The organism is Pseudomonas sp. PWP3-1b2 (assembly GCF_049896045.1).
GTDB classification, from domain to species: domain Bacteria; phylum Pseudomonadota; class Gammaproteobacteria; order Pseudomonadales; family Pseudomonadaceae; genus Aquipseudomonas; species Aquipseudomonas antarctica_B.
Genome location: NZ_JAFCTN010000014.1, coordinates 54,786 through 111,612 on the forward strand (window position 1 = coordinate 54,786; position 56,827 = coordinate 111,612).

Sequence of the window (56,827 nt, forward strand, 5' to 3'; positions counted from 1 at the left end):
CTGTAACGCTTCGCTGAATTGCGAATCTGCCGCATTTTGCGGCAGTTTGTTTATTGCCAGTTGGAATAAGAAAGGACTTCATGAAACGTCTGCTGCTAACTGCGGTTCTCACCGTATTGATGATCGCCGAAGTTCACGCCGAGTCCTTCACTATCTCCGATATTCGCGTCAACGGCCTCCAGCGGGTTTCCGCCGGTAGCGTCTTTGGTGCCTTGCCGTTGAACGTCGGGGAACAGGCTGATGACCGTCGCCTGGTGGAGTCCACTCGTGCGCTGTTCAAAACCGGGTTCTTTCAAGATATCCAACTGGGTCGCGAAGGTAACGTCCTGGTCATCACTGTCGTCGAGCGACCTTCCGTCGCCAGTATCGAGATCGAAGGTAACAAGGCGATCTCCACTGAAGACTTGATGAAAGGTCTCAAGCAATCCGGCCTGGCCGAGGGCGAGATCTTCCAGCGCGCCACCCTTGAGGGTGTGCGTAACGAACTGCAACGCCAGTACGTTGCCCAGGGTCGCTACTCCGCGACGGTGGAAACCGAAGTGATCCCGCAGCCTCGTAACCGTGTCGGCCTCAAGGTCAACATTAACGAAGGCACTGTGGCGGCTATTCAGCACATCAACGTGGTGGGCAACACCAAGTTTGATGATGAAGACCTGATCGGCCTGTTCGAACTCAAGACCACCAACTGGCTGTCGTTCTTCAAGAACGATGACAAGTACGCCCGTGAAAAGCTGTCCGGTGACCTGGAGCGTCTGCGTTCCTACTACCTGGACCGTGGCTATATCAACATGGATATCGCTTCGACCCAGGTCTCCATTACCCCGGACAAAAAACACGTCTACATTACTGTTAACGTCAACGAAGGCGAGAAGTACACCGTTCGTGACGTTAAACTCAGCGGCGACTTGAAAGTCCCTGAAGACCAGGTCAAGTCCCTGCTGCTGGTGCAGAAAGACCAGGTGTTCTCGCGCAAGCTGATGACCACCACGTCCGAGCTGATCACCCGCCGCCTGGGTAACGAAGGCTATACCTTCGCCAACGTTAACGGCGTACCGACTCCGCACGATGAAGACCACACTGTGGACATCACGTTCGTCGTCGATCCAGGCAAGCGTGCCTACGTGAACCGCATCAACTTCCGTGGCAACACCAAGTCTGCGGACGAAGTGCTGCGTCGTGAAATGCGTCAGATGGAAGGTGGCTGGGCGTCGACTTACCTGATCGACCAGTCCAAGACCCGTCTTGAGCGTCTGGGCTTCTTTAAGGAAGTCAACGTCGAAACCCCGGCCGTACCGGGTGTGGATGACCAGGTTGACGTGAACTACGCCGTAGAAGAACAGGCATCGGGTTCCATCACCGCCAGCGTCGGCTTCGCACAAAGTGCCGGCTTGATCCTCGGTGGTTCGATTACCCAGAACAACTTCCTCGGTACCGGTAACAAGGTGTCCATCGGCCTGACCCGAAGCGAATACCAGAGCCGATATAACTTCGGTTATACCGACCCCTACTGGACTGCTGATGGTGTAAGCCTGGGCTACAACGCCTTCTATCGCACCACTGACTACAAAGACCTCGACGTTGATGTTGCAAGCTATGCGATCGACAGCCTGGGCGCTGGTGTCAACGTTGGTTACCCGATCAGTGAGACTTCGCGTCTGACCTTCGGCTTGACCGCGCAGCAGGACAAGATCAAGACCGGTGTGTACACCGTGGACGAAATCTTCGACTTCGTGCGTAAGGAAGGCGATCAGTTCCTTAACTTCAAGGCGTCGGCCGGATGGTCGGAATCGACCTTGAACAAAGGTGTACTGGCGACCCGTGGCCATTCTCAGAGCTTGACGGCTGAAGTCACCACGCCGGGCAGCGACCTGTCGTTCTTCAAACTCGACTACCGTGGCCAGTTGTTCCAGCCGCTGAGCGATAACTACACCGTGCGCCTGCACACTGAGTTGGGATATGGCGACGGTTATGGTTCGACCAATGGTCTGCCGTTCTACGAGAACTATTATGCAGGTGGTTTCAACTCGGTTCGTGGCTTCAAGGACAGTACCTTGGGCCCGCGCGGTACCCCGAGCCGTGGCGCTGCTGTAACCGGTAACCAGGGCACTCTGGCTGACAGCGACAACGACCCGCTGCCATTCGGTGGTAACGTGTTGATTCAAGGTGGTGCGGAGCTTCTGTTCCCGCTGCCGTTCGTCAAGGATCAGCGTTCCCTGCGTACTTCGGTCTTCTGGGATGTGGGTAACGTGTTCGACTCCAAGTGCGAACAGGTTAAAAACCCGGCGCCTGGCTCGGTGTCCAACACCCAATGCAACGACGTGAGCTTGAGTAACCTGGCGAGCTCTGTGGGTGTAGGCGTGACTTGGGTGACGGCGCTTGGCCCATTGAGCTTTGCTCTGGCCATGCCGATCAAGAAACCGGATAACGCTGAAACCCAGATTTTCCAATTCTCCCTCGGCCAGACGTTCTAAGCGTCTGACCCAAGATAACGACAACGGATTCTGTAGGAGTACATCGTGCGTAAGTTGACTCAATTGGTTCTGCTGGCCACCGTGCTGGTAACCACACCGGCCTTCGCCGAAATGAAAATTGCCGTCCTGAACTATCAGATGGCACTGCTGGAATCCGACGCGGCCAAACGTTACGCAGTGGATGCCGAGAAAAAATTCGGTCCGCAGCTGACCAAGCTGAAGACGCTGGAAAGCAGCGCCAAGGGCATCCAGGATCGTCTGGTAGCCGGTGGCGACAAAATGCAGCAAGGCGAGCGCGAGCGTCTGGAGCTTGAATTCAAGCAAAAGGCCCGTGACTACCAGTTCCAATCCAAGGAGCTGAACGAAGCCAAGGCTGTTGCTGACCGCGAAATGCTCAAGCAGCTCAAGCCAAAGCTCGACAGCGCAGTGGAAGAAGTCATCAAGAAAGGTGCCTTTGACCTGGTGTTCGAGCGCGGCGCCGTGATTGACGTCAAGCCTCAATACGACATCACCCGTCAGGTGATCGAGCGCATGAACCAGCTGAAGTAAGCCATGACCGCGACTATCAAGCTCGGCGAGTTGGCCGAGTTCCTGGGGGCCACCTTGAGTGGCTCCCCGGAGAAAGAAATTACTGGGCTAGCCACCTTGCAGGAGGCTGGCCCAGCTCAGTTGAGCTTCCTCGCAAATCCTCAGTACCGTAAATACCTGGTCGACAGCAAAGCCGCAGCCGTGTTGCTCAAAGCTGCTGACGCCGAAGGGTTCATTGGGGATGCGCTGGTTGTAGCTGACCCGTACCTGGCCTATGCCCAGGTTTCACACCTGTTTGATCCCAAGCCCAAAGCCGCCGCCGGTATTCATCCGTCTGCGGTGGTGGCCGACGATGCGCAGGTTGATCCTGCTGCCTCCATTGGTGCCTTTGCCGTGATCGAGAGCGGCGCGCGCATTGCCGCCGGTGTAACAGTTGGCGCGCATTGCTTCATTGGCGCGCGCTGTGAAATCGGTGCCGGTGGTTGGCTGGCGCCTCGTGTCACCCTGTACCACGATGTGCGTATCGGTGAGCGGGTCGTCATTCAATCGGGCGCTGTGATTGGTGGCGAAGGCTTCGGTTTTGCCAACTCAAAAGGCATCTGGAACAAGATTGCCCAGGTCGGCGGCGTAGTGATCGGCGATGACGTGGAAATCGGTGTGAACACGGCAGTGGATCGCGGGGCCTTGGCCGATACCGTGATCGGCAACGGCGTGAAGCTCGATAACCAGATCCAGATCGCCCACAACGTGCAGATCGGCGATCACACCGCCATGGCGGCGTGCGTGGGTATTTCCGGCAGCACCAAAATCGGCAAGCATTGCATGCTCGCCGGTGGCGTAGGGCTGGTGGGGCATATCGAGATTTGCGACAACGTGTTCATCACGGGCATGACCATGGTGACCCACTCGATTACCGAGCCGGGTGCCTATTCTTCCGGTACCGCCATGCAGCCTGCGGCTGAGTGGCGCAAAAGTGCAGCGCGGTTGAGGCAGCTCGACGACATGGCCCGGCGCCTCAAACAGCTGGAAAAGCGTGTTGGAGACGTGACCCCTGGCGGTAATGCTTCATCAGAAGGCTGAGACCATTTCCATATCAAGTGTGTACAGCCGCTAGACTGCCTCCTTGATTTGCTAGCGGGGCGTGCTTTTAGTCCGCCCGCCCCCAATCTTTATTACAGGCTTCCCCCCGAAATGATGGACATCAACGAGATTCGCGAATACCTGCCTCACCGCTACCCGTTCTTGCTGGTAGACCGTGTGACGGACCTCAATGTTGAGGAAAAGCGCATTCGTGCCTACAAGAATGTCAGCATCAACGAACCGTTCTTCAATGGTCACTTCCCTGCGCATCCAATCATGCCGGGCGTTCTGATCATCGAAGCGATGGCCCAGGCTGCCGGTATCCTTGGTTTCAAAATGCTCGACCTCAAGCCTGCCGATGGCACGCTGTATTATTTCGTGGGCTCCGACAAGCTGCGTTTCCGCAACCCGGTCACTCCGGGTGACCAGTTGATTCTGGAAGCCAAGTTCATCAGCTGCAAACGCCAGATCTGGAAGTTCGAATGCCAGGCCTCGGTGGATGGCAAGCCAGTGTGCTCCGCCGAGATCATCTGTGCGGAACGCAAACTATGAGTTTGATTGACCCTCGCGCAATCATCGATCCGTCGGCCGTTCTGGCCGCCGACGTTGAGGTCGGCCCTTGGTCGATCGTCGGCGCAGGTGTTGAAATCGGCGAGGGTACTGTCATCGGGCCACACGTGATCCTTAAAGGTCCGACCCGCATTGGCAAACACAATCGTATCTACCAGTTTTCCTCGGTAGGCGAAGACACCCCGGACATGAAGTACAAGGGTGAAGAAACACGTCTGGTAATCGGTGATCACAACATCATTCGTGAAGGCGTGACCATTCACCGTGGCACTGTGCAGGATCGTGCCGAGACCACGCTGGGTGATCACAACCTGGTTATGGCCTATGCGCACATCGGTCATGACAGTGTGATCGGCAACCATTGCATCCTGGTCAACAACACCGCTTTGGCGGGCCATGTGCACGTGGATGACTGGGCGATTCTGTCCGGCTTTACCCTGGTGCATCAGTATTGCCATATCGGCGCCCACAGCTTTTCCGGTATGGGCACTGCCATCGGCAAAGATGTACCGGCGTTTGTTACCGTCTTCGGCAACCCGGCCGAAGCGCGCAGCATGAACTTTGAAGGCATGCGTCGTCGCGGTTTCAGCGAAGACGCGATTCACGCCCTGCGCCGCGCCTACAAGGTGGTTTATCGCCAGGGGCTGACGGTTGAGCAGGCCCTGGCCGAACTGTCCGAACCTTCAACGCAGTTCCCGGAAGTCGCGGTGTTCCGTGACTCGATCCAGGCATCGACCCGCGGCATCACCCGCTAACCATGGGCAGTCTGCGTATTGCGCTGGTGGCCGGTGAAGCTTCCGGTGATATTTTGGGCGCAGGCCTGATGCGAGCCCTCAAGGCCCAGCATCCTGCGGTGGAATTTATCGGGGTGGGTGGCCCGCTGATGCAGGCCGAAGGTCTCACCTCCTACTTTCCCATGGAGCGCTTGTCGGTCATGGGGCTGGTGGAAGTGCTGGGCCGTCTGCGTGAGCTGCTGGCTCGTCGCAAGCTGCTGATCCAGACCCTTATCGAAGAAAAACCCGACGTCTTTATCGGCATCGATGCACCGGATTTCACCCTTAATATTGAGCTCAAGTTGCGTCAGGCCGGGATCAAGACCGTGCATTACGTCAGCCCGTCCGTGTGGGCGTGGCGGCAGAAGCGCGTGTTGAAGATCCGTGAAGGCTGCGACTTGATGCTGACCCTGCTGCCGTTCGAGGCCCGTTTCTACGAAGAGAAGGGCGTGCCGGTGCGGTTTGTCGGCCACACGCTGGCTGACGCCATTCCTCTGCAAGCAGACCGAGCGGCGGCCCGTGCCGAGCTGGGCGTGCCCGACGGCCCGCTCGTGGCGCTGATGCCGGGCAGTCGTGGCGGCGAAGTGGGGCGCCTCGGCGCGCTGTTTTTTGACGCCGCCGAGCGGCTGCAGGTGCTCAAGCCAGGTGTACGTTTCGTGCTGCCCTGCGCGAGCCCGCAACGTCGTGCGCAAATCGAGACGCTGCTGGTAGGGCGCAACTTGCCGCTGACCTTGCTCGACGGTCAGTCGCACCTGGCCCTGGCCGCCTGCGATGCGGTGCTGATCGCCTCCGGCACCGCGACCCTGGAAGCCTTGCTGTACAAACGCCCGATGGTCGTGGCCTATCGCCTGGCGCCGCTGACCTTCTGGATTCTCAAGCGCATGGTCAAAAGCCCCTACATCTCCTTGCCCAACCTGCTGGCCCAGCGCCTGCTGGTACCGGAATTGTTGCAGGACGATGCGACGCCTGAGGCCCTGGCACACACACTACTCCCCCTGATTGACGGCGGCGAAGAGCAGACCCGTGGTTTTGATGACATCCATCGCACCTTGCGCCGTGATGCGTCGAATCAGGCGGCGGATGCCGTGCTGACCCTGATTGGTCACACACAGGAAACCCCATGAAGACGCAAATCGGCCTGGATTTCAGCCTGGTTGCCGAAGCCCACGAACTGGTGGCCGGTGTTGATGAAGTCGGGCGCGGCCCCCTGTGTGGCGCCGTGGTGACGGCCGCGGTGATTCTTGACCCGAACCGTCCGATTCTAGGGCTCAACGACTCGAAGAAGCTCACCGAAGCGCGCCGTGAAAAGCTCTATGACGAGATTTGCGAAAAGGCTCTGAGCTGGCACATCGCGCGGGCCGAAGTTGAAGAAATCGATAAGCTGAATATCCTGCACGCCACCATGCTCGCCATGCAGCGCGCGGTCGAAGGCCTGCACATCACACCAAAAATGGCGATGATCGACGGTAACCGCTGCCCAAAACTGGCGATGCCGTCTCAAGCCGTGGTCAAGGGTGACAGCAAGGTGCCGGCCATTGCCGCCGCCTCGATCCTAGCCAAGGTCAGTCGCGACCGAGAAATGGCCGCGTTCGAATTGATCTACCCCGGCTATGGCATCGGTGGCCACAAAGGCTACCCGACGCCCGTTCATCTGGAAGCGCTGGCTCGTCTTGGCCCAACGCCGATCCATCGTCGCTCGTTTGCCCCGGTCCGTCAGGCTTACGAGCTGCGCGAGAGCCTCAGCGAGGTTTAGTCGCGAGGCTGATGTTTTGCTCAAGGCCCGGTACAATCCGGGCCTTGTTGTCTCCACGTATTAGAACAGGATCACTATGCCGGCTTCATTCGTTCACCTGCGCCTGCACACTGAATACTCCCTGGTCGACGGCCTGGTACGGATCAAACCGCTGGTCAAAACCCTGGTGGGCATGAACATGCCTGCGGTGGCGGTGACCGATCAGAACAACATGTGTTCGCTGGTCAAGTTCTACAAGAACGCCATGGGCGCCGGTATCAAGCCGATCTGCGGCGTCGATTTGTGGCTGTCCAATAAAGACCCGGATAACCCCCTGAGCCGCATCAGCCTCCTGGCAATGAATGGCGTGGGTTATCGCAACCTCACCGAATTGATTTCTCGCGGTTTTATCGACGGCCAACGCAATGGCTCGATCATCATCGAGCGCGAGTGGGTGGCCGAAGCCAGTGAGGGCGTGATCATGCTCTCGGCGGCCAAAGAGGGTGAAATCGGCATCGCGCTGCTGGGCGGCAACCCCCAGGAAGCCGAGGTGTTGGCCCGCGAATGGATGGGTGTGTTCCCCGACCGCTTCTATGTAGAAGTGCAGCGCACCAACCGTCCCAACGATGAAGAGCACCTGCACGCTGCCGTAGCCCTGGCCGACAAGCTCGGCGCGCCGTTGGTGGCGACCAACGATGTGCGTTTTATCAAGAAAGAAGATTTCGAAGCCCACGAAACCCGCGTGTGCATCGGCGAAGGCCGGGCGCTCGACGACCCGCGTCGCTCGAAAAACTACAGCGAAGAGCAGTACCTCAAAAGCGCCGACGAGATGGCTGAGCTGTTCAGCGACCTGCCTGAAGCGTTGGAAAACTCCGTCGAGATTGCCAAACGCTGCAATATTGAAGTGAAGCTGGGCAAGCACTTTCTGCCCAACTTCCCGATTCCCGATGGCATGACCATCGATGAGTATTTCCGCAAGGTGTCGTTTGATGGCCTTGAAGATCGCCTGAGCGTTCTGCTGCCCAAAGACACGACCGAGGACTACGACGCCAAGCGCCAGGTGTACGTCGACCGGCTGAATTTCGAGCTGGATATCATCATCCAGATGGGGTTCCCCGGTTACTTTCTGATCGTAATGGACTTTATCCAGTGGGCCAAAAGCAACGGCGTGCCGGTGGGGCCTGGCCGGGGGTCGGGTGCCGGGTCGCTGGTGGCCTATGTGCAGAAGATTACTGACCTTGACCCGCTGGAATATGACCTGCTGTTCGAACGGTTCCTGAACCCGGAACGGGTATCCATGCCCGACTTCGACGTCGACTTCTGCATGGACGGTCGCGACCGCGTGATCGAATACGTGGCCGAAAAATACGGCCGTAATGCGGTCAGCCAGATCATCACCTTCGGTTCCATGGCGGCCAAAGCAGTAATCCGCGACGTGGCGCGGGTGCAGGGCAAGTCCTACGGCTTGGCCGATCGCCTGTCGAAGATGATCCCGTTTGAAGTCGGCATGACCCTCGAAAAGGCCTACGAGCAGGAAGAAATCCTGCGCGACTTTATCAAGATCGATGAAGAAGCCGCCGAAATCTGGGACATGGCGCGCAAGCTTGAAGGGGTTGTGCGTAACGTCGGTAAACACGCCGGTGGTGTAGTGATTGCGCCGACCAAACTCACTGACTTCTCGCCGATCTATTGCGACGAAGAGGGTGGCGGCCTGGTAACCCAGTTCGACAAGGACGACGTGGAGGCCGCCGGCCTGGTGAAGTTCGACTTCCTCGGCCTGCGAACCCTGACGATCATCGACTGGGCGCTCAAGACCATCAACCGCGAGCGCGCCAAGGTCGATGAGGCGCCGCTGGATATCGCATTTATCCCGCTGGACGACAAGCCGACTTACCAGTTGCTGCAAAAAGCCGAGACCACAGCCGTGTTCCAGCTCGAGTCGCGCGGCATGAAAGAGCTGATCAAAAAGCTCAAGCCCGACTGCCTGGAAGACTTGATCGCACTGGTGGCCCTGTTCCGTCCGGGCCCGTTGCAATCGGGCATGGTTGATGACTTTATCAACCGTAAGCACGGCCGCGCCGAACTGGCTTACCCGCACTCCGATTACCAGTACGAAGGCCTCAAGCCGGTATTGGCGCCGACCTACGGCATCATCCTGTATCAAGAGCAGGTGATGCAGATCGCTCAGGTGATGGCCGGCTACACACTTGGCGGCGCAGACATGTTGCGTCGCGCCATGGGTAAGAAAAAGCCCGAGGAAATGGCCAAGCAGCGCGGCGGTTTCATTGAAGGGTGCGCCAGCAATAACATCGACGCCGACCTGGCCGGTAACATTTTCGACCTGGTGGAAAAATTCGCCGGTTACGGCTTCAACAAATCTCACTCCGCCGCCTACGGCCTGGTGTCGTACCAGACCGCCTGGCTGAAAACCCACTACCCGGCGCCGTTCATGGCCGCGGTACTCTCGGCGGACATGCACAACACCGACAAGGTCGTGACCTTGATCGAGGAAGTGCGCACCATGAAGCTGCGCCTCGACGCGCCGGACGTGAACGCCTCGGAGTTCAAGTTCACGGTGAACGACGACGGCCGCATCATCTATGGCCTGGGCGCGATCAAAGGCGTGGGCGAAGGCCCAGTGGAAGCCATCGTCGAAGCGCGCCAGCACGGTCCATTCAAGGACCTGTTCGACTTTTGCGCGCGGGTTGACCTCAAGCGCATCAACAAACGAACCCTCGATGGTTTGATCCGCAGCGGCGCACTCGACCGTCTCGGCCCCTATTTCCATGATGAGCCGAAGGCTTATCAGGCCAATATCGACCGCAACCGCGCGGTGCTGCTGACCGCCATGGAAGAAGCGATCAAGGCCGCCGAACAAACCGCGCGCACCCACGACAGTGGGCATGCCGACCTGTTTGGCGGGTTGTTCGTCGAAGCAGACGCCGACGTTTATGCCAACCACCGCAAGGCCAAGGACCTGACCCTCAAGGAACGCCTCAAGGGCGAGAAAGACACCCTGGGCCTGTACCTGACCGGTCACCCGATCGACGAATACGAAGGCGAAATCCGCCGGTTCGCCCGTCAGCGCATCATCGACCTGAAACCGGCGCGCGACACCCAGACCGTCGCCGGCATGATCATCGCCCTGCGCGTGATGAAAAATAAGAAGGGCGACAAGATGGGCTTTATCACCCTCGATGACCGCTCGGGCCGTATCGAGGCGTCGCTGTTTGCCGACGCTTTCCACTCCGCCCAATCGCTGCTGCAAACTGACGCGATGGTGGTGGTGGAAGGGGAGGTCAGTAACGACGACTTCTCCGGCGGCCTGCGCCTGCGGATCAAGCGGGTGATGAGCATGGAAGATGCGCGCACCAATCTGGCCGAAAGCCTGCGCCTGAAGGTCAAGACCGAAGCGCTCAAGGGCGATCAGCTACGCTGGTTGGGGGACTTGCTCAAACGCCACCGTGGCGCGTGCCCGGTGACCATGGAGTACACCGGCAATGACGCCAAGGCGATGCTGCAGTTTGGCGAGACGTGGCGAATTGACCCCGCCGATGGCTTGATTCAAGCATTGCGTGACCAGTTTGGCCGTGACAACGTCTTCCTCCAATACCGTTGACGGCCAGGTGATGACAAATCCCCTGATCTCGACCCATTATTTAATCTCGACCTAGACGCGCCTCTCCCTTAAGGTAGGGCGCGAATAGACAACCGGCTGGCCAGGCACTCCCTGGCCGTCGACCCAAGACGGACGCTTATGAACCCGAATTTTCTTGATTTCGAACAGCCGATCGCTGACCTGCAAGCCAAGATCGAAGAACTGCGCCTGGTCGGCAATGACAATTCGCTGAACATCGGCGATGAGATCGCTCGCCTGCAAGACAAGAGCAGCACGCTCACCGAAGACATCTTCGGCAAGCTGACCAGCTGGCAGATCGCGCGCCTGGCCCGCCACCCGCGCCGTCCGTACACACTGGATTACATTCAGCACATCTTCACCGAGTTCGACGAGTTGCATGGCGACCGCCACTTCTCCGACGACGCGGCCATTGTGGGCGGTATCGCTCGCCTGGACGACCAGCCAGTGATGGTGATCGGTCACCAGAAAGGCCGTGAAGTGCGCGAAAAAGTTCGCCGCAACTTCGGCATGCCGCGCCCGGAAGGCTACCGCAAGGCGTGCCGCCTGATGGAGATGGCCGAGCGCTTCAAGATGCCGATCCTGACCTTCATCGACACTCCGGGTGCTTACCCGGGTATCGACGCCGAAGAGCGTAACCAGAGCGAAGCGATCGCCTGGAACCTGCGTGTGATGTCCCGCCTGAAAACCCCGATCATCGCCACCGTGATTGGTGAAGGCGGTTCCGGCGGCGCACTGGCCATTGGCGTATGCGACCAACTGAACATGCTGCAATATTCGACCTACGCGGTGATCTCGCCGGAAGGTTGCGCCTCGATCTTGTGGAAAACCGCCGAAAAAGCGCCGGACGCAGCTGAAGCCATGGGCATCACTGCCGATCGCCTGAAAGGTCTGGGCATCGTCGACAAAGTCATCGCCGAGCCTCTGGGCGGCGCGCACCGTGACCCGGCTGCCGCTGCTGCGAACATCCGTGCGGAGCTTGGCTCGCAACTGGCGATGCTCAAGAAGCTGGATAACGAAGCGCTGTTGAAGCGTCGTTATGAGCGTTTGATGAGCTACGGTCTCTAAGACCAATGCAGCGCCCAATATGGGGGCTGGCTTGTGTGGGAGCTGGCTTGCCTGCGATAGCATCACCTCGGTGCAACTGATGTATCGAGGTGACTGCATCGCAGGCAAGCCAGCTCCCACATTTGTTTTGTGTATGCTTGGCGAACGTATTCCAGTTTTGCGGCGGTAACGTGAGATGAAACCCAACCTGACCGCCAAGCTCCTGCGAAATACCGCCCCGTGGCGCACCGCCCCGGCGTGGCATATCGCTTTCTCCGGCGGACTGGATTCCACCGTCCTGCTCCATCTCCTGGCTTCCCTGCCAGAAACCGAAACTCTCCCGACCCTGAGCGCAATCCATGTCCACCATGGCCTGCAAGCTGCTGCTGACGCCTGGCCAAGCCATTGCCAGTCGATATGCGACAGCCTGGGCGTACCCCTGCGTGTCATGCGCGTACAGGTACAAGCCGGCGCCAGTCTTGAGCGGGCCGCTCGTGACGCGCGTTACCAGGCATTTACAGAGGTGACCGGGGCAGGGGAAGTGCTGCTCACTGCCCAGCACCGCGACGATCAAGCTGAAACCCTGTTATTCCGCCTGCTGCGTGGGGCCGGGGTGCGAGGCTTGGCGGCAATGCCGCTGCATCGCCCGTTGGCGGCTGGTTATCTGGTACGGCCTTTATTGGATGTAGCGAGGGGTGAGTTGGAAGCCTACGCCCACAAGCACCAGCTCAAGTGGATTGAAGACCCGTCCAACGCCGATCAGCGGTTTTCGCGCAATTATCTGCGCCACACAGTGTTTCCAACCCTGACGGAGCGCTGGCCTCATGCAGCCTCAAGCTTGGCTCGCTGCGCCGAGCACCTGAGCGAGGCGCAAAGCCTGTTGGATGAATTGGCGCAGATGGATCTTATGGCGGCCGATGAGCCTTCGCCGTTTCCGTGGCTGCCCTTACCGAGCCTGGCGCTGGCTTCATTGCGCGAACTTTCCGATGCCCGCCAGCGCAACGCCCTGCGTCACTGGCTGACGCCTCTCACGCGCTTACCCGACAGCGACCACTGGGCCAGCTGGCATTCCCTGCGCGATGCGAAAAGTGACGCACAGCCCGTCTGGCGCCTTGCCGACGGTGATTTGCACCGTTGTGGCGAGCGCATCTGGTGGCTACCTACTGCGTGGTCGGAATTTTCCGACGTGTTGGTGAGCTGGCCGCACCCGCAAATCCCGCTAGAGTTACCTGGCAATGGCCAGCTGAAATTTATCGGCAGCGCGCCAGAAGGTCCGTTGGAGGTCCGCTATCGCCAGGGCGGCGAAATCATGGAAGTGCCAGGTCGCGGCCGACGTGACTTGAAGCGTCTGCTTAATGAAAGTGGTTTGCCGGGGTTCGTCCGTGGCAGATTGCCGCTGCTGTATCAGGGCGAGCAATTGCTGGCTGTGCCAACCCTTGCGGGGCTATGGCCCGGTTCGTCGGATGGCTGGCAATTACAGTGGATGCCACAGACCTGCGATCAAGGTTTGAGCTGATAGAGCCTTTCCGGTAGACTACGCTCCCTTCTTGATACAACTTCTGTGGATTCGCCTGAATCGCAGTTGTTGCCGATTACCAAGCAGTCTTTGCTGGGCGATTCCAAAAAATGTGTAGCGATCAACGTACCGGTGTTTCATTGCTGGTCTGTCACAACGCGGCGGTTTTTTTGAAAGGTGCACTGTGATTAATGCAGGTGATCGGGGGCTTCGGCCTTCCTTCGCTTTCCCCGGCGGCTCGGACCGCTTTAACGCAGACTTCTAGGGTTTTTCATGACGCGCTACATATTCGTCACGGGCGGTGTTGTTTCTTCATTGGGGAAAGGCATTGCCTCCGCTTCATTGGCGGCCATCCTGGAGGCGCGGGGACTTAAGGTCACCATGCTCAAGCTGGACCCGTACATCAACGTTGACCCGGGCACCATGAGCCCGTTCCAGCACGGTGAAGTGTTCGTCACACACGACGGCGCCGAGACCGACCTGGACCTGGGCCACTACGAGCGGTTCATCCGCACGACCATGACCCAGAACAACAACTTCACCACCGGCCGTGTCTACGAGCACGTGCTGCGCAAAGAGCGCCGTGGTGACTACCTGGGTGCAACCATCCAGGTGATCCCGCACATCACCGACGAAATCAAGCGCCGCATCATCAAGGGTGCAGGCGATGCCGACGTGGCGATGGTCGAGATCGGTGGCACCGTGGGTGACATCGAATCCCAACCGTTCCTCGAAGCCATCCGCCAGTTGCGTTTCGAAGTCGGCGCCAAGCGCGCGATGCTGATGCACCTCACGCTGGTGCCCTACATCGCCACCGCCGGCGAAACCAAAACCAAGCCTACCCAGCACTCGGTCAAGGAACTGCGTTCCATCGGCCTGCAGCCGGACGTGCTGGTGTGCCGCTCCGATCACCCGATCGACATTTCCTCGCGTCGCAAGATCGCTCAATTCACCAACGTTGAAGAACGTGCGGTGATCGCGCTGGAAGACGCCGATACCATCTACAAGATCCCGGGCATCCTGCATGCGCAAGGCCTGGATGATTTTGTGGTCGAGCGTTTCGGCCTGCAATGCACCGGCGCGGACCTGTCTGAGTGGGAAGCGGTGGTTGACGCCAAGCTCAACCCAGAGCACGAAGTCACCATCGCCATGGTCGGCAAGTACATGGAGCTGCTGGACGCGTACAAGTCGCTGATCGAAGCGATGAGCCACGCCGGTATCAGCAACCGCACCAAGGTCAACCTGCGCTACATCGATTCCGAAGACATCGAGAACCAGGGCACGGCCTTGCTCGAAGGTGTTGATGCGATCCTCGTCCCCGGCGGTTTCGGCCTGCGTGGCGTGGAAGGCAAGATCACTGCTGTGCAGTACGCCCGTGAAAACAAGGTGCCGTACCTGGGCATCTGCCTGGGCATGCAAGTGGCGGTTATCGAGTTCTCGCGTAACGTGCTGGGCTGGAAAGACGCCAACTCCACCGAGTTCGATCACACCAGCGGCCACCCGGTCGTGGGCTTGATCACCGAGTGGGAAGACGCCACCGGCGCCGTTGAAACCCGCACCGAAACCTCCGACCTGGGCGGCACCATGCGCCTTGGCGCGCAGGATTGCCTGCTGGAGCCGGGTTCGCTGGTTCACGATTGCTACGGCAAGGACGTGATCGTCGAGCGTCACCGTCACCGCTATGAAGTGAACAACAACCTGCTGCCGCAGATCAAAGAAGCCGGCCTGAAAATCTCCGGTCGCTCCGGTGACGGCAAGCTGGTTGAAGTGGTCGAGGCGCCGGATCATCCGTGGTTCGTGGCCTGCCAGTTCCACCCTGAGTTCACTTCGACACCGCGCGACGGTCACCCGTTGTTCACCGGTTTCGTTAAAGCAGCACTGACGCAACATCAGAAGAAGGCGTAAACCTGATGGCCCAGAAGATCATTCGCGTAGGCGACATCGAGATTGCCAACGACAAGCCCATGGTGCTGTTCGGCGGCATGAACGTGCTGGAAAGCCGCGACATGGCGATGCAGGTCTGTGAAGAGTACGTCAAGGTGACCGAGAAACTCGGTATCCCTTACGTATTCAAGGCCAGCTTCGACAAGGCCAACCGTTCGTCCGTGACCTCTTATCGCGGCCCTGGCCTTGAAGAAGGCATGCGGATCTTCCAGGACATCAAGCAAGCTTTCGGCGTGCCGATCATCACCGACGTCCACGAGCCTGAACAGGCTGCCGTGGTCGCCGAGGTGTGCGACATCATCCAGTTGCCGGCGTTCCTGTCGCGCCAGACCGACCTGGTCGTTGCGATGGCCAAGACCGGCGCGGTGATCAATATCAAGAAAGCCCAGTTCCTCGCGCCTCAGGAAATGAAACACATCCTGAGCAAGTGCGTGGAAGCGGGTAACGACCAGTTGATCCTCTGCGAGCGCGGTTCGAGCTTCGGCTACAACAACCTCGTGGTGGACATGCTCGGTTTCGGCATCATGAAACAGTTCGAATACCCGGTGTTCTTCGACGTGACCCACGCGCTGCAAATGCCCGGTGGCCGCGCCGATTCCGCCGGTGGGCGTCGTGCCCAGGTATTGGACCTGGCCAAGGCCGGCATCAGCCAGTCGCTGGCGGGCCTGTTCCTGGAAGCTCACCCGGACCCGGACAACGCCAAATGTGACGGCCCATGCGCCCTGCGCCTGGACAAGCTGGAGCCATTCCTGGCTCAGTTGAAGCAGTTGGATGAACTGGTCAAGAGTTTTCCGACAGTAGAGACCGCGTAAGCCGCGTTTCTCCGGTAGACTTTCCCTCGCTTTACGCTCAGGCCTGCGGGCCTGAGCCTTGTCGTCTGCAAGCCTGCCCCGTTGTTCCACCCTTGCGGTCGGTCAAAAGATTTCCTTCAGCTGCGTCGTTTTCGTCAACTTTGGAGTGTTTACAACAATGGCAAAAATCGTCGACATCAAAGGTCGTGAAGTTCTCGACTCCCGTGGCAACCCCACCGTCGAAGCCGACGTGCTTCTCGATAACGGCATCATCGGCAGCGCCTGCGCGCCGTCCGGGGCTTCCACAGGTTCCCGCGAAGCGCTGGAACTGCGTGATGGCGACAAGAGCCGTTACCTGGGCAAAGGTGTACTCAAAGCGGTGGCCAACATCAACGGCCCGATCCGCGACCTGTTGCTGGGCACTGACCCGCTGGACCAGAAAGCCCTGGACCACGCGATGATCAAACTCGACGGCACCGAAAACAAAGGCAGCCTGGGCGCCAACGCGATCCTCGCCGTGTCCCTGGCAGCCGCCAAGGCCGCAGCACAGGACCAGGACCTGCCGCTGTACGCGCACATTGCCAACCTGAACGGTACTCCGGGTGTGTACTCGATGCCGGTTCCGATGATGAACATCATCAACGGTGGCGAGCACGCCGATAACAACGTCGACATCCAGGAATTCATGGTGCAGCCGGTTGGTGCCAAGACCTTCTCCGAAGGCCTGCGCATGGGCACCGAGATTTTCCATCACCTCAAAGCTGTGCTGAAGGCCCGCGGCCTGAGCACTGCAGTCGGTGACGAAGGTGGTTTCGCGCCGAACCTGGCGTCCAACGAAGATGCACTGAAAGTGATCTCCGAAGCGGTGGCCAACGCAGGTTACAAGCTGGGCACCGACGTGACCCTGGCCCTGGACTGCGCGGCGAGCGAGTTCTACGAGGACGGTAAATACAACCTGTCCGGCGAAGGCCACGTGTTCACCTCCGAAGGGTTTGCTGATTACCTGAAAGGCTTGTGCGAACGCTACCCGATCATCTCCGTTGAAGATGGCCTGGATGAGTCCGACTGGGCTGGCTGGAAAGTCCTGACCGACAAGATCGGCGAGAAAATCCAGTTGGTGGGCGACGATTTGTTCGTGACCAACACCAAGATCCTGAAAGAAGGCATCGATAAAAAGATCGCCAACTCGATCCTGATCAAGTTCAACCAGATCGGCACGCTGACCGAAACCCTGGAAGCCATTCAGATGGCCAAGGCTGCGGGCTACACCGCCGTGATCTCCCACCGCTCCGGCGAAACCGAAGATTCGACCATTGCCGACCTGGCCGTGGGCACGTCGGCGGGTCAGATCAAGACCGGTTCGCTGTGCCGTTCCGACCGCGTTTCCAAGTACAACCAATTGCTGCGTATCGAAGAGCAACTGGCAGGTAAAGCCAAGTACAACGGTCGCAGCGAGTTTCGCGGCTGATCGCTACTTGATGGTAAAGCATGGTAAAAAGTCGGCGGATTGCGTCGGAAAATGCACGACAGTGTGTGTTTCGACGCTAATCTGATGGCTATCAAGCACAAGCCTGGTCTTTCCAGGCTTCGTGCTATCAGTTGCTTCAAAAGTTTTGCATGGCTGTCTTTTTTTACTGGATACCCGGATTTCGATGCGCAGTCCCAATTGGTTGTTCCTCGTCTTGCTCTTATTGCTGGCTGGCCTGCAGTACCGCCTATGGGTCGGTAATGGCAGCTTTGCGCAGGTAAAAGAGCTGACTCAGCAAATTGCCGACCAGCACGCCGAAAACGAGATCCTGCTGGAGCGTAATCGCGTCCTCGACGCCGAAGTGCTTGAGCTGAAAAAAGGTACGGAGACCGTTGAAGAGCGGGCTCGTCATGAGTTGGGCATGGTCAAGGACGGCGAAACCCTTTACCAGTTGGCCCAATGATCGATTCTCTGCCGGCCTTCTGGGCCGTGATTCCTGCTGCGGGCGTCGGTGCCCGAATGGCCGCAGACCGTCCCAAGCAGTATCTGCAACTGGGCGGGCGCACAATTCTCGAACACAGCCTCGGCTGTTTTCTCGACCACCCCTCGCTCAAAGGCTTGGTGGTCAGTCTTGCAATCGATGATCCCTATTGGCCGAACCTGGCGTGCGCCAACGACCCACGCATTGTGCGTGCAGACGGCGGTGACGAGCGCTCGGGCTCGGTACTCAATGCACTGCTGCAACTCAACGCCCTGGGCGCCAGCGATGACGACTGGGTGTTGGTTCACGACGCGGCGCGACCTAATCTGAGCCGCGATGACCTCGACAAGCTGCTGGCTGAGTTGGCGGATGATCCGGTTGGCGGCTTGCTCGCCGTGCCGGCTCGCGACACCCTCAAGCGCGTCGACAAGCACGGTCGCGTGGTGGAAACCGTCGATCGTAGTTTGATCTGGCAGGCTTACACGCCGCAAATGTTCCGCCTCGGCGCTTTGCACCGCGCGTTGGCCGATAGCCTGGTGGCGGATGCGGTGATTACCGATGAGGCTTCGGCGATGGAATGGTCCGGTCAGGCGCCGCGATTGATTGAAGGGCGATCGGACAATATCAAGGTGACTCGGCCTGAGGATTTGGAGTGGTTGCGGTTGCGGTGGGCTAACCGGCGGTAGTCAGTTGCACCGCGTTGACTTCATCTCAGGCAAGCCAGCTCCCACATTTGACTGAGTTGTTTGAGGAGAAGGGTATCAACTGTGGGAGCTGGCTTGCCTGCGATGAGGCCAGTGCAAACAGTGAGTAATCACCTGCTGTACTCCGGCCGCTCCGCCAACCCCACCTTTAAAAAATCCACCAGCTTGCGCACCTTCGGCGACAAATGCCGCTGCTGCGGGTACAACGCCCACACCGCCGTATTCGGCGGCTGATGCGCCTCCAGCAATGACACCAGCGCGCCACTGTGCAAGTGCTCCAGCACGTAATAATCCGGCAGTTGGCACAACCCCACCCCTTGTAATGCTGCATCCAGCACCGCCTGCCCACTGTTGCAGCGCCAGTTTCCCTGTACCCGCTGGGAAAATTCGCGCCCGTCCTGGGCCAGTTGCCAGATATCCGAGCTGCCGATCAGGCAATTATGCCGACTCAATTCCGACAAACTATGTGGCCGACCGTACCGTTCGAGGTAGGACGGTGACGCGCACACATACATACGCCGAGGCGCCAGGCGACTGGCGACCATGCGCGAGTCTTGCAGGCGACCCAGGCGAATCGCCAGGTCGAGGCCTTCGTGTACCAGGTCGAGCTGGCGATTGCTCAGCTCGATATCCACGCGCAATTGCGGATACACCCCCATGAATCGGGTGACCAACGGCACGATAAACCGTTCGCCGTATGCCACTGCGCAGGTCATGCGCAACATACCTTTGGGCTCGCTGGCGAGGTCGCCGACCGCACGTAGCGCTTCTTCGCGACCGTCCTGTAAACGTTGGCAGTGTTGCAGAAACGTCTGACCGGCTTCGGTCAGGGTCACTTTGCGTGTGCTGCGGTACAGCAACCGCGTTTGCAGTCGCTCCTCCAGGCGCGCCACTTGCCGACTGATATGGGAAGAAGAAACTCCCAGCCGTTCCGCCGCTGCCGTGAACTGGCTGCATTCAGCAACCGCCACAAACTCGTCAATGCCTTCCCAGCGGTTTTCCAGCATGGTGATTATCCCTGTACAGCAATAAAGTTTTGCTTTCGCCCGGATTATTAATCAGCTAGCCATGTTTTACACTCACCTCCTCAGTTTTTAATTCCATGGAGAAACCCGGATGATCAAGTCCCGCGCCGCCGTAGCCTTCGAAGCCAAAAAGCCCCTTGAGATCGTTGAAGTGGACGTGGCCATGCCCAAGGCTGGCGAAGTGCTGCTGCGGGTAGTCGCGTCCGGCGTCTGCCATACCGACGCCTACACGCTTTCGGGCGCAGACCCGGAAGGCATCTTCCCGTCGATCCTCGGCCATGAAGGCGGCGCAGTGGTTGAAGCGATCGGCGAGGGCGTCACCTCGGTGGCCGTCGGCGACCATGTGATCCCGCTGTACACCCCGGAATGCGGCAAGTGCAAATTCTGCCTGTCGGGCAAGACCAACCTGTGCCAGGCCATCCGTTCTACCCAGGGCAAAGGCCTGATGCCCGATGGCACCACGCGTTTCTCCTACAAGGGCCAGCCGATTTTCCATTACATGGGTACGTCGACCTTCTCCGAGTACACCGTGTTGCCGGAAATTTCGGTGGCCAAAATTCCTAAAGACGCACCGCTGGAAAAAGTCTGCCTGCTCGGTTGCGGCGTCACCACCGGCATCGGTGCGGTGATCAACACCGCCAAGGTCAAGCCAGGCGACACCGTGGCCGTCTTCGGTTTGGGCGGCATCGGCCTGTCGGCGGTCATCGGCGCGGTCAAGGCCAAGGCTGGTCGCATCATCGCCGTCGACATCAACCCCGCCAAGTTCGAGATCGCCAAGCAACTGGGCGCCACCGACTGCATCAACCCGAAAGACTACGATCGCCCCATCCAGGACGTGATCGTCGACCTCACCGACGGCGGTGTGGACTTCTCCTTCGAGTGCATCGGCAACGTGCAACTGATGCGCGCCGCCCTTGAGTGCTGCCACAAAGGCTGGGGCGAGTCGGTGATCATCGGTGTGGCCGGTGCTGGTCAGGAAATCTCCACGCGTCCCTTCCAGTTGGTGACCGGTCGCGTCTGGCGCGGTTCGGCATTTGGCGGCGTACGCGGTCGTACCGAACTGCCAAGCTACGTAGAAATGGCCCAGACCGGCGAGATTCCGCTGGACACGTTCATCACCCACACCATGGGCCTGGAAGACATCAACAAAGCGTTTGACCTGATGCATGAAGGCAAGAGCATTCGTACCGTCATCCACTTCTGAGGTGGGCCATGAGTCTGGAAAACCTGTCGTGCCAGAAGAGCTTCGGCGGCTGGCATAAACGCTACAAACATCATTCCGATGTGCTGGGTTGCGACATGACGTTCGCCGTCTACCTGCCGCCGCAAGCGGAGTTGGGCGGTAAGCTGCCGGTGCTGTATTGGTTGTCAGGTTTGACCTGCACCGATGAAAACTTCATGCAGAAGGCTGGTGCCCATCGCATCGCCGCCGAATTGGGCTTGATCATCGTCGCGCCAGACACCAGCCCGCGTGGGCCGGGTGTGCCGGATGATCCGGACAACGCTTATGACTTCGGCCTGGGCGCTGGCTTTTATCTGAATGCCACGCAGGAGCCGTGGGCCAAGCACTATCGGATGCATGACTACGTGGTGCAGGAATTGCCGGCGTTGGTTGAAGCGCATTTCCCTGCTTCGGATAAGCGCGGGGTCAGCGGCCACTCCATGGGCGGCCATGGCGCGCTGGTGTGTGCCTTGCGCAACCCGGGGCGTTACCAATCGGTGTCGGCGTTTTCGCCGATCAACAACCCGATGGATTGCCCGTGGGGCCAGAAAGCTTTCTCTCGTTACCTGGGCGAAGAGCGTGCAAAATGGCGCGAATGGGATGCCTGTGTGCTGATAAGCGAGGCCTCGGAAAAGCTGCCGTTGCTGGTGGACCAGGGCGATCGCGACGATTTCCTTGCCGTGCAGCTCAAGCCTGAAGCCCTGCAACAAGCGGCCAAGGCGGCGGGCCATCCGCTGGAACTGCGCCTGCAGCCGGGCTATGACCACAGCTACTTCTTTATCGCCAGCTTCATCGAAGACCATTTGCGACACCATGGTCGTGCTTTGCTCGGTTAATGTGAGGCAAAAGTAGGTAGAATCACGCCCTGAATTAAATCGGGGCGTTTTTTTATGCGTATTGGCCACGGCTACGATGTGCACCGTTTCGCCGAAGGCGACTTCATTACCCTGGGCGGCGTGCGCATTTCGCACCACCATGGGTTGCTGGCGCATTCCGACGGCGACGTTGTGTTGCACGCCTTGAGCGATGCCTTGCTCGGCGCCGCCGCGTTGGGCGATATCGGCAAGCATTTTCCGGACACCGACCCCACCTTCAAGGGCGCGGACAGCCGTGTCTTGCTGCGTCACGTGGTTGGCCTGATCCACGCCAAGGGTTGGAAGGTCGGCAATGTCGACAACACCATCGTGGCCCAGGCGCCGAAAATGGCCCCGCATATCGAATCGATGCGCGCACTGATTGCCGCCGACCTGCAAATTGAATTGGATCAAGTCAACGTGAAAGCCACCACCACCGAAAAGCTCGGGTTTACCGGTCGTGAAGAGGGCATCGCGGTGCACTCCGTCGCCTTGTTGCTGCGCGCATGAATGACCTGCAATTGCTTGGCCCACGGGCCTATGGCGAGGCCTTGGGCAGCGCAGTCCTGAAAGCCACGGCGGAAGATTTTCAGGTAGACGAAGTGCTCGACATCCCGCTGAGCGGCGACGGTGAGCACCTGTGGTTGTGGGTAGAAAAGCGTGGCCTTAACACTGAAGAGGCCGCGCGGCGCATTGCCAAGGCAGCCGGCGTGCCGTTGCGCACCGTCAGTTATGCCGGGCTCAAGGATCGTCAGGCGCTGACCCGTCAGTGGTTCAGCGTGCAACTGCCCGGCAAGGCTGATCCGGACATGAGCGGGGCAGAAAACGACACCCTCAAGATCCTCAAGATCGCCCGCCACAGGCGCAAGCTGCAACGGGGTGCGCATTCGGCCAATGGTTTCACTTTGCGCCTCACCCAGTTTGCCGGTGACGCCGCCGCCATCGACGAGCGCTTGCAGTTGATCGCCAGGCACGGCATTCCCAACTATTTTGGCGCCCAGCGCTTCGGGCATAACGGCGGCAACGTCGTGGACGCTCGCGAGTGGGCGGCGCGCAAGGCGTTGCCGGAACAGCGCAATGTGCGGTCACGGCTGCTGTCCACGGCGCGCAGCTTTTTGTTTAACAAGGTATTGGCGGCACGCGTGGCCGACGGTTCCTGGCAGCGCGCCCAAGTCGGTGACCTGCTGGCATTCACCGACAGCCGCAGTTTTTTTCCCGCAGGGGAAGCTGAATGCAGCGACCCGCGCCTGGCGATTCTGGACCTGCACCCAACCGGGCCGCAGTGGGGCGAGGGTGACTCGCCGGCTGGCGGCGCGACCCACGCGCTGGAGCAAGCTGTCGCCGCCAGCGAAACGGACCTGCGTGATTGGCTGGTGAATGCCGGCATGAGCCAGGAACGTCGCATTCTGCGACTGCCCATTGGCGGGTTGACGTGGCATTATCCCTCGCCTGACATTCTGCAATTGGAATTCGTCCTGCCGGCTGGATGCTTCGCCACTGTCTTGGTGCGCGAACTTGTTGATCTGGTGCCGGTGGGGCAGACGGACAACCCATGCGTATTCTGATATCAAATGATGATGGGGTGACCGCCCCCGGCCTTGCTGCGCTCTATGCTGCGCTGGAAGATTATGCCGAGTGCGTGGTGGTCGCCCCGGACCAGGACAAGAGCGGCGCCAGCAGTTCGCTGACGCTCGACCGTCCGTTGCACCCGCAGGTTCTGGCCAACGGCTTTATCAGCGTGAACGGCACGCCTACCGATTGCGTGCACCTGGCTATTAATAGCCTGTTGGAGCAGGAGCCAGACATTGTGGTGTCGGGTATCAACCTCGGCGCCAACCTGGGCGACGATGTGCTGTATTCCGGCACCGTGGCAGCCGCTTTGGAAGGGCGTTTTCTCGGTCGTACCTCGTTCGCCTTTTCCTTCGCCTCGCGGCAACTGGACAACCTGGCGACGGCGGCGTACTTCGCGCGCAAGCTGGTGGAGGCCCATGGCTCCCTCGATTTGCCGCCGCGCACGGTGCTCAACGTTAATGTTCCCAACTTGCCCCTCGACCATATTCGCGGCATTCAACTGACGCGCCTGGGCCATCGCGCCCGCGCCGCCGCGCCGTTGAAGGTGGTTGATCCGCGTGGCAGGGAAGGTTATTGGATCGCCGCAGCGGGCGACGCCGAAGACGGCGGCCCCGGCACAGACTTTCATGCGGTGATGCAAGGCTATGTGTCGATTACCCCGTTGCAACTGGATCGCACCTTCAGTGATGCCTTCAGTAGCCTCGATGGCTGGCTTGAGGGGCTGCGTTGATGGGGCGTGAACAAGACGAAATGCTGCGCCGTGGCATCGGCATGACCTCACAGCGTACCCGCGAGCGTTTGATCCAGCGTCTGTACGAAGAAGGCCTGTCCAACGCCCAGGTGCTGGAAGTCATTCGGCGTACACCTCGGCATTTGTTTGTCGATGAAGCCCTGGCGCATCGCGCCTATGAAGACACCGCGCTGCCCATCGGCCATAACCAGACGATCTCCCAGCCTTATATGGTCGCGCGCATGAGCGAGCTGCTGTTGGCGGCGGGGCCATTGGACAAGGTGCTGGAGATCGGCACCGGTTCCGGTTACCAGACTGCCGTGCTTTCGCAGCTGGTGGAGCGGGTGTTTTCGGTGGAGCGCATCAAGGTGCTGCAGGACCGCGCCAAAGAGCGTCTGGTTGAACTCAACCTGCGCAACGTGGTGTTCCGCTGGGGCGATGGTTGGGAAGGTTGGCCGGCGCTGGCACCCTATAACGGCATTATCGTTACGGCCGTGGCGACCGACGTGCCGCAAGCGCTTCTGGATCAACTGGCGCCTGGCGGGCGGCTGGTGATTCCGGTCGGCTCCGGCGAAGTGCAACAATTGATGCTCATTATTCGCGAGGAAGAGGGCTTTTCTCGGCACGTGCTCGGCGCTGTGCGCTTCGTGCCGTTGCTCAACGGCCCACTCGCCTGATCATTTATTCGCACGCAGTGAATTCTGTTGGCGAGGATGTGTCTTACGGCGGGGTGAGTTGAGTCAACATGATCGGCTGCCGGTTTAAAACATGATGAATTTTTCGTTTCAGTCGTGTGCCGGTAAAAAACCAATGCCCAGTTATACTTGCGACATATTTCAAGCCTGATACAGGCGTTCATGTTCAGCCACCACAAAGGGAGCGGCGGGTGAGTCTCACAGGTCTTGCGCAGCGTATGAGTAGAACAAGCTTTCAGCGACTGGTGCTTGGCCTTGTCTTGAGTTCCCTGCTGGTGGGTTGCTCCAGCTCGCCCTCCAAAGGTGCTCGGGTTGTCGACCGAAACAACCCCAGTTCCGTGCCGCAGAAACCAACAGTCACGACCGGGCAATATGTGGTGCGCAAGGGCGACACGATGTTCTCGATCGCCTTCCGTTATGGCTGGGACTACAAGGCGCTCGCAGCTCGTAACAATATTCCTGTGCCCTATACGATACATCCAGGGCAGACCATTCGCTTCGATGGGCGCACCGGTTCTGCACCGGTGACAGTTGTGACAAAGTCCGGATCCTCATCGTCGTCTTCGAGCAAAACCACGATCACCACTCGGCCTGCAGGCACCGCAGCGCCTACGGTTGCGAGCAGGTCGGCAGCCGCGCCGTTGCCACCTGCAGGGCCTGCGCCGACCGGTTGGGGATGGCCTTCAAACGGGGTGTTAATTGGAAAATTCTCTTCAAACGGTAGTTTGAATAAAGGCATTGATATCGCCGGAGATTTGGGACAGCCTGTTTTAGCTGCGTCTGATGGGACAGTGGTGTACGCCGGGAGTGGTTTGCGGGGCTACGGCGAGCTGGTCATCATCAAACACAGTGATACCTACGTCAGTGCTTACGGCCATAACCGTAGGCTGTTGGTTCGGGAGGGGCAGCAGGTCAAGGTCGGACAGACAATTGCCGAAATGGGGTCAACGGGTACAGACCGGGTGAAACTGCATTTTGAGATTCGCCGCCAAGGGAAACCTGTAGATCCGCTGCAATTCCTACCCCGTCGTTGATATGTTGCACAGCCTGTTCCCTCGCGTAGAAGGAACAGGCTCCAGCGTTGCCAAGGATAGAGGCGCCGCTTGAGCTTGAGGTCGAACTCACCAAAGGACTATAACAATGGCTCTCAGTAAAGAAGCGCCGGAGTTTGACATCGACGATGAGGTTCTCCTTATGGAGGAATCCATCGATATGGAATCGATGTCGAATAATGAGGGGGCTGCTGCACCTTCAGTTCGTACCAAATCCAAGAACTCCACCGCATTAAAACAACACAAGTACATTGACTACACACGGGCGCTCGACGCGACCCAGCTGTATCTCAATGAAATCGGCTTTTCCCCCCTGCTGACCCCCGAAGAAGAAGTCCATTTTGCGCGCTTGTCGCAAAAGGGGGATCCGGCTGGGCGCAAACGCATGATTGAAAGCAACCTGCGCCTGGTGGTGAAAATCGCCCGACGCTATGTCAATCGCGGGCTGTCGCTGTTGGACCTGATCGAGGAAGGCAACCTGGGCTTGATCCGGGCGGTGGAGAAGTTTGACCCTGAGCGGGGCTTTCGTTTTTCTACCTATGCCACTTGGTGGATTCGCCAGACCATCGAACGGGCGATCATGAATCAGACCCGTACGATTCGGTTGCCGATCCATGTGGTCAAAGAGCTTAACGTCTACCTGCGGGCGGCGCGTGAGCTCACTCAAAAACTCGATCATGAACCTTCGCCTGAAGAAATCGCCAACCTGCTGGAAAAGCCGGTAGGGGAGGTCAAGCGCATGCTCGGCTTGAACGAGCGCGTGTCTTCGGTCGACGTGTCGCTGGGCCCGGATTCGGATAAAACCCTGCTGGACACTCTTACGGATGATCGTCCAACGGATCCTTGCGAACTGTTGCAGGACGATGATCTTTCCCAAAGCATTGACCAGTGGCTGTCGGAACTCACAGACAAGCAGCGTGAGGTGGTGATTCGCCGCTTCGGCCTGCGCGGCCATGAGAGCAGCACCCTGGAGGACGTAGGCCTGGAAATCGGCCTGACCCGTGAGCGGGTGCGTGAGATCCTGGAGAAGAATGGCCTGTCGAGTGAGTCGTTGTTCCAGTAACGATGCACAATAAATGTGGAAGCTAGGCTTGTGTGGTAGCTGGCTTGTCTGCGATGGCATCACCTCGGTGTAACTTGAAACCCGGGTGAAGCTATCGCAGGCAAACCAGCTCCCATATTAAGTAAGGCTTCCACATTTCTTGTGCCCGGTATTCCGTTGGCGCGAAGCCAAATCCCAGGCATAAAAAAACCCCGCTTTTAAGGGCGGGGTTTTTTCGACTAAGTCAGTACAAGTTAGATAACTTGAACTTCTTCAGCTTGCATGCCTTTCTGACCGCGGGTAGCGATGAAAGAGACCTGTTGGCCTTCTTTCAGGCTTTTGAAGCCGTCAGATTGGATAGCTTTGAAGTGAACGAACAGGTCGTCACCGGATTGTGGAGTGATGAAGCCGAAGCCTTTTTCATCGTTGAACCACTTAACGGTACCAGTTTGGCGATTAGACATGGTGTAACTCCTTGAACAAAGTTAACTGCGACTCAGGAAAAGCCCTGGCCGAGACTGAGTGCAAAGAGCAGGAAAAATTCTTGGAGATGGTTGGATCGAAATTCAACATATCGTGTAGAGATTCTCAGTGACACAAGCAACACAGTGACGTCACCTTAACCGTTTTTGCCGGATGTGCCAATGGTATTTCCGAAGGTTTCTCTAAATTCGTGATTGGCGGTGGTATTTACAGTCGCCTCGGAATGCAACCAGAGCCCCGTTCCTGCTGGCTCTGCACTATAGAGAACGGCGCATTCATCAAGAAATCCCCCGCGCCCTTTGAACCCCAACGCCGGCCCCGGTAAGATGCCAGACAGTTTTTTCCACCTCGCTATCAGGACACCGCCATGAGCATCAAATCGGACAAGTGGATTCGCCGCATGGCGCAAGAACACGGCATGATCGAACCCTTCGTAGAGCGCCAAATCCGCGGTGAAGGCGCTGAACGAGTGATTTCGTACGGTGTGTCCAGCTATGGCTACGACGTGCGCTGCGCCGATGAATTCAAGGTGTTCACCAATATCAATTCGGCGATTGTCGATCCAAAGAACTTCGACGAAAAAAGCTTCGTCGATGTCAAAAGCGACGTGTGCATCATCCCGCCGAACTCCTTCGCCCTGGCGCGTACCGTTGAGTTCTTCCGTATTCCCCGCGACGTGCTGACCATCTGCCTGGGTAAAAGCACCTACGCGCGCTGCGGCATTATCGTCAATGTGACGCCGCTTGAGCCTGAGTGGGAAGGGCACGTAACGCTGGAGTTCTCCAACACCACCACGCTGCCTGCCAAAATTTACGCCAACGAAGGCGTGGCACAGATGCTGTTCCTGCAGTCCGACGAGGCCTGTGAAGTGTCTTATAAAGACCGTGCGGGCAAGTATCAGGGCCAGCGCGGCGTCACTCTCCCACGCGCTTGATCGAAAGGTCTTACACGCCAAGGGAATTTGTCTGCGGGAAGTGACTCTATTGGGTGTACTGCCTCGGCGCGTGCAAAACGCGTCGAGCCACGCTTGAGGAGTACCTTATGAAGATCGACCCGCGAATCAGCGCTGAACTCGCCCGGCTTGAACCCAACCAAATCGGTGTTCTGGCCTGGTCCTTGATGGCCAACCCTGCCTATGCAACGGGCGGCATTCCCGGCCAACCTGACCAAGACTATCCGCAGCCCACCGAGCCCGGTGAGCCGACACTTCCAGATGAGCCGCCACCCGCACCTGTCGCTTGATTCACAGGGGGCGGCGACACGGTCAGTCCGTCAGCGGACTGGCCATACGTCTTGATCGCCGATCATATAGATCTGCCGATCCTCGTGCTGTTCCACCTGATATCCCCCGGTAAACGCGCCAAATGCCGGTAGCAGGCTGACCCGTGCGCCGATCTGGAAGCACGCCAGGCGCAAGCTCTGTCGCCCCTTGCCGCGCAGGCGGTACACTGGGTGCACATGGCCTGCCAGCACGTGATGGCTGACGTGCGGATCGGGCTCGTGTTGCAGTGCGAACGGGCCCATCAGCAGGGGCTCCGTGACCACTTCAATCTGCAAGTCATCCGGCGGGTCGCCCGCACGCTTGTCGTGATTGCCGCGAATCAGGGTCATCGCCAGATCGGGATGGCGTTCCCTCCAGCCTCTGAGCGCGTTCAGGGTGCCGCTGGCGTGAGAGCCTGGCCCATGCAGGAAATCCCCGAGAAAGATGATCTGCTCGCATTCAAATGCGCCCAGTAGGCGATCCAGCTTCAGCAGGTTCTCGGTCGTAGTGCCTTGCGGGACTGGTTGCCCCAGGCTGCGATATGCCGACGCCTTGCCGAAATGCACATCGGCAATCAGCAAGCATTTGCGTGAGGGCCAATACACCGCTTTGTCCGCCAGCAACCATAACTCCTCACCCTCAAGTGTTATTGCACAGTGCATCAGCGCTTCCCGTTATCCGCGACTTTTTCCAAATCCTTGACCATCCGCGCAATGCGCTCCGACAGTTTTTCCGAACTCATGCTTTCGCGCATCCGCTCCACCAGCAAGGGGAACGCCAGCGGCGTCGGCCGTTCGATCACATGCAGGTCCAACGCCAATGCCGCCAGATGGCCCAGTGTCTCTTCGAGCCTGCGAATATCCAACTCGTCGCGCAGGACTTCTTCCCCGGCCTGGGTCAGTAACAGGTTCTGCGGGTCATATTGCTTGAACACTTCAAAGAATAAACCGCTGGAAGCCTGCACCTGGCGCGTACTTTTCGGTGCCCCGGGGTAGCCGGCAAACACCAGCCCGGCAATGCGTGCGATCTCACGAAAGCGGCGCAGGGCCAGCTCCCCTGCGTTCAGGCTGGCGGCAACGTCTTCCAGCAAATTATCCGGACTCAGCAGTGCCTCGTTCAGCAGCAGCGGCCAATCCACCGGCGTGGCGCTCAACAACTCCAGGCCGTAGTCATTCACCGCAATCGAAAAGGTCACCGGCTGCCGTTGGCTGACCCTCCACGCCAGCAAACTCGCCAACCCCAGGTGCACCTGGCGCCCGGCGAAAGGGTAAAGAAACAGGTGCCAGCCTTCCCGCGACTTCAGGGCTTCCGCCAGCAAATTTTCGCGCGTGGGCAAGCCCGACCAGCGTAACTGAGTCTGCAGCAGCGGCTGCACGGCCCTCATCTCCGGGCCTTCAAAGCGCCCGTGCGCGGCGGCATCGAAGCGCTCGACCACCGCCTGCGCCAGCTCGTTGGAGAGCGGCATGCGCCCGCCATTCCAGCGCGGCACGGCGGCCTTTTTCGCGGTGCTGCGGCGCACATAGGCGGTCATGTTTTCCACGCGCACCAGCTCCAGCAAACGCCCGGCAAACAGGAAACCGTCGCCCGGCTTGAGCCGAGCGATAAAGCCTTCCTCCACGCTGCCCAGATTTTTGCCGCCGCCGCCCTTGCTCCAGTATTTCAAATGGATGCTGGCATCGCTGACGATGGTGCCCACGCTCATGCGATGACGGCGCGCCAGGCGGGCATCCGGTACACGCCAGATGCCATGCTCGTCCGGCTCCACGCGGCGGTAGTCCGGATACGCCGTCAGCGACAGCCCGCCATGGCGCACAAACCCCAGCGCCCAGGCCCAATCTTCATCGGTGAGGTCTTTATAGGCCCAGGCGCCGCGCACTTCCGACAGCAACGCGTCAGGCGCAAACCCACCGCCCAGGGCCATGCTCACCAAATGCTGTACGAGCACATCCAACGGCTTGTGGGGCGATTCGCGGGCCTCGATGCGCCGTTGCGCAATGGCGTCCTGAGCGGCGGCGGCTTCCACCAACTCCAGGCTGTGGGTCGGCACCAGCGTCACCCGTGACGGGCGCCCCGGCGCGTGCCCGGAGCGCCCGGCGCGCTGCATCAGGCGCGCCACGCCTTTGGCCGAGCCGATCTGCAATACGCGCTCCACCGGCAGAAAATCCACCCCGAGGTCCAGGCTGGACGTGCACACCACCGCCTTAAGCTGGCCGTCTTTCAGCGCCCGCTCCACCCAGTCTCGGGTCTCGCGCGACAGTGAGCCGTGATGCAAGGCAATCAGCCCGGCCCAATCGGGACGTGCTTCCAGCAGCGCCTGATACCAGATTTCCGACTGCGCCCGCGTGTTGGTAAACACCAGGCAACTGCTACTGGAATCCACCTCGGCGACCACCTGGGGCAACATCTTCAAGCCAATATGCCCGGCCCAGGGAAACCGCTCGGTGACCGGAGGCAGCAAGGTGTCGATCAGCAACTGCTTGGCGGTTTGCCCCTGCACATTGATCCCGTCACCTTGTGGGACCAAAACCTCCAATGCGTGGGCCTGATTACCCAGCGTCGCGGAAATCCCCCACACCATTAACTCCGGGTGCCAGCGTCGCAGCCGCGCCAGCGCCAGTTGCAACTGCACCCCGCGTTTATTGCCAATCAGTTCATGCCACTCATCCACCACCACCATGCGCAGGTGGCCAAGGCTCACCTCACTGTCGGCACGCGCGAGCATCAGCGTCAGGCTTTCGGGGGTAGTGACTAGTGCAGTGGGCTGGCGACGGGTCTGGCGCGCACGTTCGCTGCTACTCGTATCGCCGGTGCGCAGGCCGACACCCCAGGGAATCTGGAGCGTCTCCAACGGCGCTTCAAGGGCGCGTGCGGTGTCGGCGGCCAAGGCGCGCATCGGTGTGATCCACAACACCGTCAGCGGTTCGGCAGGCGGTTTGCGTTTGCCGGTAGCGGGCGGGCGCGTGAGGGCGAAACGATTGAGGGCGGCGAACCACAGCGCATAGGTTTTACCCGCGCCGGTGCTGGCATGCAGCAAGCCGGATTGACCGTCCTTGACCGCTGCCCACACCTCTTTCTGGAAGGCGAACGGCTTCCAGCCTTTGGCGGCGAACCATTTTTTCGCGAAGTCGACGGGTTTTGCCATTCGATAGCTGACGCTCTGGAGGCTCTCCTTCAGAGACCCTCCAGGCGTCGCAAAGGTTTACTTCAAATTGCCACTGAGGAACTGCTGCAAGCGCTCGCTCTTCGGATTGCCCAACACATCCTCAGGCGCGCCTTGCTCCTCCACCAGACCTTTATGCAGAAACAGCACCTGGCTCGACACCTTGCGCGCAAAGCTCATCTCGTGGGTGACCATGATCATGGTGCGGCCTTCCTCGGCCAGCCCCTGAATCACCTTCAGCACTTCGCCGACCAGTTCCGGGTCGAGGGCCGAGGTCGGTTCATCGAACAGCATCACCTCCGGCTCCATGGCCAGGGCACGGGCGATAGCCACGCGTTGCTGCTGGCCACCGGAGAGAAACGCCGGGTATTGATCGGCCACGCGCGCCGGCAAGCCGACTTTGTCGAGGTAGCGACGGGCACGGTCTTCGGCGTCTTTCTTGCTGCAGCCCAGCACCCGGCGCGGGGCCATGGTGATGTTTTCCAGCACGCTCATATGGCTCCACAGGTTGAAATGCTGGAACACCATCGCCAGCCGTGTGCGCAGGCGTTGCAGCTCGGCGTCGTCGGCCACGCGCATGCCGTGGCGGTCGCTGACCATGCGAATCGGCTGGCCGTCGAGGGTCATGGCGCCGTCGTTGGGGGTTTCCAGAAAATTGATGCAGCGCAAAAAGGTACTTTTGCCCGAGCCGCTGGCGCCGATCAGGCTGATCACGTCACCGGTCCTGGCCTTGAGCGAGACACCTTTGAGCACTTCATTGTCGCCATAGCTTTTATGCAGGCCTTCAACGGTCAATTTGTACATGGGGCGTGCATCCTCAAGGCGAAAGTAGATAGCCGCTGCGGTAGGCCTCTAAGCCGGCGACATGGCTGATGACCATCCCGGCAGTGGCCATGCGGCGCAGCGAACGGGCGTACAGCAGGCCGGCATGTTGGCAATGCACGGGCGTTACGCGGTCAGTAATCGGGTCGATGATTTCGGCGATCAGTTGCCCGGCGCTAAGGTATTCACCCGGCAGGGCGCTGAACACCAGCAGGCCGCCGACCGGTGTGGTCACAGGCTCAACCCCCGCCAGCGGCGTGGCGGGGTAGGGCAGCGCGGGCATGGGCGCGATGTCACCGGCAATGGCGCCGTAGTGGATCAGGTAATCGATGATTGCCTGGCAGTCGAGCGCCGCGAGGCCGTGGTTGACGTCGCCCTGGCCACGCAGTTCGACGGTCACCGAAAAGCTGCCCATGGGAATCGGGAAGCGCTCGGCAAAGCGTTGCTGCAATTGCCACCACACCAGCGTGAAACACTCATCAAAGGACTGCCCACCGGAATCGGTAGCCAGCAAATTAGCCTCCGAGCCGATATACCGCGCCAGCGGTTCCACCTGGGGCCAGGCCTCGGGCGTGGTGTACAGGTGCGCCACGGCTTCGAAATCACAATGCAGGTCGAGCACCATGTCGGCATCACAGGCCAGGCGTTGCAGCACCAGGCGCTGGGATTGCAGCTGGGTGTCGGCGGTGTGCGCGGCCAGCGCGGTGACCAGTGCGGTACGGATCAATTCGACGTTGTGCTGCGGATCATCCCCGAGCAAGCCTTCCACCTGATGACCCACCTCATCACTGAGGTCGACAAACAGGCGGTTGAAGTTCTGCCCGCTTTCCAGCTCGTAGCGGCCCAGCGGAATGTCCATCAGCACCTGTTCCAGCCCGACCGGGTTGGCGATTGGCACCAGCACAATCTCACTGCGCAGCCGACCGGCCGCCGCCAGTTGGGCCAGGCGCGCCTTCAAATGCCAGGCCACCAGCATGCCCGGCAGTTCATCGGCATGCAGCGACGACTGGATGTAAATCTTGCCTTCGGCCAGTTCCGGGCCGAAGTGAAAACTGTGAATCTGCCGCGCCGTGCCGGGCACGGGCGCGATCAGTTCATGCACCTGATGACGCATACGAACTCCTTAATGGCTCGGCCCGAGAAAGGCCAGCCAGCGCCGCTCCGCCAGGCGGAACAGGCCGACCAGGGCAAAGGTCACGGTCAGGTAGATCAGCGCAGCGATACCGAATGATTGAAAGGTCATGTAGGTCGCCGAGTTGGCGTCCCGCGCGACTTTGAGAATGTCCGGCACCGTCGCGGTGAAGGCCACGGTGGTCGAGTGCAGCATCAGGATCACTTCGTTGCTGTAGTAGGGCAACGAGCGGCGCAGTGCCGAAGGCATGATCACGTAGGCATACAGCTTCCAGCCGGTCAGGCCGTAGGCCTTGGCGGCTTCGACTTCACCGTGGGCCATGCTGCGGATCGCACCGGCGAAAATCTCGGTGGTGTAGGCGCAGGTGTTGAGGGCGAAGGCCAGGATGGTGCAGTTCATCGCATCGCGAAAAAACGCATCCAGCATCGGCTGGGCGCGCACCGCGGCGATGCTGTAGATGCCGGTGTAACAGATCAGTAATTGAATATAGAGCGGCGTGCCACGGAACAGGTAGGTATAGAACTGCACCGGCCAGCGTATGGAGCGCTTGCGCGAGACGCGGGCAATGGACAGTGGAATCGACACCAGAAAACCAAACACCAGCGAGGCGCTGAGCAGCCACAGAGTCATGGCCAGCCCGGTGATGTGCTGGCCATCGCTATAAAGGAAGGGCCGCCAGTATTGCTGCAGAAGTTCGATCATCGCACGGCCTCCCTGGACCCAGCGGAGTAGCGGCGTTCAAGCCAGCGCAGAACGATGTTGGAGGCGCTGGTGATCAACAGATAGATCAATGCGGCGATGACCAAAAAGTAGAACAACTGATAAGTACTTTTGCCCGCATCCTGGGCGGCTTTCACCAGGTCGGCCAGGCCGATGATCGACACCAGCGCGGTGGCCTTGAGCATCACCATCCAGTTGTTGCCGATGCCCGGCAGCGCAAAACGCATCATCTGTGGAAAGGTCACGTAGCGAAAGCGCTGCCCGCGTTTGAGGCCATAGGCGGTCGCCGCTTCCAGTTGGCCGCGCGGCACAGCGAGAATCGCCCCGCGAAACGTCTCGGTGAAATACGCACCGTAAATGAAGCCCAAGGTGATTACCCCGGCGCTGAAAGGGTCAATCTCGATGTAGTCCCATTCCATAAAGTCGGTAAAGCCGGTCAGCCAGATTTGCAGGCTGTAGAAAATCAGCAGCATCAGCACCAGGTCGGGCACGCCGCGAATCAAGGTGGTGTAGAGTTGCGCGGGGATGCGGATCAGTTTGACGCCGGACAGTTTGGCGCTGGCGCCGAGCAGGCCGAGCAGAACGCTGACAGCAAGGGAGGCGACCGACAGTTTTATGGTCATCCACGTACCTTGCAGCAACAGCGGGCCGAACCCCTTCAAGCTGAAGGCACCCAGCCCCAGGGTTTGCAAAAGATCTTCAAACATGAATTCAGGACCTAATGGCGATAAAAAAGCGCCCACCGCAAACCGGTGGGCGCCAGGGTGTTATTTACCGCTGTACAGGTTCAGATCGCCGAAGTGTTTCTTCTGGATGGTGGCGTAGGTGCCATCATCGTGTAACGCTTTGATACCTTTATCGATCAAGGCCTTCAGCTCTTTGTTACCTTTTTTGATACCGACCGCAGTTTTGGACGGCAGCAGTGGGTCATCGATGGCCGCGCCAACTTCGTAGCCTGCACCGGCTGGCGACTTCAAAAAGCCCAGTTCGGCTTGCAGCATGTCCTGCACCGATGCGTCCAGACGGCCGGAAGTCAGGTCAGCGTAAACCTGGTCCTGGTTGGCATAGGCCTTGGTGGTCACACCGGCTTTGTCCAGCACCGCCTTGGCGTAGGCTTCCTGAATGGTGCCTTGCTCATAGCCAACCGATTTGCCCTTCAGAGACTCAGGCGTGGAGAAGTTCGCGCCCTTTTTGAACACCAGGGAAGTCGGGCCGGAAAACAGCTCGGTGGAGAAATCGATCGCCTTTTCACGGGCTGCGGTCACGGTCATCGAGGAAATCACGCCATCAAACTTGTTGGCGTTGAGGCCTGGAATCATGCCGTCGAAGTCGCTTTCGACCCACTTGCACTTCACTTTCAGCTCAGCGCAGATCGCATTGCCCAGGTCGATATCGAAACCCACCAGGCTGCCGTCGGCGGCTTTGGATTCGAACGGCGCGTAGGAAGGATCGACACCAAAACGCAATTCCTTGTATTCCTTGGCTGTAGCGACGCCAGCAGCCATGCACAGAGCCAGTGCAGAAAGGGTCAGCAATGCTTTTTTCATTATGTAATCCCTGGAAACCAAGATAAGCGCTTGTGGCGCGTTTAGGACTGTTACTGAACGGTGTCAGACGGATCACAAGTAGCAATTTCTGCACCATAGTTCCGAATGAGCGTTTTAAAAGGTGGGATAAGGCAGTTCTGAGTGTAGAAGATGCCCGAAAATGGGCATCGAAAAATCAGCGCACCATCTTGGATCAAATGTTGATTCCAGTGTGGGAGCTGGCTTGCCTGCGATAGCGGAAGGTCAACTGAATCTTTCTGGCTGACCCACCGCTATCGCGGGCAAGCCCGGCTCCCACATGGATGTGCAGTGTTCTGGTGGGAGGGTCAGGCCAGCAAGTCCTGCAGCGTGGCCAGATTATCCGCATCCTCAACAGCCTTATCCTGGCGCCACCGCAACATCCGCGGAAACCGCACCGCAATCCCGCTCTTGTGCCGCTTGGACAAGGCAATCCCCTCAAACCCCAGCTCAAACACCATGCTCGGCGTGACACTGCTCACCGGGCCGAATTTCTCCACCGTGGTTTTACGCACAATTGCATCAACCTTGCGCATCTCTTCGTCAGTCAGCCCGGAATATGCCTTGGCGAACGGCACCAGTGTGCGTTCACTGCCGACCGGCCCATCCCACACCGCAAAGGTGTAGTCGCTGTACAAGCTGGCGCGCCGGCCATGGCCGCGCTGGGCATAGATCAACACCGCATCAACACTGAACGGGTCGACCTTCCACTTCCACCACACGCCCATGTCCTTGGTGCGGCCCACGCCGTACAGACCGTCGCGGGCCTTGAGCATCATGCCTTCTACGCCGAGGCTGCGAGAGGCTTCGCGTTGTGCCGCCAAGTCTGCCCAGCTTTCACCCGTCAGCAAGGGGGATGGCAGCAGCACCGGGCTGTTGCACTGCGCAATCACTTGCTCAAGCCTGGCGCGGCGTTCGGCTTGTGTGTGGCTGCGCCAGTCGTCGCCCTCATGCTCCAGCAAATCGTAGGCAAGGACGGCCACCGGCGCATCGTCGAGGACTTTTTTGCTCAGGGTTTTGCGGCCAATGCGCTGTTGCAGCAGGGCGAAGGGTTGCACCGCGTCCTTCCACACTACGATTTCGCCATCGATAACCGTGCCGTCGGGCAAGCCACTGACCAGGCTGTGGAGTTCGGGGAAACGTTCGGTCATCAATTCCTCGCCGCGCGACCAGATCCACAACCGGCCCTCGCGTTTGACCAATTGCGCGCGAATGCCATCCCACTTCCATTCCACTTGCCAGTCGGCGGGCGAGCCGATCAGGGCGTCGAATTGCTCCACCGGTTGCGACAGCCCATGGGCGAGAAAAAACGGATAAGGCTGCCCGCCACGTTGCGCATGTTCGTCGCATGATTCGGGTGCAATCAGCTTGAGATAGCCTTCAGGTGTAGGACGGTTGGACAAATCGGTATAGCCCACCAGCCGCTGGGCCACGCGTTTGCTGTCCAGATCGACCATGGCGGCAAGCGCGCGGGTGACCAGCAATTTAGACACCCCGACGCGAAAACTGCCGGTGATCAACTTGATACACACCATCAGGCTGGGTTGATCCAGTTGCGCCCACAGCGCCGGCAAGCGGTCGGCCAATTCCAGCGGCGGGAGACCACGCAGGGGCAGGAGTTTTTCCTCCAGCCACACGGCCAAACCGTCTTGCGAGGTGTATGAAGATTCTGGAAGCAGCAGGGAAATGGTCTCAGCCAGATCGCCGACGGACTGATAGCTCTCTTCGAACAGCCACGGCTCGATACCCGAGGCTTCGGTGGCCATGTCCCTGAGCAGGCGCGTCGGCACTAATTGCCTGGGCCGCCCGCCGGATAAAAAGTACACCGCCCATGCCGCATCTTCCGGCGGCGCCTGTAGAAAGTAGGCTTGCAGCGCCGCGAGCTTGGCATTGCTGGACGTGGTGGCGTCAAGGTTGGCGTACAACTCGGCGAAGGCCTTCATGCGGTGGCCTCTTCTTCGTCATCGCCGTATTCGGTGGTGAAGCCTTGGGCGTCCAGGCCTTTTTCCCGCAGGTGGCGCACCAGCACGCCGACGGAGCCGTGGGTCACCATCACGCGTTCGGCACCGGTTTGTTCAATGGCCCACAACAAGCCGGGCCAGTCGGCGTGGTCCGAGAGTACAAAACCCCGGTCCACACCGCGCCGCCGGCGGGTGCCGCGCAGGCGCATCCAGCCGCTGGCGAACGCATCGCTGTAGTCGCCAAAGCGTTTTATCCAGGTGCTGCCACCGGTCGAAGGTGGGGCAATGATCAGGGCTTGGCGCAGCAACGGGTCGGTCTTTTTGAAGTCTCCGGCGTAAAGGGTTTCGGGAATGTAGATCCCGGCTTCGCGGTACACACGGTTTAAGGGTTCGACTGCGCCGTGGCTAAGAATCGGGCCGATGCTGGCGTCGATGCCATGCAGGATGCGCTGGGCCTTGCCGAAGGAATAACAGAACAACACGCTGGCTTTCCCCGCGGCGATATTTCCCTGCCACCAGTCGTTGATCCCGGCAAAAATCTGCGCCTGTGGCTGCCAGCGGTAGATCGGCAGGCCGAAGGTCGATTCAGTAATAAAGGTGTGGCAACGCACCGGCTCGAACGGCGCACAGGTGCCATCGGGCTCGACCTTGTAGTCGCCGGACGCGACCCAGACTTCGCCCTTGTATTCCAGGCGCACCTGAGCCGAACCGAGCACGTGCCCGGCGGGGTGAAAACTCAGGGTGACGCCGTGGTGCACCAGTTGTTCGCCATAGGCCAGGGTTTGCAGGTTGATGTCCTGGCCCAGGCGCGAGCGCAGGATGCCTTCGCCGGGGGCGGCGGCCAGGTAATGTGTGTTGCCGGTGCGGGCGTGGTCGCCGTGGGCGTGGGTGATGACGGAGCGTTCCACCGGGCGCCAGGGGTCGATGTAGAAATCTCCGGCGGAGCAGTAGAGGCCTTCGGGCCGGGCGATGACAAGGTCCATGGGCGTGCCGTGGGCAGTGGGCTTATCAGGTATGAGGGGAGTGAGACTTGAGAAGTTCTATCTAAATGCATGCGATCAAATGTGGGAGCTGGCTTGCCTGCGATGGCGGTGCATCAGCCACTTGATCAGTGACTGACACGGCCTCATCGCAGGCAAGCCAGCTCCCACATTTTTATCCGGTTCCTTCAGGAGGAACCGGGTTATTTGCCGGGCGTAAGGGTCAACCGCGTTTTCCCGTACGCCTTGTCGAAGTTCTGCGGCTGCATCGGGAAGCTCAGGTATTGCGCCTTGAGCGCCGGGTCGATGCCATTGGCATAATTCGGGCTGGCCGGGTTGCCGGATTGGCCGATGCCGCCCTGGCCCATCATCGGTTCGGTCTGGCTAAAGTCGACGATCATGCGCAGCGCCGGCACTTGGGTTGTGTCGAAGCTTTGCCCCCAGCTATACGGCGCCGGGTTCAAGGTGTTGTGGTCGCCGCCACTGGCAAACGGGCCACGAATCACCTGGCCGCTGGTGTTTTTCCAGGTCGTGGTGTGTAGCTTGCCCCACTGCCAGGCCTTGTGATCGGCGCCCAACTGGCTGTCGCCGGCAGTGATCGCGGCGGCGAGGCTGCGGGCCAGGATGGTCGGTTTGTCTTCTTTCTGCGCGGTGCGCACGTCATCCCAGAACGGGCTGTCTTCACGGCCCAGCAGGTGGTCGGCGTTGGCGGAGTAAGACAGGTTGGCGTTGCTGATAAACGCTTTCCAGCTCGCGCTGTTTTCCGGGCCGAGTTCGTCGAGGAAAATCTGCTTGGTGCTTTCCTGCAGGAACAGCTCGTAAATCGCCGCATCGGCAGAAGTCGGTGCGAGGCGACCATCAAATGCCATCAGGCGGTTCAGCGCCTCGCGTGCCTTGCTCGCTTCCGGCGCCGGCAGTGCATCAATCGCCTGTTTCAGCGGCTGGGCCATGCCCGGCGCCTGGAACATGGTTTTGAGTTTGGCGGCAAATGTTGTGGTCTGGTCGTACTGCATGGCGATCATGCTGCGGCTGTCGTGCTTGCCGGCATTTGCCAGTTGCGCCAGGCGCTCGCTGCGTTCCGGTGCGTCCCAGGAGTTGGACAATTGCATGCCGTAGCCGCGCGGCGCGGTGCGCTGGTTGGCGGTGCCGATCCAGCCTTGGGCCGGGTCCTGGTCATACGGGTGCAGCATCGCGTCGGCGTAACCGTCCCAGTCAAAACGCGCGTCCCAACCGGGCGAGGGCAGCAGGCCTTCGCCTTCACGGCGGTTGGGGAAACGGCCGGTGACTTGCCAGCCGATATTGGTGGCGTCGGCGAAAATCATGTTCAGCGCGATGGCGCGAATTTCGCGGGTCGCATCCGAGGCCTTGCCGGCGTTTTGTGCGCGGGACAGGTCGAAGAAGGCGTCCAGGCTCTTGTCGTCTTTAAAATCAGCGGTTTGCAAGGCCAGGCCGAAACCGCTGGTCAGCGCCTGGCTGCTATTAAGCAGGGCGCCGTGACGGGTTTCGTACACCACTTCGCGAAGTGGCCGCTGACCTTTGACGATGAAGGTTTCGTTACGCACCAACGCCGGTAGCCATTTTCCGTTGTTCTCGTAGTACAGCGCGCTGCCCTGGCGTTTGACCTTTTCCAGGAACAGGTCCTGGGTGTCGCCCTTGACCGAACTCATGCTCCACGCGACTTTGCCGTTGAAACCAGACAACAGCGTCGGCAAGCCGGCAATCGAGGCGCCGACGGCCTGGTATTTCGGGGCGCGAATCTGCACGTAGTTCCACGGTGACGGCGCTTGCGGCGCGGCTGCAAGGTCGCCGGCCAACAGGCTTTTGCCGCTGCGGGCGCGTTGCGGGCCGATGGCCCAGTTGCTCGACGTGGTGACGGCCAGTGCGTTGAGGCTGTTCAGTTGCTGGCCGACCGCTTCCAACCCGGCGAGGCCGGTGATCTGGCCGAGGTTCACGCCCTTGAGCTTTTCGGTTTCATCCAGCGGGATCGGCTCATCCGGCGCGCTTGGGGTGAGCCAGGCGAGTTTGTCGACGCCGACTTTCTGCGCCAGCACCAGCGACGACAGTTCTTCCTGCAAATTGCTCGACTCACTGAAATTCAGCAGGCAGAACAACAGCGCCGAATCTTCCGGCTTCCAGTACTCGGGCTTGTAGCCGGTCTGGGCCAGGTCTGGCGGCAGCTTGTCGCGGTAGCGGAACAGGTAGGCGTTGACGCCGCGGGCATACACTTCAAAGAAGCGCTTGAGGCGCGGCGACGAGGCGTTATACAGCTCGCCGGCGCTTTTTTTCAGGTTGACCGCGCGCATGAAGCGGTCGACATCGAGCACTTCAGGCCCGGACATTTCGGCCAGACGGCCCTGAGCCAGCAGGCGCAAGGTGACCATCTGGGTGATGCGATCGCTGGCGTGCACATAGCCGAGGCTGAACAGCGCGTCATGGAAGGTGTTGCTTTCGATCAACGGCATGCCCTGGGCATTGCGGCGCACCGACACATTCTGTGCCAGGCCTTTGATCGGCTGTACACCGGCGACCGGTGTCAGGGTGTCCTGGGTGCTCTGGAGCTGGCAACCGGCCAGGCTTAACGCACTGGCCACTGCCGCGGCAACGCCGAACCGGGGAAGAAAATGTGAGAGGGCTGGCGAGGCCATGGCAAAGCTCCTGCGGGGGGTAGCGTCATTAAAGGCGCTACGTTAGTGAGCGCGGCGAAACGACGCAAGCAGGAGTTTGGGTAATTTTGAGCCGGGCGCCGATCAATGTGTGCTGGCTTGTGTGGGAGCTGGCTTGCCTGCGATGCAGGCACCTCGGTTTGCAGTGAAACCGCGGTGATGCTATCGCAGGCAAGCCAGCTCCCACACAAGCCGCCCCTACAAAGGTCAGGCCTTGGGCGGGTTTATTTTTTGTACCAGTTCATAGGCCCGAACAGTTGCCGGCCGTTCCTCGATGCTGTTGAACCAGCGCTGCACGTGTGGGAAATCTTCCAGGCGCTGGCTCTGCCATTTGTGGGAAACAATCCACGGGTAAATGGCCATGTCGGCAATGCTGTAGTCCTCGCCTGCCACGAACGGACGGCCCGCCAGGCGGCGGTCGAGCACGCCATACAACCGTGCGGTTTCTTCCACATAGCGCTTGATCGCGTAGGGGATTTTCTCCGGTGCGAACTGGCTGAAGTGGTGATTTTGCCCCGCCATCGGGCCCAGCCCGCCCATTTGCCAGAACAGCCATTGCAGGGCTTCCTGGCGACCGCGCAGGTCTTTGGGGATGAACTGGCCGGTTTTTTCCGCGAGGTACAACAGGATGGCGCCGGACTCGAACAGCGAAATCGGCGCGCCGCCGTCGGTCGGGTTGTGATCGACGATGGCCGGAATGCGGTTGTTGGGAGCGATCTTCAGGAAGTCCGGCTTGAATTGGTCGCCCTGGCCGATGTTGATCGGGTGTACCTCGTAGGGCAGGCCGGCTTCTTCCAGGAACAGCGATACTTTGTGACCGTTGGGGGTGGTCCAGTAATACAAGTCGATCATGAAGCTCTCCAAAAGTGGTGATGCTTGAGCGAATGCCTGTAGGTATAGGTAATGTTCCATTGACGAAAATTCAATCAAACATTTGGGCATACCCTTAGACGCCATTCACACCGCACCGTCCACCAGCACCTGCAACGACTGCCGGGAGCAGCGCTCGATGCGCACCTGCACGCCATACACCTCGGCAAACAGCGCCGGGTCGAGCACGTCATCCGCCGTACCGCTGGCGTACAAGCGGCCTTCACGCAGCACGGCGATATGGTCGGCAAAACGCGCGGCGAGGTTGATGTCGTGCAGCACCACCACGGCGATCAGGTTGTGCTCGCGCACCAGCCCGCGCACGCAGTCCATGACTTTCAACTGGTAGTTGAGGTCGAGGGCGCTGGTGGGCTCGTCGAGCAACATGACCTGTGGCCGGCGCGCGATGAGTTGGGCGAGGCTGACCAGTTGGCGTTGGCCGCCGGACAAGGTGCTTAACAGCTGGTCGGCCAAATGCGCGATGCCGATGCGCTGCAACGCCTCGAACGCTTCGCGCAGGCAGGCGTCGCCGGACAGCGGGATGCCTTCTACCTCTGCCACGCGCAAGGCGGCGATCACACTTTCCATCACACTCAGGCTCAACCCCGGCGGCAGGTTTTGCGGCATGTAAGTGACGCGCCGCGCACGCTCGCCGACGGACATGGCCGACAGGTCGAGGTGCCCCAATCGCACAACGCCTGTCATCTTTTCCAGCCCGGCCACGGCACGCAGCAGGGTGGATTTACCGGCGCCGTTGGGGCCGATCAACGCAGTCAGGCTGCCGTGGGGCAGGGTGGGCAGGGTCAGGTCATGCACAATCTGCCGCCGCCCATAACTGACGCTGGCGTTGTGAACCGATAAGCCCGTACTCATAACTGCCTCCCGCGCTTGAACACCAACGCCACGAAAATCGGCACGCCTACCAGGGCGGTGACGATGCCCACCGGCACGATCACGCCGGGCATGATCAGCTTGCTGGCGATCGACGACAGCGACAGCAGCAACGCGCCGGTCAAGGCGCTGGCCGGCAACAGGAAGCGTTGGTCTTCGCCCACCAGAATCCGCGCGATATGCGGACCCACCAGGCCGATAAAGCCGATGGTTCCCACAAACGCCACGGCGGTGGCCGACAACAGGCTGATGCGCAGCAACGAGAAAAACCGCAGGCGCTTCACATCTACGCCGAAGCTTTGCGCACGGTCTTCACCCATGCGCAGCAGGGTCAGGCGCGGGGCGGCGGCGAAGGAAAACGGCATCACCACCGCGACCACGAAGGCGAGAATGCCGAGCTTGTCCCAGTTGGCTCGGGTCACGCTGCCCAGGGTCCAGAACACCAATTGTTGCAGCACGTCTTCAGTGGCGACCAACTGCAACAAGGCCACTACGGCGTTGCAACTGAACACCAAGGCAATGCCGAACAACACCAGGCTTTCGACCCCGGCACCGCGCAGGCGCGACATGGCCTGCAGCAGAAATACCGAGGCGGCGGCGAAGATAAACGCCGAGAGAGAGATTGCCGTGTTGGCTGACACCCACAGTGTGGTCACCGGAAATACGATCACCAGTGACGCGCCCAATGCGGCCGCCGACGACACACCGAGGGTAAACGGGCTGGCCAGCGGGTTGTTCAAAATCGCCTGCATCTCGGCCCCGGCCAGCGACAGTGCGCAGCCCACCAGCACCGCCATCAGGGCGTAAGGCAGGCGCACGTTCCAGATAATCACCTGGTCGGTGGCGCTCAGGTGTGACGGGTGCAGAATGCCGTCGAGCAGAGCCAGCAGGCCCATGCCGGACGGGCCGCTGGCGAGGTCCACCAGAATGGCGCAGACCAGCGCGGCGCCGAGCAACGCCAGCAGCCAGGCACGCCGCGCGAGCAGACGGCGATAGCCGTGAGTGGCGCTGGCGAGGTCGAGGGTTTGAGTGGTCATTGGATTCGCATTCTTGAGCACAATGAAATCCCTGGAGGAACACGTTCAATGTGGGAGCTGGCTTGCCTGCGATTGCGCAGTGTCAATCACTGAAAGGGCGACTGACACTGCGCAATCGCAGGCAAGCCAGCTCCCACACTGACTGCATTCCTGCAGGGAGATGGGCGTTACTTGGTTTTGGCGTCGATCCAGTAGGCACCCTGCAGCGGCATGCCGAGGAACTGACGGTTGATCTGCTCCATCGTCGCCTGCGGATCGAGCTTGGCGAACAGCGCCGGGTGCACCCATTTGGCCAGCGCTTCAATCGCCAGCAGGTTGTACGGCGAGTTGTAGAAGTCATGCCACAGGCCGTGGGAATTGCCCTCACGGATCGCGCGAAGGTTGGCGAATTCAGGACGCGCCAGCACCCGGTCGAACGCCTCGCGCGCTTCATCGGTGCTCACGCCTGCGCCCAGAATCAATCCCGGTTTGTGGTTGCCGGTGGCCACGTACACATCCGGATCAGCCTTCAGCGCGTACTCGACGCTGATATCCCCCAGCGCGCCCGGCACCACGTCGGCGGCGATATTGCGCCCGCCGACCAGCTTGATCACTTCACCCATGCCGCTTTTGCCAGTGGTGTGCCCCGGCGCCTGCCAGGCACCGGCCAGCAGTTCCAGGAACACGCTCGGTCGCGGGCCGGCTGGCAGCGTGGCGACGGCGTCGGTGATGGCCTTGACGTGCTGGTCATAGAAATCCAGAAATGCCTTGGCCTGGGTTTCACGGCCCAACGCTTCACCCAGCGCCTGCATGCTGGTGTGGGTGCCTTGCACCGGGTTGATACGGAAGTCGACGAACAGCACCGGGATGCCCGCTTTGGCCAGAACGTCGGCCACCGGGCTGTGTTCGGTCGGGCCGTGGCCGGAAATGCTGAACACAGCGAGGTCAGGTTTGAGCGAGAGAATTTCCTCGGCGCTGACGCTTTGTTCCGACGCTTGCCCGATCAGCGGGATGTCTTTGACCGTGGGAAATTTCGCCACGTAGGCGTTGTAGGTGTGCGGGTCCAGCAGCTTCAAATCGTTCTGCCAGCCGACGATGCGCTGGAACGGCGCGTCTTTGTCGAGCAGCGCAAATGCAGAAATCAGGCGGCCTTCGCCCAGCACCACGCGTTTGACGTCGTCCTTCACCTCGACCTTGCGGCCCAGCACGTCGGTGACTTCATGGGCGGCGGCGGTTTCGGCGTGGCCCAGAAGCAGGGCGGCGAACAGCACACCGAGCTTGAGCAGGTGGCGGGGTTTGAGCATGGAAAGGACTCCGGGTAAGGGGAAATCAGCATTCATAATCGACACTGGCCGTGAGGGGGCCCCCGGCGCCTTGAATGCCGTAGAGCTGGAAGCCGTCGAGGCAAGAACCGATCTGGCTGTAATAGAGCGTGGTGGCCGTGTTCACCTTGTATTGCGCGGCCACGCCGAAGGACACGTAAATGCGCGATGACATGAGCAGAGGTCCGAGTCTAAATTACAATTACTCTCATTCAGGCCCGTAGTCTAAAGAGCGATTTCCCCCGTCATACCCCGGTTTTGTATCGCTGATGCGCGATTATGGTTTCCCACAACATTCCATTACATTTGCACCCACTGCTGGCTGAATCTTCGGCTAGATCCTGCGTTTTGAGTTTTCGGATTGACCGCCTATGGCCAAACAAGACCACTTGCTGATCGTCGATGACGACCCGCAAATCCGCCAACTGCTCTGCGACTACCTCAGCGACGCCGGTTTTCAGGTGTCCACTGCCAGCGACGGCAAGGAAATGCGCCGTCGACTGGCGCTGAACGTCATCGATTTGATCGTGCTCGACCTGATGCTGCCCGGTGAAGACGGCCTGAGCCTGTGCCGCGAACTGCGCGTGAGCTCCAACACGCCGGTGGTGATGCTCACCGCCAAGGGCTCGCTGATTGACCGCATCGTCGGCCTGGAAATCGGTGCCGACGATTACCTGCCCAAACCGTTCGACCCGCGCGAGTTGCTGGTGCGGATCAAGGTGGTGTTGCGCCGGGTGCAGAGCTTCCCCGACCGTGCGCGGCTGGACGAGGCGCCGAGCATCCACTTCGCTGGCTGGCAACTCGACACTCGGGCGCGGCAATTACTCACGCCGGACGGCGTGGTCGTCAGCCTCGGCAACTCGGATTACCGCGTGCTGCGCCTGTTGTTGCAGCACCCCAATCGCCCGCTGAACCGCGACTTTCTGCTCAACCATGTGTTCGACAAGGACAGCACGCCGTTCGACCGCTCCATCGACGTGTGCGTCAGCCGTCTGCGCTCGCAACTGCCTGCGGGCTTGATCAAAACCGTGCGCAACGAGGGCTATATGCTCACTGCCGACGACGTGGTGCTTGGGTCTTGAGATTGCTGCCGCGTTCGCTGTTCGGGCGGCTGGTGCTGATTCTGGTCAGCGGCATGCTCGCGGCCCAGGCGCTGACCAGCAGTATTTGGTATGACCGACGCCATGGTCAGGTACTGGAAATTCCCGCACGGCTGATCGCCACCCGGCTGGCGGACGTGGTGCGCCTGGTGCACAGCGATCCGCAGCAGGCCGATCAATTGATCAAACTGCTCAATACGCCGCATTTCCAGCTGACCGTGAGCGACCATGCGAGCAGCACGCCCAGTACGCTGACTGACAGTGACCGGCCCACCGAGCGGCTGATCACGCAGGTGCTGTCGGAGAAAACCGGTTATGCGCAAACCCTTAGGTTAGTGCGCCTGTCCCTGGTTGACGGCGAAGGGCAAACCGCTGGCCTCTCGACCTTGCTCGGTTCCAGGCCGGTGGTGGGTCAATTCTTGATCGACCTGCGCTTGCCCGATGGGCGCTGGTTGCAGGTCGACGCCCGTGAGGAGCAGGGCTGGACCAGCACCTCGCCGCTGGATCTGGTGTTTGACTACGTGATGCGTATCTATTTGCTGCGGGTGCTGGTGCTGGTGGTGATCGCCCTGGTGGCGGTACGCCTGGCGATTCGCCCGCTGAATGCGTTGGCCAAAGCCGCCGAAGCCTTGGGCCGGGATATCCAGCACCCGCCGTTGTCGGTGGATGGCCCGACGGAAGTACGCCGCGCTGCCCAGGCATTTAACGCGATGCAGCAACGGCTGATTGCCAATATCGCCGAGCGCACGCGGTTTCTCGCGGCGATTTCCCACGACCTGCGCTCACCGATCACACGCCTGCGCCTGCGTACCGAAATGCTCGAAGACAACCGCACCAAGGAGCGTTTTCGCAGTGACCTGGAGGAAATGGAACACATGGTCTCCAGCACCCTGGATTTCGTCAGCAGTGGTGAGATCAATGAGACGCGGCAGAACATTGACATCAATGCCTTGCTGCAAAGTTTGCAGGCGGACCTGGAGGATGTGGGTGAGCGCGTGAGCATCATTGGCCGCGTGGGGCAGCCGTTGCCGGGGTACGCGCGCAGCCTCAAGCGGTGTGTGCAGAACCTGCTGGAAAATGCGGTGCGCTATGGCTGTGAGGTGGTCGTACGGGTTGAGGACCAGGCACAGAGTTTGACCATTGTGATCAGCGACCGTGGGCCCGGCATTCCACAGGAACAGCTGGAACAGGTGATGGAGCCGTTTTACCGGGTGGAAGGCTCACGCAACTCGGAAACGGGCGGGTATGGATTGGGGCTGAGCATTGCGCACACCATTGCGCGGGCGCACGAAGGGCGGTTGAGCTTGAAGAATCGCGAAGATGGGGGGCTTGAGGTGGAGCTGGTGTTTCAACGCAGGCTCTGATTTGAAATGCAATCCAATGTGGGAGCCGGCTCGCCACAGCAAGCCAGCTCCCACACTCACTGCATCAGGGCATTACGCCCCGTGGCACTTCTTGAATTTCTTCTCGCTGCCGCACGGGCACGGGTCGTTGCGGCCAACGTCTTTCAGAGCGTTGCGCACCGGCTCCTGGTGAGCGTGGCCGCAGTTCGGGCCGTGGACATGGCCGTGGTCATGATCATGGTGATCATGATCGTGGTTGCAGTCAGGGCCATGAACATGGGGTTGCTGAGTCATCGATGTCGCTCCGGAATAAAATCGCCGGGGATTATCTCGCCATTGTGAGCCACCTGCACGTCATTACCGATGAATAATCCGGTTTTCAACTCGCCCTCCAGACGATACGGCACAGGCTTGTCGGGATTTTTCAGCATCTGCACCACGTCGCGTATCTGCGGCCACAGGTTGGTGCGCACTGACACCCGGAAAAAAGCGTGGCCACGCGGCGGCACGGTCAGCCATTCGTTGGACTCGCCTTCGGTCAGCACAAAACTGCCCAGCCTGACCTTATAGATCAGGCCGCGCACGGTCAGGTCGGCGTCGTCGCGGTTGTCCACGCGAAAGTACAGTTTGAATTTTTGCTCGAGCAACTTGGCGCGCACCACTTCAACTTTCACCAGCGACACATGGGGCGGCGGGGAATCGTCTTCAAACCAGGAGGCGCAACCTGTCAGGCCCAGGGTCAACGCCAGCATCAAGAGGTACATCCGAAGCATGGCGTTTTTCCTTTCTTGTCATTATTAGAGGTAGCTGGAACAGCACTTCTTGAACTTCTGCCCGCTGCCGCACAAACATACATCATTGCGCCCGACCTTCACCTCAACTGTCGGATCGATGAAGTACCAGCGCCCATCGTTCTGTACGAAAGAAGACTGCTCACGGTGGCTGTGTTCGCCGGTGCTGTCGTGCCAGCGCGCGGTAAAGGTGACGAAGGCATGTTCGGGCTGGCCGCCGAACACCTCGCTGCTTTCTACCTCAAGCCCCAACCAGGTGCTTTGGGCACTCCAGGCGCCGATGGCGTCGCGGTCCAGGCCGGCCTGTTGCGCCGGCAGCGTGGTCGCCACCAGATAGTCCACCAGGCCCAGCACATAGGCGCTGTAGCGCGAGCGCATCAATGCGCTGGCGCAGGGCGCCGGATGGCCGGAGTGATAATGGCCGCAGCAGGCATCCAGCAGGTTGCCACTGCCGCAGGGGCAAATGGATGTACTCATCGGGTTACCACCAATACTTTCCGAAGTTTTGCGGGTTGGCCCAGAAGCGGGCGTTAAGCCAATCCGGCACTTGTTTATAGTCAAGCAGATCATAGGTAAACAGCGTCAGCACCTGATCATCACGCTGGAAACGTTCGCTGGCTTGCAGGGCCAGGGAGAAGAAGTCGGTGTCCTTCCAGCCACAGACGTGCAGGTCGGCCAGCACCGCAATGCGGCTGGCATTCAGGTTGCGGATGCCACCGAGCAGAGTCAGGCCTTGCGGTTTGGACAGGTGCTCCAGGCAATCGACCACCAGCGCCAGGTCAAAACGCTGCGCTGCCAATGCTTCAGGCAGTGGCCCGGGCGCGGCGATGGCGACAACGGTGTCCGGGTGTTCGGCTTGAAACGCCTCCAGCGCCGGAAACTGGCTGGCGCCCAACAGCAGCAGACGCTTTGGCTGGTGCAGGTCGAGCAAAGCCGCCAGGGCTTGCTGGGGTGTACGGGAAGAAATACCAGCGCTCATCGCAAATCCTCACATCATGACCGTAGAGACTAGCGCGGCTGAGCCTGCGGGCCTAGAGCGGACGACAGCGAAAAGTCCTGCGGCTACGGCGATCCCTAATGGATCCGGGGTGCTGGCCCAGATGAAAAGAGCCGCCTTTACTCCAGCACCCGCGTGCCTTGCAGCACCGTTGGTCAAGCAACAAAACGGCTGATGTGGGTTGAACCGCCGCGTGGACATCCCGATCAACCGCTGACGCTAAGTGCGGGCAAGCCTCCCTTCATCAAGTTTTTTCATCCTTCACTGGCAAATCGCCTGCAGAAGTCGGTACTGTGCGCCAAAAGAATAATAGGCAGGGGCAAGCGGGATGAAGGTGTTTTGGGGGCTCGGGAAGTTTGTAACGTTGCTGTTTTGGCTCTTGGTGGTGGTGAATCTGTTGCAGCCACTGGTTAACCCGTTCCACCTGTTGGTCAGTCTGGCCGGCAGTCTGCTGTTCCTCACCCACATTTTAGAGTTGCTGTTGTTCAACAGCAGCCTGAAACACCGTGCCCACCCCTGGCGTGACCGCTTGCAGATCCTGCTGGTGGGTATGTTCCATGTGCGGAGCCTGTCGGCGCCTGCAGCGGTTAATGAAACAAACAAGGAGGCCAATCATGCGTAAGGTTTTTCTGTTGGCCCTGTTGGTCAGCCCCATCGCCCTGGCGCAAAGCGTCAGCGTTGAAACCAATTCTTTGATGCGCCTGCCGAGCAGCACCAGTGTGTTGCAACTGGAACGCCTGGACGTGGCGGACTACGGCACGCTGTTGATTCCGGCGACCATCACTCAGGTCAGCGTGGACCAACTGCACCTGGGCCGCGAAGCGCGTATCGCCATCGCCCCCGGCACTACCGGGCTGCAATTGCAGGTGCGCCAGGCGCAACTGGAACATGGCAGCCAGATCACCTCACGCGGCGCTCCCGGCACCCACGAGCGTCCAGCCAAGGCTGGGCGTGACCTGACCCTGCGGATCAACGACCTGACCGCCGAAGAACTGTCGGTGGATGCCCGTGGCGGCGCCGGAGCCCAGGGCTATTCGGGGCTGGATGGCGCCAACGGCGTTGACCCGGGTTGCACCTGGGGTTCGGCGGGGCGTGGCGCGAATGGTGACAACGGCGGCGACGGCCTGCCTGGCGCGGCGGGTGCGCAAGTGCGCGTCGAGCTGCCGCAGAGCTTTCCGGCTGAGCAGATCAAGGTGTGGGTCGATGGCGGCGCCGGTGGTTTGGCCGGTACGGCGGGCAAGCCGGGTAAAGGCGGGAAGTCCAAGGGCTGTGTGGTGTATCGCGCCGATGGTGGCGAGAAGGGCCGGGCCGGATTGGAAGGGCAGCCTGGGCCTGCGGGGCCTGCGGGTAGTGTGACCATCCAGCGCTTGTGACAAGCGGGCTTGTTGTGGCGAGCGGGCTTGCCCCGCGTTGGGCTGCGTAGCAGCCCCAAAACCAGCCACATCGGATTACCGGACGATGCGCGGTGATCTTGATAGGGCTGCTACGCAGCCCAACGCGGGGCAAGCCCGCTCGCCACAACAAGAAGGCAGCTCACCACAACAAGCCAGCTCTGAACCCATTAAGCCCAGCCGCCGTCAGAACATCGGCCGAGCCGAAGCGATTGCAATCACCAACAACCCCACGATCAGATTAATCCCCACCAACTTGCGAATCTGCCCCAGCACCGCCGCACCCGCTGGCCAATTCTCAGCCGCCACCGCCGCGCGTAATTCCGGGAATTTCAGCGCCTGGATACGGATAAACAGCGCCGTCATCACCACATACAACCCCATCATCACCTGCACATAACGTGGCGCGGTCTCAAACCCGCTGAAACGCAACTGCAGCAGGCCGACGCCACTGATCGGCAACACCAGCACCGCCACCCAGACCCACACGAAAAAACGTTGAAACACATTCGCCCACAGTTTAAGCCGGGCAGGGCCCTCAAGTGCCGCCACTGCGGCGGGGCGCAGGATCATCCAGGCGAAAAACATGCCGCCGACCCAGATCAGGGCGGCCAATACATGCAGGGTGTAAACGACGCTAAACACGGTCATTGCGGTACTCCGTTCTGCGCGGGATTCATTAGCGGGTTATGATAGCCGCCGAACCGAACCACTGAAAATTTATCCAGCGTTTTTAGCGCCCGACTATCCATGATCAGCACTGAACTCAAAACCACGATCCAGGGCGCCTATTCGCGTTTTCTCGAGGCCAAAAGCCTGAAACCGCGCTACGGCCAACGCCTGATGATTGCCGAAGTGGCCAAGGTCCTCGGGGATATCGACACCGACGACGAAGGCCGGCGTAGTGGCGACCCCGCGATCGTGGCGGTTGAAGCCGGCACCGGTACGGGTAAAACCGTGGCCTACAGCATCGCCGCCATTCCTACGGCCAAGGCCGCCGGCAAACGCCTGGTAATCGCCACCGCCACCGTGGCCCTGCAAGAGCAGATCGTCTACAAAGACTTGCCCGACCTGATGCGCAACAGCGGCTTGAACTTCACGTTCGCCCTGGCCAAGGGCCGTGGCCGCTACATGTGCCTGTCCAAACTCGACGTGTTGTTGCAGGAGGGCCACGCGCAAACCGCCACTGCATCGCTGTTCGAAGAAGAAGGCTTCAAGATCGAAGTCGATGAGGTCAGCCAGAAGCTGTTTACCAGCATGATTGAAAAACTCGCCGGCAATAAATGGGACGGTGACCGCGACAGTTGGCCTACCGCCCTGGAAGATGCCGACTGGGCGCGCCTGACCACCGACCACAGCCAGTGCACCAACCGCCATTGCCCCAACTTCGGCCAGTGCGCCTTCTACAAGGCCCGCGAAGGCATGGGCAAGGTTGACGTCATTGTGACCAACCACGACATGGTCCTGGCCGACCTGGCGCTGGGCGGCGGCGCTGTGCTGCCCGACCCTCGCGACACCCTGTATGTGTTCGACGAAGGCCATCACCTGCCCGATAAAGCCATCGGCCACTTTGCCCATTACACCCGCTTGCGCTCCACGGCCGACTGGCTGGAAACCACTGCGAAGAACCTCACCAAGTTGCTGGCCCAACACCCGCTGCCCGGCGACCTCGGCAAGCTGATCGAGCAAGTGCCGGAGCTGGCGCGGGAGATCAAGACCCAGCAGCAATTCATGTTCAGTGCCTGTGAGCAGGTTGCCGACTTCAAGCCTGGCGAAGACGTGGAAGGCCGCGAGCGGCCGCGTCATCGGTTCGTCGGCGGGTTGATCCCCGAGCACATGCGCGAAATGGGCATTGAGCTGAAGAAAGGCTTTTCGCGCCTGACGGACCTGTTCACCCGTCTCACCGACCTGCTTAAAGAAGGCATGGACGGCGAGGTCAACATCGGTATCGCCAGCAATCAGGCCGAAGAATGGTATCCGCTGTTCGGCAGCCTGTTGTCGCGCTCCCAGGGCAACTGGGAATTGTGGACGGCGTTTACGGTTGAAGACCCGGAAGACAACCCGCCGATGGCACGTTGGCTGACGCTGTCGGAAAGCGGTGCGCTGTTTGATATCGAAGTCAACGCCAGCCCGATCCTGGCGGCAGAAATGCTCCGTCGTAACCTGTGGAACGTCGCCTACGGCTGCCTGGTGACGTCGGCCACGCTGACCGCCCTCGGCACTTTTGACCGTTTCCGCATGCGCGCCGGCTTGCCAAAAAAAGCCGTGACCGCCGTGGTCCCGAGCCCGTTCCACCACGCCGACGCCGGTGTGTTGCGCGTGCCGGACCTCAAGGCCGACCCACGGGACGCGCCGGCGCACACGGCGGCGATCATCCGTGACCTGCCGTCCTTGGTAGAGGGCTCGCGCGGCACACTGGTGCTGTTCTCCTCGCGCAAACAAATGCAGGACGTGTTCGACGGCCTCGACCGCGACTGGCGCAAGCAAGTGTTTATTCAGGGCAACCTCTCCAAGCAGGAAACCCTCAACAAGCACAAGGCGCGGGTCGATGGCGGTGATTCCAGCGTGCTGTTCGGGCTGGCGAGCTTTGCCGAAGGTGTGGATTTACCCGGCGCCTACTGCGAACACGTGGTGATCGCCAAGATCCCGTTCTCGGTGCCGGATGATCCGGTCGAGGCGGCCCTGGCCGAGTGGATCGAAGCGCGGGGCGGTAACCCGTTTATGGAAATCTCGGTACCGGATGCATCCTTGAAGCTGGTCCAGGCCTGCGGGCGCTTGCTGCGTACCGAAGAAGACCGGGGCACCATCACCTTGCTTGACCGCCGTTTGGTCACTCAGCGCTACGGCAAAGCTATCCTCAATGCCTTGCCGCCCTTCAGGCGCGAAATTTCTTAAGCCACTGTGGGCGAATTCGCCCACTTCGTGGTCTACCTCACTGCCAACGCTTCACGTCATCAGGCCATTCATCGGCCGTTTGGGAGAACCTTGCTCGTATGATTCGCATGCTGCCCGCCCTTTTTGCCCTGTTGTTTGCCGCGCCCTTGATGGCTGCGCCGACCGGGCAACAAACGCTGTTCAACTTCGTCCGGCCTGCCGATGTGGTCAAGGTGGCGACTCAGGACGCCAGCCTGCCGCAATACAACGCCGAACAAACCGCCGAAGGTGAGGTGCTGCGCCGCATCACGTTCAACCCGGCGGCGGAACCGAGTCTGGTGCTCAGCCCGCAAACCGGCACCTGGGATTGGTCTCAATCAGGCGCCATGAGCCTGCGGATTCAAAGTGCCATGGACTGGGCGCTGACCTTGTACGTCAAGGTGCAGAGCGCGGACGGCAAGACACTGGTCAGCCGAATCGACCTGCCGGCCGGGCCTGTCCAGACCCTTTTGATCCCGCTCCAGGCCACCTCACCGCTAAGCCAGGGCATGAAGGCCGGCCCGCCGATGCCGATCACCGTGGGCGGCCAGCGTGTGTTACTGGGCAGCAGCGCCGGCGAAATCGACCGCAGCCAAGTGGCGTCGGTGACGCTGTCGATGATCAAGCCTAATGCCGCGCAAAGCATCCTGGTGGAACGCTTTGGTGTGCAGGATATTGAACCGGTCGTGAAGGCTGCCTACAGCGAACTGGTGGATGCCTATGGCCAGTCCACGCGCGCGCGCTGGCCGGAAAAAGTCAGCAGCGACGAGCAACTCAAGGCCGCCGCCGCCAAAGAGCAACAGCAGCTCAAGGGCTGGCTGGCTGAACGTGACAAGTCGTCTCTGGACCCATACGGCGGCTGGAACCAAGGCCCGGCGTTTGAGGCCAGCGGCTTTTTTCGCACCGAGAAACGTGACGGTCGCTGGTATCTGGTGACGCCGCAAGGGCATCCGTTCTATTCACTGGGCGTGAACACCGTGGCCCCGGACAATAACCAGACCTATGTGGCGGGGCGCGAGTGGATGTTTGCCGCGTTGCCAAAGGCGGGCGAGCCGTTCGACAAGTACTACGGCCGTGGCGACAACCGTGGCGGAAATGGCGCCGATCAAGGCCGAGGCTTCAGCGTGGGGCGTTGGTACGACTTTTACGGCGCTAACCTGCAGCGCACCTACGGCGGCGAAGGTTTCGACCAGAAGCGCTGGGTGACCCACACCCTTGACCGCCTGCAAGCCTGGGGCTTCAACACCGTGGGCAACTGGAGCGACGAGGGCTTGGCCACCGCCGACCGCGTGCCGTACACCTTGCCGCTGTCGATCGTCGGCGATTACGCCAGCATCAGCACCGGCACCGACTGGTGGGGTGGCATGCCCGACCCGTTCGACCCGCGTTTCGCCATGGCCACTGAACGCGCCGTGGCCATTGCGGCCCGCGATCACCGGGATGACCCGTGGCTGATCGGCTTCTTTGCCGACAACGAATTGGCCTGGGCGGGGCCGGGTGATGATCCAAAATCCCGTTACGCCCTGGCCTACGGCACGCTGCGCATGACCACCGACGTACCGGCCAAGCGTGCGTTTCTCAAGCAACTGCGCGACAAATACCGTAACGAAGACGGCCTGTCGAAGGCCTGGGGCATTCACTTGTCTGGCTGGGAACTGATGGAAGACCCGGGTTTCGAGCCGCCGATGCCGAGCCCTGAGCACCCGGAAATCGAAGCTGACTTCAAATACTTCCAGAAGACCTTCGCGGATGCCTACTTCAAGACCATCTCCGACTCGCTGAAATGGCACGCGCCCAACCAGTTGCTGCTGGGTGGCCGCTATGCGGTGAGCACTCCCGAAGCCGTGGCGTCCTGCGCGCAGTATTGCGATGTGCTGAGTTTCAACATGTACACCCTCAAACCTCAGGACGGCTATGACTTCGCCGCCCTGCGCGCGCTGGACAAACCGGTGCTGATCACCGAATTCAACTTCGGCTCCTCGGACCGTGGCCCGTTCTGGGGCGGTGTGACGCAGTTGGCCCGTGAAGAAGATCGCGGCGCGGCGTACGGCAACTTTCTCAAGCAGGCCATGGCCGAGCCGTCGATTGTCGGCGTCCATTGGTTCCAGTACCTCGACCAACCGGTGACTGGCCGTCTGCTGGACGGCGAAAACGGACACTTTGGCCTGGTTGGCATCACCGACGTACCTTTCCAAGGGTTTGTTGACAGTGTGCGTAAAAGCAACCTGGCGGCAGTCGATCAACTGGGAGAGGAGGCGCAAAAGGCCAAGACGGCCGGTGCAGTACGGGAAAGTGAAGGCGCCAAGGCCGGGCGTGACGGCAAAGGCGCGGGGCAGGGCGCCGGACACGCCGGTGGGCACTCCGGAAATGGCCATTGATTCATATTTGACGGGTTCACAAAACCCACAATGGCTGGAACAATGGCGACTACTTTTTATGCGGTTTTTTGAGGGGACTTAGGTGCAGATTCAGGGTCATTACGAGCTCCAGTTCGAGGCGGTGCGCGAAGCGT

Annotated in this window: 54 protein-coding genes (1 of these 54 running past the window's edge); 32 read left to right on the forward strand and 22 right to left on the reverse strand. The window is 60.1% G+C overall.

The window, feature by feature from the left end; genetic code table 11:
- Positions 1–80: 80 nt before the first annotated feature.
- From bamA to ispD, 15 genes are all read left to right on the forward strand, one after another.
- Positions 81–2,471 carry an outer membrane protein assembly factor BamA gene (gene bamA / locus ACP7A2_RS11745; RefSeq protein ID WP_426134335.1) on the forward strand — a complete coding sequence of 797 codons (2,391 nt, stop codon included), beginning with the start codon at positions 81–83 and terminating at the stop codon, positions 2,469–2,471.
- Between the two features lie 45 nt (positions 2,472–2,516).
- Positions 2,517–3,020, forward strand: a complete 504-nt coding sequence (locus ACP7A2_RS11750; protein WP_003189173.1) for an OmpH family outer membrane protein — start codon at positions 2,517–2,519, stop codon at positions 3,018–3,020.
- Between the two features lie 3 nt (positions 3,021–3,023).
- Positions 3,024–4,079, forward strand: a complete 1,056-nt coding sequence (gene lpxD, locus ACP7A2_RS11755; RefSeq protein ID WP_426134336.1) for a UDP-3-O-(3-hydroxymyristoyl)glucosamine N-acyltransferase — start codon at positions 3,024–3,026, stop codon at positions 4,077–4,079.
- Positions 4,080–4,190: 111 nt separating this feature from the next.
- Positions 4,191–4,631 (forward strand): 3-hydroxyacyl-ACP dehydratase FabZ, encoded by a 441-nt coding sequence (gene fabZ, locus ACP7A2_RS11760; RefSeq protein ID WP_003219309.1) that lies wholly within the window; start codon positions 4,191–4,193, stop codon positions 4,629–4,631.
- Positions 4,628–5,404, forward strand: a complete 777-nt coding sequence (lpxA, locus tag ACP7A2_RS11765; protein ID WP_426134337.1) for an acyl-ACP--UDP-N-acetylglucosamine O-acyltransferase — start codon at positions 4,628–4,630, stop codon at positions 5,402–5,404. The genes fabZ and lpxA overlap by 4 nt, the downstream gene beginning before the upstream one ends.
- A gap of 2 nt (positions 5,405–5,406) precedes the next feature.
- On the forward strand, positions 5,407–6,546 hold the full coding sequence (gene lpxB, locus ACP7A2_RS11770) for a lipid-A-disaccharide synthase (protein WP_426134338.1): 1,140 nt from the start codon (positions 5,407–5,409) through the stop codon (positions 6,544–6,546).
- Entirely contained in the window at positions 6,543–7,175 is a 633-nt protein-coding gene (gene rnhB / locus ACP7A2_RS11775; RefSeq protein ID WP_426134339.1) for a ribonuclease HII, read from the forward strand. Before lpxB ends, rnhB begins: the two co-directional genes overlap by 4 nt.
- A gap of 76 nt (positions 7,176–7,251) precedes the next feature.
- Positions 7,252–10,773, forward strand: a complete 3,522-nt coding sequence (gene dnaE / locus ACP7A2_RS11780; protein WP_426134340.1) for a DNA polymerase III subunit alpha — start codon at positions 7,252–7,254, stop codon at positions 10,771–10,773.
- Positions 10,774–10,911: 138 nt separating this feature from the next.
- Positions 10,912–11,859, forward strand: a complete 948-nt coding sequence (locus ACP7A2_RS11785) for an acetyl-CoA carboxylase carboxyltransferase subunit alpha (protein ID WP_348060680.1) — start codon at positions 10,912–10,914, stop codon at positions 11,857–11,859.
- Between the two features lie 175 nt (positions 11,860–12,034).
- On the forward strand, positions 12,035–13,354 hold the full coding sequence (gene tilS, locus ACP7A2_RS11790; protein WP_426134341.1) for a tRNA lysidine(34) synthetase TilS: 1,320 nt from the start codon (positions 12,035–12,037) through the stop codon (positions 13,352–13,354).
- A gap of 273 nt (positions 13,355–13,627) precedes the next feature.
- Complete coding sequence (locus tag ACP7A2_RS11795; protein ID WP_426134342.1) at positions 13,628–15,259, forward strand: CTP synthase; 1,632 nt, start codon at positions 13,628–13,630, stop codon at positions 15,257–15,259.
- 5 nt (positions 15,260–15,264) lie between these two features.
- Entirely contained in the window at positions 15,265–16,110 is an 846-nt protein-coding gene (gene kdsA / locus ACP7A2_RS11800) for a 3-deoxy-8-phosphooctulonate synthase (protein WP_064451165.1), read from the forward strand.
- A 157-nt stretch (positions 16,111–16,267) separates the two neighbouring features.
- On the forward strand, positions 16,268–17,557 hold the full coding sequence (gene eno, locus ACP7A2_RS11805; RefSeq protein WP_375068148.1) for a phosphopyruvate hydratase: 1,290 nt from the start codon (positions 16,268–16,270) through the stop codon (positions 17,555–17,557).
- A 184-nt stretch (positions 17,558–17,741) separates the two neighbouring features.
- A complete protein-coding gene (ftsB, locus tag ACP7A2_RS11810; protein ID WP_078741107.1) occupies positions 17,742–18,020 on the forward strand; it encodes a cell division protein FtsB in 279 nt (92 codons plus the stop codon).
- Complete coding sequence (ispD, locus tag ACP7A2_RS11815; protein WP_426134343.1) at positions 18,017–18,724, forward strand: 2-C-methyl-D-erythritol 4-phosphate cytidylyltransferase; 708 nt, start codon at positions 18,017–18,019, stop codon at positions 18,722–18,724. The genes ftsB and ispD overlap by 4 nt, the downstream gene beginning before the upstream one ends.
- A 128-nt stretch (positions 18,725–18,852) precedes the next feature.
- Here the strand turns inward: ispD and ACP7A2_RS11820 are convergent, their stop codons facing one another.
- Entirely contained in the window at positions 18,853–19,749 is an 897-nt protein-coding gene (locus tag ACP7A2_RS11820; protein ID WP_426134344.1) for a LysR substrate-binding domain-containing protein, read from the reverse strand.
- 109 nt (positions 19,750–19,858) lie between these two features.
- Between ACP7A2_RS11820 and ACP7A2_RS11825 the strand changes: the two genes are divergently transcribed.
- The 8 genes from ACP7A2_RS11825 to rpoS all read left to right on the forward strand — a co-directional run bounded on the left by ACP7A2_RS11825 (position 19,859) and on the right by rpoS (position 26,955).
- Entirely contained in the window at positions 19,859–20,971 is a 1,113-nt protein-coding gene (locus ACP7A2_RS11825; protein ID WP_426134345.1) for an S-(hydroxymethyl)glutathione dehydrogenase/class III alcohol dehydrogenase, read from the forward strand.
- Between the two features lie 8 nt (positions 20,972–20,979).
- Complete coding sequence (gene fghA / locus ACP7A2_RS11830) at positions 20,980–21,825, forward strand: S-formylglutathione hydrolase (protein ID WP_426134346.1); 846 nt, start codon at positions 20,980–20,982, stop codon at positions 21,823–21,825.
- A gap of 54 nt (positions 21,826–21,879) precedes the next feature.
- Complete coding sequence (ispF, locus tag ACP7A2_RS11835; protein WP_078741112.1) at positions 21,880–22,353, forward strand: 2-C-methyl-D-erythritol 2,4-cyclodiphosphate synthase; 474 nt, start codon at positions 21,880–21,882, stop codon at positions 22,351–22,353.
- Entirely contained in the window at positions 22,350–23,408 is a 1,059-nt protein-coding gene (truD, locus tag ACP7A2_RS11840) for a tRNA pseudouridine(13) synthase TruD (protein WP_426134347.1), read from the forward strand. The genes ispF and truD overlap by 4 nt, the downstream gene beginning before the upstream one ends.
- Positions 23,396–24,145: a 5'/3'-nucleotidase SurE gene (surE, locus tag ACP7A2_RS11845; protein WP_426134348.1), complete on the forward strand. Its 750-nt coding sequence runs from the start codon at positions 23,396–23,398 to the stop codon at positions 24,143–24,145. Before truD ends, surE begins: the two co-directional genes overlap by 13 nt.
- A gap of 41 nt (positions 24,146–24,186) precedes the next feature.
- Positions 24,187–24,822, forward strand: coding sequence for a protein-L-isoaspartate(D-aspartate) O-methyltransferase (locus tag ACP7A2_RS11850; protein WP_010176736.1), 636 nt, complete (start codon positions 24,187–24,189; stop codon positions 24,820–24,822).
- Positions 24,823–25,031: 209 nt separating this feature from the next.
- Positions 25,032–25,874 carry a peptidoglycan DD-metalloendopeptidase family protein gene (locus tag ACP7A2_RS11855; RefSeq protein ID WP_426134349.1) on the forward strand — a complete coding sequence of 281 codons (843 nt, stop codon included), beginning with the start codon at positions 25,032–25,034 and terminating at the stop codon, positions 25,872–25,874.
- Between the two features lie 106 nt (positions 25,875–25,980).
- Entirely contained in the window at positions 25,981–26,955 is a 975-nt protein-coding gene (rpoS, locus tag ACP7A2_RS11860) for an RNA polymerase sigma factor RpoS (RefSeq protein ID WP_426134350.1), read from the forward strand.
- 233 nt (positions 26,956–27,188) lie between these two features.
- Here the strand turns inward: rpoS and ACP7A2_RS11865 are convergent, their stop codons facing one another.
- Complete coding sequence (locus ACP7A2_RS11865) at positions 27,189–27,398, reverse strand: cold-shock protein (RefSeq protein WP_002554837.1); 210 nt, start codon at positions 27,396–27,398, stop codon at positions 27,189–27,191.
- A gap of 386 nt (positions 27,399–27,784) precedes the next feature.
- On the opposite strand from ACP7A2_RS11865, the gene dcd reads away from it, so the two are divergent.
- On the forward strand, positions 27,785–28,351 hold the full coding sequence (gene dcd, locus ACP7A2_RS11870; RefSeq protein WP_348058522.1) for a dCTP deaminase: 567 nt from the start codon (positions 27,785–27,787) through the stop codon (positions 28,349–28,351).
- Positions 28,352–28,458: 107 nt separating this feature from the next.
- A complete protein-coding gene (locus ACP7A2_RS11875) occupies positions 28,459–28,659 on the forward strand; it encodes a hypothetical protein (RefSeq protein ID WP_426134351.1) in 201 nt (66 codons plus the stop codon).
- Between the two features lie 30 nt (positions 28,660–28,689).
- Here the strand turns inward: ACP7A2_RS11875 and pdeM are convergent, their stop codons facing one another.
- The 15 genes from pdeM to ACP7A2_RS11950 all read right to left on the reverse strand — a co-directional run bounded on the left by pdeM (position 28,690) and on the right by ACP7A2_RS11950 (position 45,955).
- Complete coding sequence (gene pdeM / locus ACP7A2_RS11880; protein ID WP_426134352.1) at positions 28,690–29,340, reverse strand: ligase-associated DNA damage response endonuclease PdeM; 651 nt, start codon at positions 29,338–29,340, stop codon at positions 28,690–28,692.
- Complete coding sequence (locus ACP7A2_RS11885) at positions 29,340–31,820, reverse strand: ligase-associated DNA damage response DEXH box helicase (protein ID WP_426134353.1); 2,481 nt, start codon at positions 31,818–31,820, stop codon at positions 29,340–29,342. The genes pdeM and ACP7A2_RS11885 overlap by 1 nt, the downstream gene beginning before the upstream one ends.
- Positions 31,821–31,877: 57 nt before the next feature.
- Positions 31,878–32,642 (reverse strand): ABC transporter ATP-binding protein, encoded by a 765-nt coding sequence (locus ACP7A2_RS11890; protein ID WP_016973168.1) that lies wholly within the window; start codon positions 32,640–32,642, stop codon positions 31,878–31,880.
- Between the two features lie 13 nt (positions 32,643–32,655).
- Positions 32,656–33,774, reverse strand: coding sequence for a succinylglutamate desuccinylase/aspartoacylase family protein (locus tag ACP7A2_RS11895; RefSeq protein ID WP_426134354.1), 1,119 nt, complete (start codon positions 33,772–33,774; stop codon positions 32,656–32,658).
- Positions 33,775–33,783: 9 nt separating this feature from the next.
- The gene (locus ACP7A2_RS11900; protein ID WP_348058510.1) at positions 33,784–34,494 is read right to left on the reverse strand and encodes an ABC transporter permease; all 711 of its coding nucleotides are present in this window, start codon (positions 34,492–34,494) and stop codon (positions 33,784–33,786) included.
- Positions 34,491–35,219: an ABC transporter permease gene (locus ACP7A2_RS11905; protein ID WP_426134355.1), complete on the reverse strand. Its 729-nt coding sequence runs from the start codon at positions 35,217–35,219 to the stop codon at positions 34,491–34,493. Before ACP7A2_RS11905 ends, ACP7A2_RS11900 begins: the two co-directional genes overlap by 4 nt.
- 60 nt (positions 35,220–35,279) lie before the next feature.
- Positions 35,280–36,059, reverse strand: coding sequence for a transporter substrate-binding domain-containing protein (locus tag ACP7A2_RS11910; RefSeq protein ID WP_426134356.1), 780 nt, complete (start codon positions 36,057–36,059; stop codon positions 35,280–35,282).
- A gap of 326 nt (positions 36,060–36,385) precedes the next feature.
- Positions 36,386–38,020 (reverse strand): ATP-dependent DNA ligase, encoded by a 1,635-nt coding sequence (locus tag ACP7A2_RS11915; RefSeq protein ID WP_426134357.1) that lies wholly within the window; start codon positions 38,018–38,020, stop codon positions 36,386–36,388.
- A complete protein-coding gene (locus tag ACP7A2_RS11920; RefSeq protein ID WP_426134358.1) occupies positions 38,017–39,021 on the reverse strand; it encodes a ligase-associated DNA damage response exonuclease in 1,005 nt (334 codons plus the stop codon). Before ACP7A2_RS11920 ends, ACP7A2_RS11915 begins: the two co-directional genes overlap by 4 nt.
- Before the next feature lie 200 nt (positions 39,022–39,221).
- Positions 39,222–41,663, reverse strand: a complete 2,442-nt coding sequence (locus ACP7A2_RS11925) for a penicillin acylase family protein (RefSeq protein ID WP_426134359.1) — start codon at positions 41,661–41,663, stop codon at positions 39,222–39,224.
- 225 nt (positions 41,664–41,888) lie between these two features.
- On the reverse strand, positions 41,889–42,533 hold the full coding sequence (locus ACP7A2_RS11930) for a glutathione S-transferase N-terminal domain-containing protein (protein ID WP_426134360.1): 645 nt from the start codon (positions 42,531–42,533) through the stop codon (positions 41,889–41,891).
- Positions 42,534–42,638: 105 nt separating this feature from the next.
- Entirely contained in the window at positions 42,639–43,424 is a 786-nt protein-coding gene (locus tag ACP7A2_RS11935) for an ABC transporter ATP-binding protein (RefSeq protein WP_426134361.1), read from the reverse strand.
- The gene (locus tag ACP7A2_RS11940) at positions 43,421–44,479 is read right to left on the reverse strand and encodes a FecCD family ABC transporter permease (RefSeq protein ID WP_426134362.1); all 1,059 of its coding nucleotides are present in this window, start codon (positions 44,477–44,479) and stop codon (positions 43,421–43,423) included. Before ACP7A2_RS11940 ends, ACP7A2_RS11935 begins: the two co-directional genes overlap by 4 nt.
- 167 nt (positions 44,480–44,646) lie before the next feature.
- The gene (locus ACP7A2_RS11945; RefSeq protein WP_426134363.1) at positions 44,647–45,762 is read right to left on the reverse strand and encodes an ABC transporter substrate-binding protein; all 1,116 of its coding nucleotides are present in this window, start codon (positions 45,760–45,762) and stop codon (positions 44,647–44,649) included.
- 25 nt (positions 45,763–45,787) lie between these two features.
- Positions 45,788–45,955 (reverse strand): hypothetical protein, encoded by a 168-nt coding sequence (locus tag ACP7A2_RS11950; RefSeq protein ID WP_426134382.1) that lies wholly within the window; start codon positions 45,953–45,955, stop codon positions 45,788–45,790.
- Between the two features lie 196 nt (positions 45,956–46,151).
- On the opposite strand from ACP7A2_RS11950, the gene ACP7A2_RS11955 reads away from it, so the two are divergent.
- Together ACP7A2_RS11955 and ACP7A2_RS11960 are read left to right on the forward strand one after the other, a co-directional pair.
- Positions 46,152–46,862, forward strand: coding sequence for a response regulator (locus ACP7A2_RS11955; protein ID WP_426134364.1), 711 nt, complete (start codon positions 46,152–46,154; stop codon positions 46,860–46,862).
- Entirely contained in the window at positions 46,859–48,244 is a 1,386-nt protein-coding gene (locus tag ACP7A2_RS11960) for an ATP-binding protein (protein ID WP_426134365.1), read from the forward strand. Before ACP7A2_RS11955 ends, ACP7A2_RS11960 begins: the two co-directional genes overlap by 4 nt.
- Positions 48,245–48,316: 72 nt before the next feature.
- On the opposite strand, the gene ACP7A2_RS11965 is transcribed toward ACP7A2_RS11960, so the two are convergent.
- Genes ACP7A2_RS11965 through ACP7A2_RS11980 form a run of 4 tightly spaced genes read right to left on the reverse strand, consistent with a single transcriptional unit; the run spans position 48,317 to position 49,993 of the window.
- Positions 48,317–48,517 carry an SEC-C metal-binding domain-containing protein gene (locus ACP7A2_RS11965; RefSeq protein ID WP_003189235.1) on the reverse strand — a complete coding sequence of 67 codons (201 nt, stop codon included), beginning with the start codon at positions 48,515–48,517 and terminating at the stop codon, positions 48,317–48,319.
- Positions 48,514–48,996 (reverse strand): LEA type 2 family protein, encoded by a 483-nt coding sequence (locus ACP7A2_RS11970; protein ID WP_426134366.1) that lies wholly within the window; start codon positions 48,994–48,996, stop codon positions 48,514–48,516. Before ACP7A2_RS11970 ends, ACP7A2_RS11965 begins: the two co-directional genes overlap by 4 nt.
- A 24-nt stretch (positions 48,997–49,020) precedes the next feature.
- The gene (locus tag ACP7A2_RS11975; protein ID WP_426134367.1) at positions 49,021–49,491 is read right to left on the reverse strand and encodes a YchJ family protein; all 471 of its coding nucleotides are present in this window, start codon (positions 49,489–49,491) and stop codon (positions 49,021–49,023) included.
- A gap of 4 nt (positions 49,492–49,495) precedes the next feature.
- The gene (locus ACP7A2_RS11980) at positions 49,496–49,993 is read right to left on the reverse strand and encodes a DUF6231 family protein (RefSeq protein WP_426134368.1); all 498 of its coding nucleotides are present in this window, start codon (positions 49,991–49,993) and stop codon (positions 49,496–49,498) included.
- Positions 49,994–50,339: 346 nt separating this feature from the next.
- Here ACP7A2_RS11980 and ACP7A2_RS11985 point away from each other — a divergent pair, with 346 nt between their 5' ends.
- The gene (locus ACP7A2_RS11985) at positions 50,340–50,633 is read left to right on the forward strand and encodes a DUF1145 domain-containing protein (protein ID WP_426134369.1); all 294 of its coding nucleotides are present in this window, start codon (positions 50,340–50,342) and stop codon (positions 50,631–50,633) included.
- On the forward strand, positions 50,626–51,384 hold the full coding sequence (locus ACP7A2_RS11990) for a collagen-like protein (RefSeq protein WP_426134370.1): 759 nt from the start codon (positions 50,626–50,628) through the stop codon (positions 51,382–51,384). The genes ACP7A2_RS11985 and ACP7A2_RS11990 overlap by 8 nt, the downstream gene beginning before the upstream one ends.
- 204 nt (positions 51,385–51,588) lie before the next feature.
- Here ACP7A2_RS11990 and ACP7A2_RS11995 read toward each other — a convergent pair whose 3' ends face one another.
- Positions 51,589–52,053, reverse strand: a complete 465-nt coding sequence (locus tag ACP7A2_RS11995; protein WP_426134371.1) for a CopD family protein — start codon at positions 52,051–52,053, stop codon at positions 51,589–51,591.
- Positions 52,054–52,152: 99 nt separating this feature from the next.
- Here ACP7A2_RS11995 and dinG point away from each other — a divergent pair, with 99 nt between their 5' ends.
- The 3 genes from dinG to ACP7A2_RS12010 all read left to right on the forward strand — a co-directional run.
- Positions 52,153–54,297, forward strand: coding sequence for an ATP-dependent DNA helicase DinG (gene dinG, locus ACP7A2_RS12000; RefSeq protein ID WP_426134372.1), 2,145 nt, complete (start codon positions 52,153–52,155; stop codon positions 54,295–54,297).
- Between the two features lie 98 nt (positions 54,298–54,395).
- Positions 54,396–56,693 carry a beta-galactosidase gene (locus tag ACP7A2_RS12005; RefSeq protein WP_426134373.1) on the forward strand — a complete coding sequence of 766 codons (2,298 nt, stop codon included), beginning with the start codon at positions 54,396–54,398 and terminating at the stop codon, positions 56,691–56,693.
- A gap of 82 nt (positions 56,694–56,775) precedes the next feature.
- Positions 56,776–56,827 carry the beginning of a serine hydrolase domain-containing protein gene (locus ACP7A2_RS12010; protein WP_426134374.1) on the forward strand. The gene runs 1,094 nt beyond the window's last position, so 52 of the gene's 1,146 nt are visible here — the first part of the coding sequence; its start codon is at positions 56,776–56,778; its stop codon lies beyond the right edge, outside the window.

Bases quoted from the DNA above. Each gene is read 5' to 3' on its own strand.
- ACP7A2_RS11820 (WP_426134344.1), bottom strand. From the start codon at position 19,749: ATGCTGGAAAACCGCTGGGAAGGCATTGACGAGTTTGTGGCGGTTGCT.
- rnhB (WP_426134339.1), top strand. From the start codon at position 6,543: ATGAAGACGCAAATCGGCCTGGATTTCAGCCTGGTTGCCGAAGCCCAC.
- ACP7A2_RS11865 (WP_002554837.1), bottom strand. From the start codon at position 27,398: ATGTCTAATCGCCAAACTGGTACCGTTAAGTGGTTCAACGATGAAAAA.
- tilS (WP_426134341.1), top strand. From the start codon at position 12,035: ATGAAACCCAACCTGACCGCCAAGCTCCTGCGAAATACCGCCCCGTGG.
- ACP7A2_RS12005 (WP_426134373.1), top strand. From the start codon at position 54,396: ATGATTCGCATGCTGCCCGCCCTTTTTGCCCTGTTGTTTGCCGCGCCC.
- ACP7A2_RS11910 (WP_426134356.1), bottom strand. From the start codon at position 36,059: ATGAAAAAAGCATTGCTGACCCTTTCTGCACTGGCTCTGTGCATGGCT.
- ACP7A2_RS11795 (WP_426134342.1), top strand. From the start codon at position 13,628: ATGACGCGCTACATATTCGTCACGGGCGGTGTTGTTTCTTCATTGGGG.
- ACP7A2_RS11885 (WP_426134353.1), bottom strand. From the start codon at position 31,820: ATGGCAAAACCCGTCGACTTCGCGAAAAAATGGTTCGCCGCCAAAGGC.
- ACP7A2_RS11920 (WP_426134358.1), bottom strand. From the start codon at position 39,021: ATGGACCTTGTCATCGCCCGGCCCGAAGGCCTCTACTGCTCCGCCGGA.
- bamA (WP_426134335.1), top strand. From the start codon at position 81: ATGAAACGTCTGCTGCTAACTGCGGTTCTCACCGTATTGATGATCGCC.
- ACP7A2_RS11930 (WP_426134360.1), bottom strand. From the start codon at position 42,533: ATGATCGACTTGTATTACTGGACCACCCCCAACGGTCACAAAGTATCG.
- fghA (WP_426134346.1), top strand. From the start codon at position 20,980: ATGAGTCTGGAAAACCTGTCGTGCCAGAAGAGCTTCGGCGGCTGGCAT.
- ACP7A2_RS11940 (WP_426134362.1), bottom strand. From the start codon at position 44,479: ATGACCACTCAAACCCTCGACCTCGCCAGCGCCACTCACGGCTATCGC.
- kdsA (WP_064451165.1), top strand. From the start codon at position 15,265: ATGGCCCAGAAGATCATTCGCGTAGGCGACATCGAGATTGCCAACGAC.
- lpxA (WP_426134337.1), top strand. From the start codon at position 4,628: ATGAGTTTGATTGACCCTCGCGCAATCATCGATCCGTCGGCCGTTCTG.
- ACP7A2_RS11825 (WP_426134345.1), top strand. From the start codon at position 19,859: ATGATCAAGTCCCGCGCCGCCGTAGCCTTCGAAGCCAAAAAGCCCCTT.
- ACP7A2_RS11980 (WP_426134368.1), bottom strand. From the start codon at position 49,993: ATGAGCGCTGGTATTTCTTCCCGTACACCCCAGCAAGCCCTGGCGGCT.
- lpxD (WP_426134336.1), top strand. From the start codon at position 3,024: ATGACCGCGACTATCAAGCTCGGCGAGTTGGCCGAGTTCCTGGGGGCC.
- ACP7A2_RS11785 (WP_348060680.1), top strand. From the start codon at position 10,912: ATGAACCCGAATTTTCTTGATTTCGAACAGCCGATCGCTGACCTGCAA.
- dnaE (WP_426134340.1), top strand. From the start codon at position 7,252: ATGCCGGCTTCATTCGTTCACCTGCGCCTGCACACTGAATACTCCCTG.
- ACP7A2_RS11900 (WP_348058510.1), bottom strand. From the start codon at position 34,494: ATGATCGAACTTCTGCAGCAATACTGGCGGCCCTTCCTTTATAGCGAT.
- ACP7A2_RS11965 (WP_003189235.1), bottom strand. From the start codon at position 48,517: ATGACTCAGCAACCCCATGTTCATGGCCCTGACTGCAACCACGATCAT.
- ACP7A2_RS11890 (WP_016973168.1), bottom strand. From the start codon at position 32,642: ATGTACAAATTGACCGTTGAAGGCCTGCATAAAAGCTATGGCGACAAT.
- ACP7A2_RS11975 (WP_426134367.1), bottom strand. From the start codon at position 49,491: ATGAGTACATCCATTTGCCCCTGCGGCAGTGGCAACCTGCTGGATGCC.
- lpxB (WP_426134338.1), top strand. From the start codon at position 5,407: ATGGGCAGTCTGCGTATTGCGCTGGTGGCCGGTGAAGCTTCCGGTGAT.
- ACP7A2_RS11905 (WP_426134355.1), bottom strand. From the start codon at position 35,219: ATGTTTGAAGATCTTTTGCAAACCCTGGGGCTGGGTGCCTTCAGCTTG.
- ACP7A2_RS11990 (WP_426134370.1), top strand. From the start codon at position 50,626: ATGCGTAAGGTTTTTCTGTTGGCCCTGTTGGTCAGCCCCATCGCCCTG.
- ispD (WP_426134343.1), top strand. From the start codon at position 18,017: ATGATCGATTCTCTGCCGGCCTTCTGGGCCGTGATTCCTGCTGCGGGC.
- fabZ (WP_003219309.1), top strand. From the start codon at position 4,191: ATGATGGACATCAACGAGATTCGCGAATACCTGCCTCACCGCTACCCG.
- surE (WP_426134348.1), top strand. From the start codon at position 23,396: ATGCGTATTCTGATATCAAATGATGATGGGGTGACCGCCCCCGGCCTT.
- ACP7A2_RS11995 (WP_426134371.1), bottom strand. From the start codon at position 52,053: ATGACCGTGTTTAGCGTCGTTTACACCCTGCATGTATTGGCCGCCCTG.
- ACP7A2_RS11935 (WP_426134361.1), bottom strand. From the start codon at position 43,424: ATGAGTACGGGCTTATCGGTTCACAACGCCAGCGTCAGTTATGGGCGG.
- dinG (WP_426134372.1), top strand. From the start codon at position 52,153: ATGATCAGCACTGAACTCAAAACCACGATCCAGGGCGCCTATTCGCGT.
- ACP7A2_RS11945 (WP_426134363.1), bottom strand. From the start codon at position 45,762: ATGCTCAAACCCCGCCACCTGCTCAAGCTCGGTGTGCTGTTCGCCGCC.
- ACP7A2_RS11955 (WP_426134364.1), top strand. From the start codon at position 46,152: ATGGCCAAACAAGACCACTTGCTGATCGTCGATGACGACCCGCAAATC.
- ACP7A2_RS11875 (WP_426134351.1), top strand. From the start codon at position 28,459: ATGAAGATCGACCCGCGAATCAGCGCTGAACTCGCCCGGCTTGAACCC.
- ACP7A2_RS11925 (WP_426134359.1), bottom strand. From the start codon at position 41,663: ATGGCCTCGCCAGCCCTCTCACATTTTCTTCCCCGGTTCGGCGTTGCC.
- pdeM (WP_426134352.1), bottom strand. From the start codon at position 29,340: ATGCACTGTGCAATAACACTTGAGGGTGAGGAGTTATGGTTGCTGGCG.
- truD (WP_426134347.1), top strand. From the start codon at position 22,350: ATGAATGACCTGCAATTGCTTGGCCCACGGGCCTATGGCGAGGCCTTG.
- ACP7A2_RS11985 (WP_426134369.1), top strand. From the start codon at position 50,340: ATGAAGGTGTTTTGGGGGCTCGGGAAGTTTGTAACGTTGCTGTTTTGG.
- dcd (WP_348058522.1), top strand. From the start codon at position 27,785: ATGAGCATCAAATCGGACAAGTGGATTCGCCGCATGGCGCAAGAACAC.
- eno (WP_375068148.1), top strand. From the start codon at position 16,268: ATGGCAAAAATCGTCGACATCAAAGGTCGTGAAGTTCTCGACTCCCGT.
- ACP7A2_RS11915 (WP_426134357.1), bottom strand. From the start codon at position 38,020: ATGAAGGCCTTCGCCGAGTTGTACGCCAACCTTGACGCCACCACGTCC.
- ACP7A2_RS11895 (WP_426134354.1), bottom strand. From the start codon at position 33,774: ATGCGTCATCAGGTGCATGAACTGATCGCGCCCGTGCCCGGCACGGCG.
- ACP7A2_RS11970 (WP_426134366.1), bottom strand. From the start codon at position 48,996: ATGCTTCGGATGTACCTCTTGATGCTGGCGTTGACCCTGGGCCTGACA.
- ACP7A2_RS11950 (WP_426134382.1), bottom strand. From the start codon at position 45,955: ATGTCATCGCGCATTTACGTGTCCTTCGGCGTGGCCGCGCAATACAAG.
- ispF (WP_078741112.1), top strand. From the start codon at position 21,880: ATGCGTATTGGCCACGGCTACGATGTGCACCGTTTCGCCGAAGGCGAC.
- ACP7A2_RS11850 (WP_010176736.1), top strand. From the start codon at position 24,187: ATGACCTCACAGCGTACCCGCGAGCGTTTGATCCAGCGTCTGTACGAA.
- ftsB (WP_078741107.1), top strand. From the start codon at position 17,742: ATGCGCAGTCCCAATTGGTTGTTCCTCGTCTTGCTCTTATTGCTGGCT.
- rpoS (WP_426134350.1), top strand. From the start codon at position 25,981: ATGGCTCTCAGTAAAGAAGCGCCGGAGTTTGACATCGACGATGAGGTT.